The organism is Caballeronia sordidicola (assembly GCF_002220365.1).
GTDB lineage: Bacteria > Pseudomonadota > Gammaproteobacteria > Burkholderiales > Burkholderiaceae > Caballeronia > Caballeronia sordidicola_C.
This window is the reverse complement of the sequence record NZ_MTHB01000046.1, coordinates 57,504-111,550: the sequence shown is the minus strand read 5'-3', so window position 1 is coordinate 111,550 and position 54,047 is coordinate 57,504. Positions and strand designations below refer to the sequence as shown.

Genomic DNA, 54,047 nt, shown 5'->3' with positions numbered 1-54,047 from the left:
CCGGGTCACGCTCCCGAATAGACTCACCGTTCGCGTCCTGCAGGTTCTCACCGGTCGTGGCTATTCGATCGCGTGAAGAAAACAAATGCTTATGGAGTCGATGATCAAGCCTCGAACGGGGAAATTTATAAGGATAGCTATCTGTTTAAGAATTACCCATGCAATGAAAGAGGCAATCCGGTTCTCGTGACAGTGGGCGGCTGATTTCTCTGCAGGCGCACATTTCTAGGTGTATACCCCAAATCTCTTGCGCTAAAGTTATCGATATACCGATAATATTGTCATGGATGTGAAAACTGCAGTGCGCGTCTTTGACGTGATCAACCTATTTGCTGAAGTCCGGCAACCGATGATCTACAGCGAGATTGCGCGTCGAACCGAAATCCCTTTGTCGAGTTGTCATGCGCTTTTGCAGACGATGGTGGCGAAGGGTTATCTCTACGCGCCGGGCGTGAAAGCAGGTTATTACCCGACGCAGCGCTTGTTGCATGTCGCACGCGACATTTGCAGCGAGGATCCGCTGACGCTGCTGTTCCAGCCGTTGCTGACAGCGTTGCGCGACGCGACGGGCGAAACGGCCGCGCTCGCGACGCTCGCGGGCACTCGGGTTGTCTATCTGGACGTCATGGAATCGCGCCAGAAGATTCGCTACAGCGACGAACCCGGCGGTTTCATGTACGTCCACGCCAGCGCGGCAGGCAAGGCGCTGCTCGGCGCGTTGCCGGTGGATGCGCGCCGGCGCCTGCTCGACAGTTGTGAGCCGCTGAGCGCGTCGACGGACGGTTCGGTGATCGATCGCGCGGCGCTTGAGGTGGAAGTGGAGCAGGGCGTGACACTCGGTTGGCATCGTTCGACCGGAGAGAACGTCGAGGACGTTGCAGGCCTGGCGAAGGGATTCTCGATCCACGGCGAAGCGTTCGCGCTCGTTATCGGCGGCCCGAAGGCTCGCCTGCTGAAGAACCAGGAGCCCGCGGTCGCGGCGCTCCTCGATATTTTCGACCGGATACCACAGGCCTTGATCGGCTAGGGACAGTGGGGTTTTTGGCCGCGCCGGCGGCTCAGGACGTCGTGCAAGGAGAAGAACATGCAGGATCAGAGGCGCTGGAAGAATCGGCCTGACGGCTCGAACTGGGGTGATTTTGGTCCCGACGATCAACTCGGACGAACAAACCTGATCACCACGGAACAGGTGCTGAAAGGCGCGCGCGAGATTCGCGCCGGCCTGAGTTTCTGCCTGTCCCTGCCGCTGGATTATCCGGGCGACAGCAAGCTGAATGTGCGCCGCCATCCGCCGGTCTTGCGGCCAACGACCAAGGACGGTTTGCCCTACGTGAACTTTCCGTTCGCGCGCATGGAGGAACAGGCGACCGACGTCGTCAGCGACGATCAGGTCCTGATGAGCCTGCAATATTCCACCCAATGGGACTCGCTCGCGCATGTGGGCGCGCTCTTCGACGCCGACGGCGACGGCGTGGCGGAAAGCGTCTACTACAACGGTTACAAGGCGAACACGGACGTAGTCGGGCCAATGGAATACCGTCGCGAGGACGCGTTTGCACCGCACGAATGCGCAAGCGGACATAGCCACGCAGACGCGCTCGGTATTGAAAATCTCGCGGTGAAGGGCATGCAGGGACGCGGCGTTCTTGTCGATCTCGTGGCGCATTACGGGCGCGAGCATCGCACCGTGGGTTACGACGAACTGATGTTCGCCATTGACGCAGACAAGGTACAGATCGATCGCGGCGACATGCTGTTGCTACGCACCGGGTTCGCTGAACTCGTGCTGGAGATGAATCGTCATCCCGATGAAGCCGTGCTCAATAGTCAGTGCTGCGCACTCGACGGCCGCGACCAGCGGCTGTTGCAATGGCTGACAGACTCGGGCATTGCCGCCCTGGTAGCCGACAATTATGCGGTCGAGCGTTATCCCGCACGTCCGGCGCAAGGTCACTATCCGCTGATGCCGCTGCATCATCATTGTTTGTTCAAGCTCGGCTTACCGCTTGGCGAGCTCTGGTATCTGCGCGATCTGGCGGCATGGTTGCGCGCCAACGCACGCTCGCACTTCATGCTCACGGCGCCGCCGCTGCGTCTGCCGGGCGCAATGGGTTCGCCCGTGACGCCGATCGCAACCGTTTGATTTCATAAAGCACACGATATGACACGAGAACGAGTTTTGATTACCGGCGGCGCGGCCGGGATCGGTGCGGCCTGCGCCGAGCGCTGTGAAGCGGACGGTTTCGAAGCCGTCGTGATTGACCGGGTGGGCAGTGGCTTCATCGCCGATCTTTCGGATACCGAAGCAACCGAGAAAGCACTCAATCAGGCGCTTGCGGGAGGCCCGATCACGCGGCTGGTCAATAACGTCGGCGTGGTGGTGCCGGCCGGCGCAGGTGAACAAAGTCTCGAAGAACTCGAGCTCGCGTGGTCCCTTAACGTGCGTTGCGCGATGCAGTGCATGCAGGCGCTCCTGCCAGGCATGCAGGCCTCGGGTTTCGGCCGTATCGTGAATATGTCTTCGCGTGCAGCGCTAGGCAAGGAACTACGTACAGCGTACTCGGCGACCAAGGCCGCGTTGATCGGCATGACACGCGTATGGGCCCTGGAACTCGGCCGTCATGGCATCACGGCGAACGCGATTGGCCCTGGCCCTATCCGCACTGAACTCTTTAATCGCGCGAACCCGCCGGACAGTCCGCGTACGCGCGCGATTGTAGAGAGCGTGCCGGTGAAACGCGTGGGCACGCCGGAAGATATCGCGCATGCCGTGTCCTATTTCCTTGATGCCCGCAGCGGTTTCGTCACCGGCCAAGTGCTCTATGTCTGTGGCGGCATGACGGTCGGCGTAGCGGGAGTCTGAGATGAGCACGGCTGATATACGGCGTGTGGCGACCGTGGGGGCGGGGAGTATTGGCGTCGCGTTCGCTGTGGTGTTTGCGCGCGCGGGATGGCCCGTGCGTCTCTTCGATCCCGACGCGTCGCGCCGCGATGCTGCACCGGGAGAAATCAAGCAGCGCCTGGATGAACTAGCGGGCTTTGGATTTGAATACGCGTGGCGGCATCAGTTCGCACGCGCAGAAGATGGGGCCTGCATACGAACGGACGGGCGAAGAACGCGGCCAGCACGATCCGTGGACACCCGAGCTGGTTGAGATGGTGACTCAGGCAAGGCGCACGGCGGTGCCGCTTGAACAATGGGAAGAACGCGTGGCATGGCGCGACCGCGCATTGATGGCGCTGGTCCGCCACCGACGGTTGGCGGCTTCAGGCAACGATTCCTGAGAGCCGAACTACCGGTGGCTTTCCAGCACCGACATGAATAAAAAATTCGCTTAACTAAATAATACAGAGACATTTCAATGCAGAAAATAACGGGATTCTTCACCGAACTGATGCGCAAGTATTTGCCCGATCCGTTTGTATTTGCCATCGGGCTGACCCTTCTCACCATGGTCCTTGCCGTAGTGGTGCAGGGTCAGGGCATCGTGGCGCTGACAACGAGCTGGGGCAAGGGATTCTGGACGCTGCTCGCGTTCACCACGCAAATGGCCGTGATCCTCGCGATGGGTTACGTGCTTGCGACCGCACCGCTGACGCAGCGATTCCTCGACCGGATCGTGATGCGAGTGCACGATCCGCGCATGGCGATCATTGTTGCAACGCTGGTGGGTGGCATTGGCAGTTATCTCAACTGGGGCTTTGGCCTGGTGATTGGAGGCATTGTCGCGCGTAAGTTGGCGCTCAATGTGAAGGGTGTGCATTACCCGTTGATCATTGCGTCGGCCTATAGCGGCTTCACGCTTTACGGTCTTGGTTTGTCGGCGAGTATTCCCGTGCTCATCTCAACCAAAGGTCACCCGATGGAAGCGCAGATGGGCGTGATTCCGCTCTCGGAAACCATCTTTTCGCCGACCATGCTCATCACCAGCCTGGTCGTGCTGATCACGCTGCCCTTGCTTAATGCGTGGCTGCATCCGAAGCCGGGTCAGCCGGTGACCGAGATAGACCGTACGCTCGAGGAACGCCCGCGAGCAGCTCAAGCGGCTGTCCCTGCCGACGACGAACACACATTTGCCAGCCGCCTGAACAACAGCCGGTTGCTGAGCGGTTTGATTGGATTGATCGGCGTGGTCTATGTGGTGCTGTATTTCCACGGCGGCGGCACGATGGATCTGAATCTGATCAACTTCATCATCCTGTTTCTTGGCATCATCTTGCTCGGCACGCCGATCCGTTACGTGGAGAAACTCAACGAAGGCATCCGTACGATCAGCGGCATCATCCTGCAATATCCGTTTTACGCGGGCATCATGGCGATCATGGCGTCGTCGGGACTGGTCAATACGTTTTCGGCGTTCTTCGTCAAGATCGCGACGCCGCATACGTTGCCATTCTGGGGTCTCATCAGTTCGTTCTTCATCAATTTCTTCGCACCTTCAGGCGGCGGTCATTGGGTCATCCAGGGCCCGTTCATGATCGAGGCGGCGAAGGCGATTGGTGCGTCCGTGGGGCATACGGCCACTGCGGTCATGCTCGGCAATGCCTGGAACGACTTGATCCAGCCGTTCTGGATCCTGCCGGCGCTCGCGTTGTCGAAGCTCAAGCTGAAGGACATCATGGGTTATACCGTCATCATGATGTTCTGGATCGGCTTGGTTTATACCGTCGCGATTCTTGCTTGGGGCTAGGCAGTCCAATCATCTTCCGGAGGTTCGATCATGTTGTTCCTGGTTCATATGGTGGTACAGATTCCTCTCGACGCCGACACCGAGCTCATCAATAGCCTGAAGGCCGACGAGAAAGCGTTCTCGCAAAAGCTGCAGCAGGAAGGGAAGTGGCGTCACTTGTGGCGCGTGGCGGGGCAGTACGCGAACTACAGCGTCCTCGACGTCGAGTCCAACGACGAACTGCATACGTTGCTCAGCTCGCTGCCGCTCTTTCCTTACATGGCGATCGAGGTCACGCCGCTGGCGCAGCATCCGTCGGCTATCGCGCAGAACTGAGGTCGATAAGAGGAGGGGTCATGGCGTTCATTATCGAAACGTGGGACAAGCCGGGTCACGCCCCGCTGCGCATTCAGGAGCGCGAGGTGCACCTGGCCTATCTCGAAGCGAACAAGGCACTGTTGCTTGCGTGCGGCGCGAAACTTCAGGACGACGGCAGTAACGCGGGAGGCGGCTTGTATGTAGTCGACCTCGACACGCGTGAGGAAGTCGAACGTTTCATCGCAAATGACCCGTTTGCGCTTGCCGGTCTATTCGAGCGCGTCACGATTACACGCTGGCGCAAGGCGTATGTAGACGGCAAGGGTTATTTATAGACCTTACCGCGCCAAGCGGCGTGACGAACAGCAAGCAACGCAATTCTTTCGCTAATATTTCTGTTGACTGACTGTTCTGCGTGGATTCCTCGCACCCCAGCTTATCTCCTTCTTGATAACGAAACCCTCCCGTCCTGGGGACGATCCGCCAGGACGGCGGTAACAATGCGCAAACACGGGGGGTACACGGCAAGAAAACGCGCTTTCCGATACCCTGCAGTATTCGTGGTTAACGACTATCTCACTACGCTGAGTCCGTTCACCCTTGCTTCAAGGAGCGCGAAGCCATGCAGACCAAAACAGTCAGGATTCCCGGGCCCGATCACCCCATCACGATCGAGCCCAACCCGGCACGCATCACTATCTCCATAGGCGGTCGGGTTATTGCAGACACGCGCGAGGCACTGACATTGCGTGAAGCGTCATATCCGGCGGTTCAGTACATTCCGCGTAAGGACATCGACATGTCGCTGTTGCAGCGAACGGACCACGCGACCTATTGCCCGTACAAAGGGGATTGCTCGTACTACAGCATCCCGCTGGGTGGCGAACGCTCCGTGAATGCCGTGTGGACCTATGAAGACACTTATCCTGCAGTCGCACAGATCAAGGATCATCTGGCTTTCTACACGGATCGCGTGGACAAGTTCGACGTGCAGCCGGCGGGCTGATACGGACACGCGGCGTCGCCGTTGAAGTCGTATGCATCGATGACGCCACACGCTTGCCCAAAGACGACCGACCAAGCCGTTCTTGCATCGATAGCCGTTTGTGCACGCTTTCGCCATTCGACGTATTTTATCGATGACACTGCGAGCGCAGCGTTTGCCTCGCCGTCGAGGCATTCTTATCAACGCTGGAACGAAAATCCCATGACCACGCAACGTCGCTTGCGGCTCGGCGCTTTCATGCGCCCGGCCACCATTCATACCGGAGCCTGGCGTTACCCCGGCGCCTTCCCGGACGCCAACTTCAATTTCGCGCATCTCAAGCGTTTTGCGCAGACGCTGGAGCGGGGCCGTTTCGACGCCTTCTTCATGGCCGACCATCTGGCTGTGCTCAACATGCCGACCCAGGCGTTGAGGCGAAGTCACACAGCCACGTCGTTTGAGCCGCTGACGTTGTTGTCGGCGCTTGCGGCGGTGACCGAGCGCATCGGCCTGATCGCGACAGCGTCCACTACGTTCGACGAGCCTTATCACGTCGCGCGCCGCTTTGCCTCGCTCGACCACCTGAGCGGCGGGCGCGCCGGGTGGAACCTGGTCACCACGGCCAACCCGGACGCGGCGCTCAATTTCGGTCTGGAAGAACATGTGGAGCATGGCGAGCGATATCGGCGGGGCCGGGAGTTCTTCGATGTCGTGACCGGTCTCTGGGATAGCTGGGCTGACGACGCTTTCGTTCGCGACGTTGAAAGCGGCACGTTCTTCGAACCAGACAAGATGCATGTGCTGAACCACAAGGGCGAGAACCTGTCGGTGCGCGGACCGCTTAATATCGCGCGACCTGTGCAGGGCTGGCCGGTTATCGTGCAGGCGGGGTCGTCGGAAGCGGGCCGGCAGATCGCGGCCGAGACGGCGGAAGCCGTGTTTACCGCGCAGACCACGCTAGCAGACGGTCAGCGGTTTTACGCCGATATCAAAGGACGCATGGCGAAACTCGGGCGAGATCCCGAACATCTCAAGATTTTGCCGGCGGCGTTCGTCGTGGTCGGTGATTCGCTGGACGAGGCGCTGGAAACGCGGGCGCGCCTTGATAGCCTTGTTCACTACGACAGCGGTATCGCCTCGCTCTCAATCATGCTTGGCCACGATGTCTCAGGCTTTGATCCCGACGGGCCGTTGCCCGCGATACCTGAGACCAACGCAAGCAAAAGCAGCCGCGAGCGCGTGATCGAATGGGCGAGCCGCGACAATCTCACGATCCGCCAGCTTGCGCAGCGGGTCGGCGGTTATTCGGGGCTTGAAATGATCGGCACGCCCACGATGATCGCGGACCAGATGGAGCGATGGCTCGTGGAGGACGGATCCGATGGCTTCAACGTGATGTTCCCCTATCTGCCGGGCGGACTCGACGATTTCGTCGACAAGGTCGTGCCTGAATTGCAGGCACGAGGCATTTTTCGACGTGAATACGAAGGCGTCACGTTGCGGGAAAATCTCGGATTACCGAGGCCCGGCAACCGGTTTTTCGAGGCCTAAAAAACGGATGACGCTGTCTGGCTGAGGCGTCATTGGGAAACCAGGATTGCGTCCGGAAAATTGTTTCGCATGCCTTAATATTGTTCATTTTATTCTGGAAAATGACAGGAACAGGCCAGCGACGATGAACACTGCGCCTACTCAGCTCGCGCCTGTGCCATTCCCGTTCTGCATTAAGATTGATGTCCCGGGGGTGGCTATGGTCATCCCATCACAGGACAAACGAAGGTCATGGGACATTCACAGGCAGAGAAGGCGGCAACGCATCAGCGAATCGTCGATGTGGCGGCACGACGCTTTCGGGAACTAGGGCTGGACGGCATTGGCGTGGCCGACGTCATGAAGGAAGCCGGCATGACAGTCGGCGGTTTCTACAAGCATTTTGAATCGCGTGACGAACTCGTGACCGAGGCGCTCGAGGTTGCATTCAAGAGCCTCGACGTATGGGAAGCACGGGCAAGAAACCTCGCCCAGGCGGTGCGCGATTACCTGAGCGAGGCGCACCGCGATGCCCCTGGCCAAGGCTGTGCGCTGGGCGCGTTGCTCGGTGATGTCGGTCGCAGCAACGACGCTACGCGCGATGTCTTCACTGAACGGGTCAAGCACAATCTTGCGTTTTCCGAAGGTTTGCTCGACATTGCGGACCCGGCCGAGCGCCGTGCCCGCGCAATGCTGCAACTGAGCGCCTGTCTCGGTGCGATCGGGTTGGCGAGAGCGGTCTCGGACCCGGCTTTGTCGAAGGAGATCCTCGATGGCGTCGCCGGGCAACTGATGCCCTTGCTGCCAGGGCCACCGGCTTGAGAGAACACATTGCGCGAGCCGCGCTACAGCCGAGCGTGAACCGCCTTAGTGGAAACAATCCTTGAAGCGGTGCGTGCAATACATTACATTCGACCCGTTGTCTGCCTGTCGGTCATCAGCATGGGTCTGGGTGGCTGGCAACCGAATGCTGAATCGTGCTCTTTGGAGATTGACGATGAAAGTGCTTAACCTGATGTGTGTATCCGCAATCTTGCTCGGCGCGTCCGGCATGGCCGCGGCCCAGGGCAACGGCAACGGAGGCTCGGGCGGCGGCAACGCGCATGGCGCTGCAACGGCCGGTCCGACCACGGGGGGCGATAATGACTCCACGCCGGGAAGTTCGAGAGGTAAGCCCCACCTGTTCAAGCACAAGCACAAGAAGCCGGCAACTCCCGCTCAATAAGGCCGGAAGTAAGCATTCAGGCACCGCTCGTGTTAGCCGGTGGCGAACGTAAAAGGCTGTTGCGATTCGGGAAGCCGAGCGTGACGGCCTTTTTGACGTTTCCGCCATTTGAACGGCGGATCGCCTCGGAAAGCCGCGCGCCCCGATCGACCGCGTGTTCGATGAAACTCAGTTTGCAGGACTTTTCAGCAACCGCGTGGAAATTGCCCGCTATTACGCGCCGCGTCGCACTGCGCGGCGCCGGCCGGCGAGAGTTTGTCCGGTTTTGATCTTGTTCATCTTTACAGTCATGCCCACGCGATATTCCAGCGGGTTAGTATTGGATACGCAGGTACGGGCGTTTTTATCGGGCTTGCGAATAGCCGGTAACCGATTTTTCGCGCGAAGTTTGAACTCCCGGGAGCGGCGTTGCTCGAATGGGGGCAAACGGTGCGCGGCGTCACCATCTGGCATCATGGCGTTATCGAGCGGCAAGAAACGGTAGCATTCGGTCAGCGCACGTCGTTTCTCCAGGACTCAATAGTGAGTCCGACGGCCGCGCACCGTGTAACGCATCAAGATTCTGGTGGATGTCTGCCGGAACAGTCTGAAATACTAACGTCAGGTCGAATGAGAATGGCTACAGAACCCCAGCAGCAAAGTCAGAGCGACGTGCTTAACGCCGCCCGCAAAGAGCGTAAGCGTGTCGCAATTTTCCTCGTGAACGGGGTACGCCTGGTTGGCCACATCGAATCGTTCGACCAGTATCTGGTCATGCTGAGTTCCGCCGCCGGCATCCAGGCGGTGTACAAGCACTCGATTTCGACCATCCAGGAAGACACCGGTAAAGCGTTCAACGCCGGAGCAGCACGCACCGGCGCGGGCGCTCCGCGGGACGCGGACTCAAGGCGTCCCGTGGCCATTTCCCATAAGCGGCGCTTACCGACGAATATGGGCAACGAATGACATGCCCGGTTCTGCCCCGGGATGAAACCGGCGCGTGAACCAATGTGTTGTGTGAAAAGCCGGTTCAGGCTCTCCGGACCGACAGATCGGTGAGGACTTGGGGACGATGCGCAGGACCACGGCGAACGTTGTTGCGCCGGCCCGAGTTCCCCGCCGAGCATGAAAAAAGGCGAAGCCTAGTAGGGCTTCGCCTTTTTTTAGTTTGTCACCGTTTCGTCACAATCGAGCATACGGTACCGACGGCGTTCACCTTGACCGCTCGCGCGTTCTTATCGTCCCGAGGACGTTTTCTTGCGCATCACCAGCACTGCGCGCCGTCCGGCATGGACGATATCTTCGCGCTGCTTCTCTTCAGCACTCGGCCGCGTTGCAAGATCGATCGCGTTAAGAACCGATTCAACCGATTCAACCGATTCAACCGATTCAACCGATTCAACCGATTCAACCGATTCCAGCCGCGTGTCAGCGGCAACTTCCGCGTCGCCTATCTTTGCCTCGGCATCTGCGGCCAGCGCATGCCGCACGTCAACCGTACGGCACCGGACGTCAAAACCGCCCGCGCGGATAAGCGTCTCGCGCGTCTTCCAGAAAACCTCGGCCGAGCGGGTCATTGGGCGCATGGCAACGTATTCAATAACCACCGGATAACCGCGCACCCGCGGGTAAGCCGCGAGTAATTGGCCCGAACGGATGTACTGCGTGTAACGATCGATCTTCTTGGTCAGCAGCGCAAAATGCGTTACTTCGTCGTCCCAGTCGAGGTCGTCGAAAATGCCGACGTACACGCGCTTGAACAAAATGTTCACGCCGACGTAATCGATAGTGTCCACGTCGAGAAGAGACATGGTATTTCCCCAGCGCCCGATGCCGGGCAAAGATTGCAGGAGCCTATTGTAATGGACTGCGCCATCCTAAATAAGTACGCGGAGCATGATTGCAACAGTGTACGGCCTTCAGGCTTTACGACTTCTAACAAGCTACGAAATTGATTGTTTTGGTGCACAGATCAAACCGCAGTGTTGAAATAGGAGGATACCTAAAAATAAGCCGGATTGATTGACAGGCTCCATCTCGAAAAACAAACTGGGTTCACGTTATTTGAACACTTTGTGCGATTAGATCGGACAGCGCACGAGCGGAACCTCATTTGTCCGGCAGGAGTAACACCATGAAATCGAAGTCAAACAAGGCCGTAAGGTCCTTCAAGTCCGCATTGGTCGCGGCCGCATCGTCCATCGTCATGGCGGGCGCGTTCGCCGCGACTATTGACGGCACCACGCAAGTGCGTATTGGCGGGCGCGTGCAGTCAGTGGATACGAGTACGCACCAGGTCACGGTCATCAATGGGCAGGGCGGCACCGAATCGTTCCAGGTCGGCAACAACGTACCGAACCTCGACAAACTGAAAGCTGGTACGAACGTGGTCGGCACGTCTCAGCGCGCGGTCAGGCTGACGGTGCTCGACGCGTCGTCGTTGGCAGCAGTGCCTTCGCCGGACGGCAACCAGGTCGTTGCCAGCGTGGCACGCGTTGACGGCAGCTTGATGACGCTCAAGGACACGCAAGGCGCCGTATTGACGGTGCAGGCAAATTCGCCAGCGGCTGCAGCCACGGTTATTCCGGGTACGCGTGTGCTCGTCAATCTCGCGAACTCGAGTCTGCAGGGTTCGGGAAAAGCGGTTAAGTGAAGCAGTCGGATTTCTCCGATAGCCGGCGATTCGTCGAAACTTCATCATGTGTACCTCGTTGGTGATCCGGATCCCCGCTGGATGACCAACGGCGGATCGTCCGGGTAAAATCGGCTGGTTTCGAGCTTCTACGGAAGCGCGGCAACGCGGCAATCAAGGTACCTCTGCGACCACGCGTTATCGCTAAAAAAATCCATTCGGCGCAAGCCGGGTGGATTTTTTTTTGCGCGTTGCGCGTAGCCAGCCTCTTGTTGAAAACGGATTGCCGGCAGCATGCGAAAATCCGGCTCGTCCTTCGGATTTGCCGTAGGTATCCGGCGTGTCTGTCCGTGCTGCCTACCGGCCCTTATAACGGTGACACTCCATGCGTTTCGATATAGCAGACCTGCGGTTGTTCGTCGCGGTGGTGGAAGCGGGCAGCATCACGCACGGGGCGACGCGCGTCAGCCTCGCACTCGGTTCCGCAAGCGGTCGCATCAAGCAAATGGAAGAGGCCGTTGGGGTGCCTTTGCTCGCGCGCCAGCGGCTTGGCGTCTTGCCGACCGAGGCGGGGCATACGCTGCTGCGCCACGCTCGCAGTACGCTTGCTTCCATGCAGCGCCTGACCGACGATCTCGGCCAGTTCGCCCACGGGCTCAGGGGTACGGTACGGCTGCTCGCGAACACCAACGCGTTGACCGAATTCGTGCCGGGACCGGTAAGCCATTTCCTCGCTGATCATCCAAACGTCAATATAGAAGTGGAGGAGCGGCTGAGTCCCGAGATTGTCGAGGCCTTGATCGACGGCGTCGCGGATATCGGTATCGTGGCGGCTTCCGCGGACGTTGGCGCACTGCAAGCGTATCCGTTTGCGACCGACCGCTTGTGCGCGGTCGTGCCCGCAACCGCCACCGGTTTTGAAGGTTTACGCGACATTGCGTTCGAAGCGCTGCTGGATCATGACTTAGTTGGATATGCGAGCGGGGCATCGATCCAGATCTATCTGGAGGCCCATGCACGCAAGCTGCACAGGCGGATTCGGCATCGTATCCAACTGCGCAGTTTCGATGCCATTTGCCGGCTGGTGGAAAACGGCGTGGGCGTGTCGGTCGTACCTGAGTCGGCAGCGCGGCGATGCAAGCGGACCATGAGCATCCGCGTGCTGCGTTTGAGCGATAGCTGGGCATCGCGTGAGATGCGCGTGTGCGTGAACGAACGCGAAGCGTTGCCGACCTATGCGCGGCAGTTGCTGGAGCACCTGATCGCAAGCGGTGTGAAACCGTCACGCGGAAAGGGCTGAATCGCTCAGACCCTGTCGGAACCCCTCAGGCTTCTATTTTTCCGAAGGCTGGCACCGGTAAAGCCGCATTGTCTGCGGCAGGCATCGTCACGAGAATGAAGGCGTCGAGTAACACTTAAAGGTGCTCAGCGTCATGGTCAATCATTCTGTTGTGTCAGTGCGCAGCTGGCTTTTCACTCCCGCTACCCGTCCCGACCGGCTTCTCAGTGCCGCGGGCAAAGGCGCGGATTTATCGATTGCCGATCTTGAAGACTCCGTGGTTGCCGCCGACAAAGCCGAGGCGCGCAGCAAAGTTCGTACGCTGCTGGATAACGCCGCGAACGGGTTGTTGCCGCGGCTCGCGGTGCGCATCAATTCCACCGCCACGCGCTTGGGTCATGACGACCTTGCCGCATTGCTCGATGCGTCCCGCGCACCCGACTTTATCCTGCTGCCGAAAATAGAATCGCCGGAGGAGGTTGCCCGGATCGCGGTTTTGTTCGATCAGGCCGGCAGGGCGAGTGCGCTCGTGCCGATGATCGAGTCGGCACGAGGCCTGGCTGCGGCGGAGTCGATTGCGAATGCCGGTCCGCGCGTCGCCGCATTGATGTTCGGCGCGGCCGACTACGCGTCGGACGTACGGGCTCAACCTGATTCGCTCGCCCTGCAAGTTGCACGTTGCCGCGTTGCTGCGGCGTGTGCATCGGCGGGCATCAAGGCTATCGACGCACCGTGCTTCGCCATTCACGACGCCGATCTGTTGCGCGCCGATCTGACTTTCGCGGTCGCCAACGGTTTCCACGGCAAGGCCGCTATTCATCCCTCGCATATCCCGGTCATCAACCGCGCTTTCACACCGTCCGCCGAGCGTGTCGCGTGGGCCAGACGTGTGCTCGAAGCAAACGAGCAAGGTGCGGGCATTGTGGACGGACGCATGGTCGACGAGGCCATTGCCCGTGAAGCACGCGGTGTCTTAGCCGCGGGCTGAGCTTCCCGCCTTGCGGTCATTAAACCCTCTTGGAGAACATCATGAGTTCGACTATTTCAGCTTATCGCCAGATCGATGAGAACCGTTTCCGCGAGACGTCAGGACTGTATTTCGAAGACTTCGTGCCGGGCACGATCTATGAACATCGCCCGGGCCGCACGATCACCGACGTCGACAACATCTGGAACACGCTGCTCACCATGAACACGCAACAGGTTCATTTCGATGCCGCCTACGCTGCCAAAACCGAGTGGAAGAAGCTTCTGGTCGACAGCACGTTCACGCTTGCTGTGATCACCGGCATGAGCGTGCGCACTGTGAGCGCAAAAGTGGTGGCGAACCTGGGATGGGACAAGGTCAAGGCTACGCATCCCGTATTCGCGGGAGACACGCTTTATGCGGAGTCCACGGTGCTGGCCAAGCGCGAGTCGACGAGCAGGCCGACACAGGGCATTGTCACAGTTGAGACCAAGGGAATTAATCAGGATGGCAAAGTAGTGATGACATTTGAACGTACGATGCTGATCTACAAGCGTGGCCATTCACCGGAAGAAGCCGCCAACTATTAATGCAGGTATTTGCACAGGGAGTACAAGCATGAACAGCAGAATGCAAGTTGAAGAGATGTACCAAATCAAGCTCACGTCGCCGGAAAACGCGGTGGCTGCATTGCGCAGCGATTCATCAATCGCGTTGGGCATGGCAATGTCGCAACCGCCCGCGCTGCTCCAAGCGCTGGGCGCACGGGCCGAGGCAGGTGATATCGAGGCGTTGAAAGTGTATTACTTCCACGCCGAGGAATTTCTCCGCGAGTCCTTGCTGCGTTACTCGCTGATGGGCCGCATCCTGCCGCACTGCATGTTTCTCGGTGCGCCCGAGCGCGAGCTGATCAAGCTCGGCGTGGAGGAGGGCAATCGCAAGGTCGTGTATTACGTGCCGAATTCGTTCAGCCAGTCGCCGCGCCTGTTCGCGGAACACATCCCGGTTGACGCCATGCTCGTGATGGTTTCGCCCATGGACGCGAACGGGTACTTCACGTTCGGCACGAACAACGACTACACGAGCGGTGTGGCGCGCGCGGCGCGGCGGCTGATCGTGGAAGTCAACCCCAACATGCCGCGCGTGTTCGGCGACTCGCTGCTGCACGTGTCGGAGGTCGATGCGATAGTCGAGTCGAATCAGCCATTGCCCGAGTTGAGGCCCAAGGCGGCGACCGAACATGACCGGACGATCAGTGCGAGCATCGCCGAACTCGTCACCGACGGCGCGTGCTTGCAGATGGGTATCGGCGCGTTGCCGAATGCGGTGTGCAGTGCACTGGCGAGTCATAAGCATCTGGGCATTCACACGGAATTGCTGACACCGGGACTGGTCGATCTGATCCAGCGCGGCGTGGTCGACAACTCGCGCAAGACGCTCAACCGGGGAAAGTCGGTGTTCACCTTTGCGATGGGCGACCGCGCCATGTACACGTTCCTCAACGATAACCCGGCCATCGAAAGTTATCCAGTCAACTACGTGAACGATCCCCATACCATCTCACGCAACGACAACGTTGTGTCGGTCAACTCGACCATCGAAATGGACCTCACCGGTGCATGTAATTCGGAGCATCTGAAGGGGCATCAGTACAGCGCGTCAGGCGGTCAACTGGATTTCGTTCGCGGCGCTTACGCTTCGCGTGGCGGCAAATCCATCATCGCTTTTCACTCGACCACCGGGCGCGGCAATGTGTCGAAGATCGTCGCTCGTCTTGCCGGACCGGTGACCACGCCGCGCACGGACACGCATCTGGTTGTCACGGAATGCGGCGTGGCGAACCTGAAGGGTCTGTCGTCGACACAGCGCGCCGCCGCGCTTATCCGCCTCGCTCACCCCGACGTCCGCGACACGCTGACCGCGCAGGCGCGTGAACTCCATTTACTTTGAGACAGGGACATTCATCATGGGCAGGACCATCGCAGATCATCTGGCCAGGACATTGGAAGCGGCTGGCGTGCAACATATCTGGGGCGTCACGGGCGACAGCCTCAACGGCCTCTCCGATAGCCTCGAGCGCCTGGACAGCATCCGCTGGATGCATACGCGTCACGAAGAGGTTGCCGCGTTCGCCGCCGGCGCCGAAGCCGCGGCGACTGGCAGGCTCGCGGTATGCGCCGGCAGTTGCGGGCCGGGCAACCTGCATCTGATCAACGGGTTGTTCGACTGCCATCGCAATCACGCGCCGGTGCTGGCCATCGCCGCGCATATTTCATCGACGGAAATTGGTCTGGGCTACTTCCAGGAAACGCATCCTACGGAGTTGTTCAAGGAGTGCAGCCACTACGTGGAACTCGTCACGAGCCGCGACCAGTTTCCACGCGTGCTCGAGCGCGCCATGCGCGCCGCGATAGGAGGGCAAGGTGTCGCCGTGATCGTGTTGCCAGGGGATATTGCGCTCGGCAATGGCCCGGCCGAAACACCCGCATGGGTCGAGTCGGAGCCGCCAACGGTCATTCCCGTTGCACGCGACCTGGACCGCCTGGCGGACTTGCTGAATGCATCGGGCGCGGTGACCTTGCTGTGCGGCAGCGGCTGCGCAGACGCACACGACGAAGTGGTGCAGTTCGCGAACACGCTTGGCGCACCCGTCGTTCACGCGTTGCGCGGCAAGCAATTCGTCGAACACGACAACCCGTTCGATGTCGGCATGACGGGTCTTATCGGCTTCAGTTCCGGTTATCACGCAATGATGTCGTGCGACACGCTCGTCATGCTCGGCACCGACTTTCCGTATCGGAATTTCTATCCGTCGCGTGCGAAGATCGTGCAGATCGACTTGCGCGCCGACGCACTCGGCAAGCGTGCGCCGCTGGCACTTGGTCTGGTTGGAGGAGTGCGTGAAACGCTGAGCGCATTGCAGCCGCGGCTCGAACGCCAGGCGGACCGGCGTTTCCTCGATACCGCCCTCAGGCACTATGCATCGGCGCGCAAAGGACTCGACGAAGCGGCCCGTCCGTCGCCGCCGGGCCGGCCGATTCATCCGCAATACCTGACGCGGCTGGTGAATGAAATCGCGGGAAGGGATGCGGTATTTACCGCCGATGTCGGCACCCCCACGCTTTGGGCTGCACGCTATCTGACGTTGAACGGCAAACGCGCACTGCATGGCTCGTTCAATCATGGATCGATGGCAAACGCGATGCCGCAGGCGCTCGGCGCGCAGGCCGCACATCCAGGGCGCCAGGTTATCTCGCTCTCGGGTGACGGCGGTTTGTCGATGTTGCTCGGCGATCTTTTAAGTGCGCGCCAACTTGATCTGCCTATCAAGGTGGTGGTCTATAACAACAGCTCGCTGGGTTTTGTCGCGATGGAAATGAAGGCGGGCGGTTATCTGGACACCGGCACGGACCTGAGCGCGACAAACTTCGCGGAGATTGCGGCAGCAGCCGGCATCTTCAGCATTCGAGTGGAACAGTCAGAGGATTTGCCCGATGCATTGGGACGTGCGTTCGCGCGGCCGGGGCCGGCGTTGATCGACGTGGTGACCGCGAAACATGAGATTGCGTTGCCGCCGAAGATCCAGTGGGCGCAGGCGAAGGGTTTCAGTCTCTATATGCTGCGCGCGGTGTTGAACGGCCGTGCCGATGAAGTCGTCGAGTTGGCGAACACGCACTTCAGGTGAGCACGCCGGGCGCGTTCGACCGGGTCGCGATAAAGTGTCTGGCGAACGCTTGGGCGCCAATACATGGCGCTTATGGCAAGTAATCCCGAGACGAGAGCCTTCGATGAACAATGACGCAACCGTGACCGTGATGCAGGCGCTGATGTCGCGCCGTTCGATTCGCGCGTTCCTGTCCGACCCGGTCGACGAAACCATCCTGCGACAGATCTTTGATCACGCCCGGCGCGCACCGTCGGGCAGTAATACGCAGCCGTGGAAAGCTTACGTGCTGACTGGCGAAGCGCGCGATACGCTCTCACAGAAGATCCTTGCCGTGTACAACGATCCCGAGGCGGACAAGTTGCACGAGGAAGAATTCGCTTACTACCCGCGCACGTGGACCTCGCCGTTTATCGACAGAAGGCGTGAGCTCGGCTGGTCGTTGTACTCGCTGCTCGGTATAACACGCGAAGATAAAACCCGTATGAAGGCCCAGCTCGGCCGCAATTTCGAATTCTTCGGCGCGCCGGTCGGCGTGATTTTCGTCACGGATCGCAGCATGGAACAGGGTTCATGGCTTGACTACGGCATGTTTCTGCAGAGTGTCATGCTGATGGCGCGGGCGTTCGGAATGGATACCTGTCCGCAGGCCGCGTTCAATCGCTATCACCGGATCATCGCGGAACATCTGACACTGCCTGACAACGAGATCGTGGTGTGCGGCATGAGCATCGGTTACGCAGATCTGTCGCAACCTGAGAATGCGCTCGTCAGCAGACGCGAAGAGGTCGACGATTTTGTGCGCTTCTTGAGGTGACTGAGGTGACAATGTGGCCAGCATCGAAAAAAACGCGGTTTTGTGATTTAGTTCTTACGGATGTGCTACACGTTTTTACAAAGAGTTGGTTAAGATATCCACGCGTGTCCGATGGCTCGCGAACAAGGTCGTAAGCGTGGGATTATCTGGCACGTAGCGAAGCATGCAAGTCCAGCACGACAAACGCGGTGGACGCCAATGGCGCTGCCGCACCAAAAAAAACCGCTTTTCGTGGAGAATCTCGTTATGTACCGAATCCGCATGGCTGCAATGGCTCTGGTCGTATCTGTATCGATTGCCGGGCTGACTGCCCCTGTCGCAATGGCGCAAACCGCTTCTAGCGACGACGCCGCTTCCACACCGAAGCAAGTGAAGAAGGCGCAAAACAAGGCCGCTCGCAAGGCTGCTCGCGCCAAGAAAAACGCCGAACTGAAGGATCTGGAAAAGAACGGCTACCAGCCAGGCGGTGACCAGACCAACTACCCGCAAAATATTCAGAATGCGGAGAAGAAGTCGGCGGCTGAAAAAGCCAAGGCAGCTTCCGCTCCCTGAACGAAGACGTTGGACGTAGTGTGATTGCATAAAAATAACCCGCTGAAAGCGGGTTATTTTTTCAGTGCGTCAATTCGTGGCGATTCCGCGGCGATTCAATTCGTCCGCGCAGGATTTTTGGCCATGCGCGGATCCTTTTGCGGTTCCAAGCAGTGGCATGTCACGCTTGCTGCGGTTTTCACGACGTGAGAATCTTGACGAATCCTTTATGGCATGCTCGTTGCGAGTCCGTTGTGAACCTTTTGGCAAGGGCCACGCACCGGCGGATTTTCTGTTGAACCGGTAGAATCGGATGCCGTTTCGGACAGGGCTTGGGGCCGGGCTTGATGACAGGCGCTCAGACGTATCGACGAAGCGGGTCGTTAGTCTCACTCTCGGTTCAGCCTACCGGCTTTATCTTCTACCAGGCGGTCTATGCGACGTTCCGCGTTTTTCATCCGCGTCATCGGTATCGGGATCCTATTTCACGTATATATCGGTGTGCGCCTGATTCCGGCCGCACCCGTTGGCGTACCGCTGCGATGGGTCGCGGTGCTCGCACTCGTGGCTTCCTGCTTGCTGATTCCGCTCGGCATGGCCGCGCGCAATATCAGTCAGCAACCGCTGTCCGATCGTCTGGCGTGGATCGGCCTGCTCACCATGGGGTTCTTCTCCTCGCTGCTGGCGCTGACGTTTCTCCGCGATATCGTGCTGCTTGTCTTGCACCTGATCAGCAGCGTGCAGAAGGATACCGGTGGCTGGCCTGCTTTCATCGCCTGGAGCGCGCTTGGCGTGCCGCTGCTCGCCGTGCTGGTCACGTTGCTCGGCATCTACAGCGCGCGGCGGCGTGCCGGGGTGAAGAACGTCGACGTGCCTATTGAGAACCTGGCTCCGGCGTTGAATGGGTTCACCATCGTGCAGATCAGCGATATCCATGTGGGCCCGACCATCAAGCGTCATTACGTCGAAAAGATCGTGGCGGCGGTCAATGCGTTGTCGCCCGACTTGATTGCCGTGACAGGCGACGTGGTTGACGGTTCGGTGCCGCATCTTGCCGCGCATACGCGGCCACTTTCGGATCTGAAGGCGCGGCATGGCGCGTTCCTGGTCACCGGTAATCACGAGTATTACGCCGGCGCCGACAAGTGGATTGCTGAATTTCGACGGCTTGGGCTGCAGGTGCTGATTAACGAACACGTGATTGTTGATCACGATGGCGCGCGTGCAGTCGTGGCGGGTGTGACCGACTACGGCGCGGGCAGTTTCGACCCGGCCCACAAAAGCGATCCGGCCAAAGCCATGCTCGGCGCGCCAGCCGACATTGCGTTTCGTCTGCTGCTCGCCCATCAGCCTCGCAGCGCACCGGCGGCATCGAAAGCGGGGTTTACGCTGCAATTGTCCGGCCACACGCATGGCGGTCAGTTTCTGCCGTGGAATTTCTTTGTCCGGTTACAGCAGCCTTTTGTGTCCGGACTCGAAAAGCTCAACGACTTGTGGGTATATACCAGTCGCGGCACGGGCTACTGGGGACCGCCGATACGGATCGGCGCCCCGTCCGAAATTACGCGTTTGCGTCTCGTGAACGTGAGTGGCGCACGTCCCGCCTAAGTCCTGGTTGCCAAACAACTTCAAAGGTTCAAGCTATGGCCGGTATCCTGAAAAGGATACCGGTTTTGCGTCGAATTCCTGTTGAATCAAATCGATTATTATAAAAATAGAATAAATCCGATTAATTGAATACTCTATTCGATTACCTGGTAATCAGTAATTAATGCGGTTTTATAGACAGAACTCCGGTGTGCGCTGTATAAATAGTGTTCGCCAATTTAATGCGCTGACGCTCCCAATTCGAATTAGCCATTCGATTCGGTGCGTGATTTAATTTACTTCGCCCGGAGAAACTGCATGAACGCAAAATGGACTGTGGCTTTATCGCTTGCTTTATTAACGGTCACAGCGCACGTCGGCGCGCAAACCGATCAACAACTTTCCAGCGCCGCCATTCAATCCGCGCTCAGCGCCCCGCCTAAGCAGCTTCATGCGCAGATCGTCGGTATCGACACGGGTGCCAGGACCTTGACGCTAAAAGGCGCGAAGGGCCGGGTGCTGCCGGTGGCGGTCGGCAAGGAGGTCACGAACTTCGATGTCTTGAAGATCGGCGACCGTGTAGATGTGCAGGTCAGGGACGCAATGCTGATCAGGGCAACGAAAGCGTCAGCGAAGGGCGATGAATTGCGAAAACGTGTTGATACCGAGGTTTATGCGCCCGCATCCGGTCCTCAGGGTTTCGGTGCAGTCCACGAAACCGAGATTGTCGCTACGGTGCAGAGTATTAATAGCAAGAATAAAACAATCACCCTGCGTGGTCCATGGCATACAGAGACGTTCGATCTGAGTTCTGAAATAGCCGCATATAAATTGAAGCCGGGCGATATCGTTCACGCCGTATTGATTTCAGCCACGGCGGTGGAAGTCACGCCCACGGCGAAATAATGCGTGAGCGTTGTTGAGAACCGGAAAGCTGCCGCTTAAATGCGGATCAAAACCGCGCCGGCCGTGACGAGTGCGCACGCCAGCACTCGCCGCGCGGTCAGCTTTTCGCGCATGAACAGCCAGCCGATCAGGACGGCGAAGATCGAACTAAGCTCGCGCAACGCTGAGACCATTGCAATGGGCAGATAACGAAACGCAATGATCACAATGGTGTACGCGACCATTGCGATCGCTCCGCCACCCAGGCCTTGCAACGAACGTCGCGGGTCGTCGAGGAACAGTCGGCGCGGGCCGCCGTATCGATAAAATGCCATCGCGGCGAGGGGCACGTTGAAGAGGATGTACGCCCACGCGATATAGCCGAAGCCGCTACCGGCGACGCGCACGCCGATGCCATCCACGATCGTATAAGCCGAGATAAACGCGCCTGTTACCAGCGCGGCCGGCACGCTCGCGGTGGCGAAGCGGCGCTTGCGGAATGCCAGAGAAATTATCCCCACCGACACCAGCGTAACGCCCGCCAGTGCAAGCGGCCGGAGGTGCTCGCCCGCGAACACGAACGCGCCCGCGAATACGAGCAGCGGCGAGAGGCCGCGTGCGATGGGATAAATCTGCCCGAAGTCACCAGCTTTATAGGCCTTCGCCAGCGCCACGCAATAACCGAGCTGCAAAGCCGCCGACGCCGCGATGTACGGCCAGCTTTCGCGCGCCGGCGCGGGCACGAACAGCAACACAATTGCCGAGCACACGAGGTAGGGGAAAGACATCATGCCAAACTGCCAGACGCGGTCGCCGCTGGTGTGCAGGAAGGCGTTCCAGGTGGCGTGAAGCAGCGCGGAGAACAGGACGAGCAAGACGATGAAAGGCTGCATCAGGACCGCGGGAAGGGTGACGGCATGGGTGACCGCGTGCATGGCAAGGTAAGGCGTTTGATGGCGAAAAGTGGCAAACGGCGAAGCGCCATTATGGCAGAGAACGGAACGTGTCGCTGGCACAAGCGAGTCGCCGGTCATGACAGGACAGTTTGACCGGGGCTTGCGCGCGTTGCAGCCGACCGTACGGGGCTTTTCACGCTTGCCCTCAGCGAAGCGAAACCCATGCGCATAGGTCTTGCAGCAAGCCGATTACATCACAGCCGCTTGGGCTCGTCGCTCTTCGGCTGGTTACGCCTACCGAACCAGGAATTCGGGAGTTGGACCTTAATCTTTCTGCAACTGACAGAACAGCGCGCGACACCCCGTCCGCGCCAATGAATGCAATGAATGAACGGTAGGTGACTTAACGCTGAGCTTGAAAATTCAGGTGAGGTCCGTTGGGCGCTTCCGCGCTTCATTCAATGGGACCTCGCCAGGAGATCATTCGATCCGGCTTTAACCCACCCGGGTTTTCCTAACCACCGCAACGCATGTCTAGCGTGTTTCGACCTCCAGCTCTGCAGCATGGCTGTTGCCGCGAATGTAGTGTTCCAATTGATGGATCGTGAACTGCTGCTCGACGATCAGGTTCCTGACGAGGTCCCCGATCGATACCATGCCGATCAGCAGGCCGCCGTCGATCACCGGAAGATGGCGTATGCGGTTTTCAGTCATGATCGTCATGCACTCGTCTGTCGTTTGATTAAGCCGAACGTATCGGATGGCTTTCGACATGACGTCGCCCACGGGCGTCTCTTTTGACAACCTGTCGTGCAGCACGATTTTCCGGGCATAGTCGCGCTCTGTCACGATGCCGGTGATGTGCTCTCCGGACGTGACGATGAGCGCGCCGATTTGGTTATGCGCCATCAGCTTGACGGCGTCGAAGACACTCGCCGACGCCTCGATCGTGTGAAATGACTGATCTTTTTTCGAACTCAGCAATTGTGCGACTGTGGCCATCATGTGCCTCGATTAAGAAATAGGTTTGAGCGGTTACCCATGTTGCGCGGCTATCCGCGCGCTTCAGCCGAAGTCGAACAGGTCGCCGAGAAGCGACTTCTTCTTTTTGTAGGGATAACGCCGGTCGCGGTACTCGTCGTCGCCGTGACCGTTGCGGCGGTCATGATCGTTGTAATGACGACCTGCGTCATGCCGGCGCGCGACCGGCATACTTGCCGCTGCCGCCTGCGCTTGGCTGACAGATTCTTCAGCGGCGCGCTCGATCAGTTTGTCGAGCTCACCGCGATCCAGCCACACGCCGCGACATGTCGGGCAATAATCGACCTCGATTCCCTGGCGGTCCGCCATCAGCAGATCCGGGGTCTTGCACATTGGACATTTCATTACCTTCCTCCTTCGTCAAACACCCTAGCGAAGCCCCAATGTAGCGGATGTAGGCATAATGTAAAATTCGTATTTTCGGCGTCGATGCTTCGAAAAAACCGATGTATCCCAACACTGCGAGCGTCGTTATGGAGGGGTGAATGAACTTCAAGCATTTGTACTATTTCTGGGCTGCGGCGCATGCGGGCGGCATTGCGCGTGCCGGTACGCAGTTGCACATCACGCCTCAAACGCTGAGTGGCCAGATCAAGCTGCTTGAGGACGCGCTCAATAAAAAGCTCTTCAAAAAGAGCGGCCGCAACCTTGAACTGACGGATGCGGGCCGGCTTGCACTCGATTACGCCGATGAGATCTTCTCGCTCGGCGCCGAGCTGGAAAGCGCGGTCAGGCAGGAAAAGGAAGCCGCGCGGGCGCAACTGCGCGTGGGCGTGGCGGATTCGGTTCCGAAGACGGTGGCCTATCGGCTGCTCGAGCCGGCATTGAACCTGTCGGACTCACTGCGGCTGATCTGTCACGAAGGCAAACTGCATGCGCTGCTTTCGCAACTGGCCGTGCATAGGCTGGACTTGATCATTGCCGACGCGCCCATTCCGCCCGATGTGAACGTCAAGGCGTTCAACCATTCGCTGGGCCGTTCGACGCTCAGTTGTTTCGCATCGAAAGCCCTGGCGGCACGCGCCGCAAAAGCTTTCCCCGCATCGCTGAGCGACATGCCGGTACTGTTGCCCGGTACTGAATCAGCAATCCGAAGGAAACTCGATCACTGGCTGAAGTCGCGCACGATCTTGCCGCGCGTTGTAGGAGAGTTTGACGACAGCGCGCTGACGCTCGCGTTCGGCCGCGAAGGAAGGGGTGTGCTGTTTGCGCCGACGGTTCTGGCGGCACAACTCAAACGAGAGCACGGTCTGATTGCGGTTGGACACATCGACACGATTGTCGAAGAGTTCTTCGCCATCTCCATCGAACGGCGCATCAGCCATCCCGCCATATCGGTGATCATGAGTGAGGCGCGCAGCGAGCTGTTCAACGCGTAGGTAACGCCCAAATCGTATGGCTTCATCCTCTGGCAACACACATTGTCGATCCATGAATAAAACCACTTACATTACGATTAGATTTCAACTATAACTGTCATACGTGATGCGGACTGCCATGTCCCGCATCAATCGCCATCAAAACCAAGGACGGGCGATAACGGAGACGTCCATTTGGCGTCCCGAATACGGTCCTGAAGGAGTGACCGTCCAATGCCGTGAAGCCGATGTATTCTCCGGCTTCGTTCGTTTCTCATGAAGGGATGGCCGGTGTTCATCCGGCCGTCCTGCTATTTCCTGCCCACCAGATAGCAGACGCCTTCGGGACCGTAACGCTCGCTATGCGTTTCGTTTGCCCTCAAATGGAACACGTCGCCTGGCTGATCGCGCGTGTCTATATTGTCGACGCCCAGTGTCAGCTCACCTTCGAGAATCAGCGCCTTGGCTTCGAACGCATGTGCGTGGTCGTCAAGAGACGCGCCGGCTTCGTGCTCCACCAGCACGGTGGTCTGAAAACCCTCGCGCGCGAGCATTTCGATGAAATCGTCGCGTTCCATGATCGTTCCCCTTCTAACCGGTCTTTAGTCACCCACTAATATAAATTGAAACGCCACGGCATAGGCGACGATGCTTGGCATCTTGCTGCGCGGCGGACCTGGTCTTCCGAAGCCTCGTCATACGAACAATTCAGAATCGCGTAAAATATGAGGATGTCCTCAGATTTTACGCGATACCTCCTGTCACGCGTGCCCACAGTGGGAGCCACTATGCCAAGTCTTGACCTGAATCCTGAATACACCGCGCTTATTTCGATCGATCTGCAAACCAGCAATCTCGCGCGGCAGCTCGCGCCGCATTGCGCCGCCGACGTGCTCGGCAAGACCGTGCAACTTGCCAATGCATTGCGTGCGAAGGGCGGCACGATCGTCTGGGTGCGCGTAGACGTAACGGCGTTGCTGAGCCTTCCCGCCGACGCGCCGCTGACGCGCCCGCCGGGTTCGCCGCCGCCGCCCGCGAATGCATCGGAGTTGTCACGGGATCTGGGTGTTCAAAGCGGTGATGTCGTCGTGACCAAGCGTCAATGGGGCGCGTTTTATGGCACGGATCTCGAACAGCAACTGCGTCGCAAGGGTATTCGAACGATCGTCATGAGCGGTATCGCGACGAATTTCGGCGTGGAGTCGACGGCGCGCGCCGCGTTTGATCGTGGTTATGAGCTGGTGTTCGCAGAGGACGCCATGACGTCTCTGACCGCCGACGCACACACGTTTGTGACGCGGGAAATTTTCACGCGCATGGGGCGCGTGCGGTCGACCGATGAGGTGGTGAAGGGGCTGCAGCAAGGGTAATTGAAATACCGCAAAGGGGCCGATGCACTCGCATCGCCCCCAATCAAACTCAGCTTTCCAGCCGCGAGCCTTGCGCCAACTCCATCGCTTCAAGATCACGCGTCGAGCCCTTTGCGGGCCGTCCAGCCCAGTACCCTGCCAGCAACGATCCCGACAAGTTGTGCCACACCGAAAAGAGCGCACCCGGGAGCGCCGCGATCGGCGTGAAATACAGCTTGCCCAGCGTGGCAGCGAGACCTGAATTCTGCATGCCGACTTCGATTGCCAGCGTGCGGCACACGGCTTCATCGAAACCAAGCAGGCGGCCGCCCCAATATCCGCCAAGCAAGCCGATACCGTTATGCAGGATCACACCCAGCATCACCAGCAAGCCGACCGACGCAATACTTTTCTGCGTCCCCGCCACCACGGCCGAGATGATCAGCAGGATCGCGATCATCGAGATGATAGGCAACGCGGGCTCGATCGCCCGCACGGTCTTGTTGAACAACTGATTGATGATCAGCCCGGCCACGATAGGCAATGCGACGATCTGGAGAATGCTCATGAGCATGCCGTGAACATCGACGGCAATCGACGCGTCCACGTAAAGGCGCGTCAGCAGCGGTGTGGCGAACACGCCCACCAGCGTGGACAGGGCACTGATGGTCACGGACAGCGCCACGTCGCCGCGCGCGAGATAGATCATCACATTCGACGCCGTGCCGCTTGCAACGCTGCCGACCAGCACCATGCCGGCGGTCAGGTCGGGCGGCATGCGCAGCAATTTGGCGATCGCCCAGGCCGCGAGCGGCATCACCAGGTAATGCAGGCCGATACCCGCAATAACCGGCGCCGGCCGGGTGAAAACGCGCCGAAAGTCGGCGAACGAAAGTGTTACGCCCATCGCGAACATGATGATGGTGAGTAGCAGGGTGACGTGCGGCGCAATGCCTGTAAACGTTGCCGGCGAGAAGTACGCGACGACCGAAATCAGAACGGCCCAAAGAGGGAACAAGCGGGTGACGCGCGAAAGCATGAAGAGACGATCCTGGCTGAATGATGAGGGCGCCGCCCAGAGCGACGGGATGCGGAGGTGCACACGGCACTGGGCGCATAGCGATAAAGCGAAGCGAACAGAGGGGTGTTCCAGGCTTGGCCGACCGTGCCATTGATAAATGCGGCCAGTGACGCAAGCCGTCACGGGTCCTTGTGGGACCGGCAGGCGGCGAATGTGCGTCGACGCGAATTGTAGCGTTTCGTCGGCAGAGGCCCGCCGGAGCGGATTTCGCGCTTACCTCAGGCGCGCTACCGTTCCCGCGTCCGGCTCCCCGCCGAAATAGCTATTCAGCGCCAGTTCGAAGGGCATTTTGTCGGAGGCGGCGTGGGCGAAAAGCGTCATCGATGAATGGAATTTCAGGTCGTCGGGGTAACCGAAAATTTGCTCCACCGAGCGCCCGTCGAGCGCGTTCACGATTTGCGTGAGGATCAGCAAGCGCTCACCAAGCACGGGATGAGCGAGGTAGGCCCGCGCTTCGTCCACCGATGAAATCGCGTAGCGGCGCGCCATTTCGCTGTGGCCCAGGCCCTCGATCTGCGGAAACACGAACCACATCCAGTGCGTGCGTTTCTTGCCGGCCTCGAGTTCGGCCGTCACGGTCTGGAACACCGGATCCTGGGCGTCGATAAAACGTTGCAAGTCGAAAGGATCAGGATCGGTCATGCGAACCTCCGGGGTCTTCCTTGAATATTGCCGCGAAAACGGTCACAAACCGCGGTGTGGTGGCAAACCACGGCGCCGCAAACCGCGTTCCCGGCGCTTTTCGTGGTCACGCGGCCGCGGATCCAATCCCGGCCATTTGCGAACGATATTCCGCTTTCTGATATCTTCACGGCCATGCAAAACATCATCGAAATTTCGAATCTGTCGAAGAGCTATGCGTCCGGTTTCAAGGCGCTGAAAAACGTCACGCTGAATATCCGCCGTGGCGAAATCTTCGCACTGCTGGGGCCGAACGGGGCCGGTAAAACCACCCTGATCAGCATTGTGTGCGGCATTGTGAATGCCACGGAAGGCACGATCCGGGTCAACGGTCACGGCATTATCTCCGACTACCGCGCCTCCCGCGCGATGATCGGCCTCGTGCCGCAGGAGCTGACCACCGACGCCTTCGAGTCCGTCTGGGCAACCGTTTCATTCAGCCGCGGCCTGTTCGGCAAGCCGCCAAATCCGGCGCACATAGAAAAGGTGCTGAAGTCGCTGTCGCTCTGGGACAAGAAGGACAACAAGCTGGTCACGCTGTCCGGTGGCATGAAACGCCGCGTGCTGATTGCCAAGGCGCTCTCGCACGAACCGGAAATCCTGTTCCTGGACGAACCGACCGCAGGCGTTGACGTCGAACTGCGCCGCGATATGTGGAATCTCGTGCGAGGCCTGAAGGCGAGCGGCGTGACGATCATCCTGACGACCCACTACATTGATGAAGCCGAGGAAATGGCCGACCGGATTGGTGTAATCAACGGCGGCGAGATCATTCTGGTCGAGGAAAAAGCCGAATTGATGCGCAAACTCGGCCAGAAGAAACTCGCGCTGCAACTGGAAGACGAGATCGAGCACATTCCTGGCGGCCTGAGTGCTTACCGGCTTCACCTGTCCGCCGACGGCAGCGAACTGACCTACACCTATGACGCGCAGGATGAACCGGGCCGCATCATTGCGCTGCTGAAAGACCTCGCCGATAACGGCGTCAAGTTCAAGGACCTGCAAACGACGCAAAGCTCGCTGGAAGATATTTTCGTGAGCCTGGTCGGAGAGAAAAAATGAATATTCATGCAGTCCGCGCAATCTATGTATTCGAAATGGCGCGCACCTGGCGCACCATCATGGGCAGCATCATCTCGCCGGTGATTTCCACGTCGCTTTATTTCGTGGTGTTCGGCGCCGCGATCGGTTCACGCATTCCCGAAGTGAACGGCGTGAGTTATGGCGCGTTCATTGTGCCGGGGCTCGTCATGTTGTCGCTGCTCACACAGAGCGTGTCCAACGCGTCGTTCGGCATCTATTTCCCCAGGTTTACGGGGACAATCTACGAACTGCTGTCGGCGCCGGTCTCGTATATGGAGATAGTGCTGAGCTACGTCGGCGCAGCCGCCACCAAGTCGATCATCCTCGGCCTGATCATTCTTGCGACTGCGCGGTTGTTCGTGCCGTTGCACGTCGATCACCCGTTCTGGATGATCGTGTTCCTGCTGCTGACGGCGGTGACGTTCAGCCTGCTCGGCTTCATCATTGGCATCTGGGCGGACGGGTTCGAGAAGCTGCAGGTGATTCCTCTGCTGATCATCACGCCGCTGACCTTCCTGGGCGGAAGTTTTTATTCCATCGACATCCTGCCGCCGTTCTGGAAGGCCGTTGCGCTGTTCAACCCGGTGGTCTACCTGATCAGCGGGTTTCGCTGGAGTTTCTACGGCACCGCCGATGTCAGTGTCGAGATCAGCCTTGTCATGACGCTGGTGTTCCTCGCGGTGTTTATCGGCGTGGTCGCGTGGATCTTCAAAACGGGTTACAGGCTGAAATCATAGGGAGCGTAGATGATGCGTGACGTGCTGATCGAACGGTTCGGGCTTCAGCCGCACCCTGAAGGCGGCTATTTTCGCGAGACATTTCGCGGCGCGGACAAAGTAGTGCGCGAGCTTACGCGCGATGCTGCGCCCGACGAAACGCGTTCCTCATCGACGGCGATCTACTACATGCTTTGCGATGGCGCACATTCGGCGTGGCATCGAATTCGCTCGGACGAGGTATGGCATTTCTATGCAGGAGAGCCAATCGATGTTCATATCATCGATACCGCCGGGCAGCTGCTCACGCATCGCTTGGGTAACGCACTGACGCATCACGATGCCGTATTCCAGGCGGTCGTTCCGGCAGGGCATTGGTTTGCGGCAGAGTTATGTGACCCGGAGGCGTTCGCGCTGGTGGGTTGCACGGTGGCCCCGGGTTTCGAGTTCAGCGAGTTCGAACTTGCCGATATGGCCGCTTTGACAAAAGCGTATCCGCAGCACGAGGCGGTGATCGGGAGGTTGGGTCCGGCGATGGGAGCGAAGCGCTGAGCGCGTGCCGATGCACCGCCCGCAAGGCATACCACGCGCACAGTGGGAACAACGTAAAAAGCAGAACGAAAAAAAAGCGGCGCGCTCATTTCCGAGGCGCCGCTTTTTCATGCTTCTATTATAGATTGGCCCTGACTGCGTCGCGGACGGCGTCCATCATGCCGCCGTGATTCAGCGGTATGTCGAGTGAATCGCCATAGACGTCCTGATCCGCTTGTACACGCGCTTCTTGCGATTCGCGGCGTACTGGCGATTCGTAAGCTGTGTCACCTGAACGAATAGGGTCTCTGACTTCGACGCGCTGCGCTTGATAACTCTTCACGATGAACTCCTTGCAGTGATGGAGCGGCGGGAGACTGCGATGCTACGGAACTGCCATGACAGATTTACGACGCTTGACGCTTTTCGGTGCACGACTTAACGGCGGCGGACCACTCGCTTTCGGCCGTGTTGCGCACCCTGCAATGAAAGCGCGGCTCTACAGTTTAATGGCGTTGCGAAACAGGATTCGTACTTCTGGCTTATGAAACGATGCTGGCACTATCAGCATACGGCGCGACTTTGGGCTTGAAACTTGCAATTGCCGCAAGCGTTTGCGGGGCGGTTGGAACGCGCCGGAGCGGTCGATAGATGAGTCAAGCAGATGGTGCGAATCAACTCGTTACTGCACTTTTGCGCGTGCGCATTACAGTCGGCGGAAACAGTTAATGCTGTTTCTCAGAGTCGGCGTATTGCGTGCGTATGTTCCACATAGCGGAAAGCACGACCGCATGATGAGGTCGTGCTTTCAGGCCATTTCACCGTTTCGGCGACGCGTTCAGGCGTGCTGATCCTGCAGATCGGCGTCGCTCGTCTCGTCCTGTGGCATGGAAGCCGCAAGAATCATCGCCGATGCGTTCTGTGGTTTCGGGTCGCGCTGTGACGGCCGGTACACCGAGTCGCCTCGATGAATGGCTGCCCCGGTAAGTGCGCAAGCGCCGTCCGACGTCGCCGTGGTTACCCGCCACCCCTGGTAACCATAGTGGCAGGTTGCCGCGTCGGACCAATATACGATCGCCGTCGCGCTGCTCGGCCGCTCGATCACGCGCACCACCGCCTCTGGAAACGGTCGCGGTGATTGCGGCGATGGCGACGCGACGCGCGGATGATCACGCTCCCACGCTCGCGTGAGCCGCTCTAAAAACGGGTGCACGGCCCTTTGCTGCGGGGCAGGTTCTGCCGCGCGGTTGTGGGTCGCTGTCAATGAGCGGACCGTTTGCAGCCACGGGTCCGCGCTTCTCGCTAACGCTGTCATGGTTCGTTCCTGGCATGGTTCATGGTCGAACTTACGCAATCAGCCTGCTCGGATAAATACCATTAAGGTGAATACACTGTCTTGTTAGCGCGAATAATCACAACAACGCTTTGTGCAATAAGGCTTTGCCCGATATTGCGATGCGGCGCAAATGCTGTAATCGCTTCATTGAACGTTTTAATGGCGTCGATAGCGGCGCCATCTAGCGAGGCTCACGCGCGAGCGACGATGGCGGCATGAATGGTTTGTATGGATTACGTAAGGTGTCAAGTTTCGCTACAGCCCGTGGAATGAGACTTGCGTGGGTCCATACTAGATACATACTTACAACGTTGAACGAGGTGTTCGTGAAGAAAAGCAATATTGCTGTTGCAGTGCTATTTACAAGCTTGGGTCTGACGGCCACGGCGTTTGCCCAAAACAGTCCCGGCGGCCCAGGTTATCAAGGTGGACAGCAACAGCGTCCGGGCGGTCCCGCCATGCAGGGCCACAACGGCGGCGGTTTTCAGGATCAACGCCAGGATCAACGCCAGGATCACGGCCCGCAGGGCGGTCCAGGCGCCCAGGATCACAACAATGGCCGTCCGCCCATGCCAATGCATGCGGACAATGGCCCGGGACGCAGCGGTCCCGGTGGTCCGCGTAGCGAAGGTCCGCGTGATTGGCACCGCGGAGACCGCTTGCCGAGCGACTATCGTGATCGCCAGTATGTTGTCGATGATTATCGCGGCTATGGATTGCGTCAGCCTCCGCGCGGGTACCGCTGGGTGGGCGTGAACGGCGACTACGTGCTTGCCGCCATTGCGACCGGCGTGATCGCGCAGATCGTGCTGAGCAACGGGCACTAAGCTTCCACTTGCGGAACGCTTCGTAGAGAATCAAACCGAGAGCTGAGTCGACAAGGCCGGCCCAAGCGTGAGCTTGGACCGGCCTTGTTTTATGTGCGTGGCATAACCCTCCAGCGCCACCGCCGCGCTACACCTTTGCAGTATCGGTAATTGCCTTCACCACGCGTGCCAGCGCCTTCAATGCCACGTCGGGCGAGTCTTCAAACTGTGCGCCCACGATGGCGCCATCGACTGCCATGGCTAATGCCCGCGCATCGGCCTTCGCGGTTCTCGACGACGCCGGCAGCAGCGTCCTGATGACCGCGGCCATGTCCAGCTTGTGACGCCGCGAAATATCGACCGCTTCGGGCAGGGTCCCGCCCACTTCCACCACCGCGTTGATGAATGCACACCCGCGATACGCATCGCTTTCGAACCACTCTGCCAGCGCCGGCACCAGCGCATCCGCGTCGGCGCCATGACGCGTCACGGCATTGTCGAACCACGTCATCCAGTTGCGGTGCCTATACTCCAGGAACGCAACGATCAGATCATTTTTTGCTGGATAGTAGCGATAAAACGTCTTCTTTGCGACGCCCGATTCCGCGATCACACGATCGATTCCGGTCGCACGAATACCATCCCGATAGAACAGCGCGTGGGCCGTGACAAGAATGCGCTCGGCCGGTGAGAGGTCCGCCAAAAGCTCTGTATTTTCTGAATGATTGTCCATAGCGGATCATTGTAGACAGGTCTGTCTCCCTGCGCTAGAGTGAGGCAGTAGACAGATCTGTCTACTTTCTTATCATCCTATCGACTGACAACACAATCGACACTACGTCATCGGTCAATCAAAGCTCCACGATCAAAAGGAAACGCCATGGAAAGCAAACCGCCGTTCCCGCCATTCGATGTTGACACCGCCCGCCAAAAGGTCCGTCTCGCGGAAGACGGCTGGAATTCCCGCGACCCGAAGCGGGTTGCCCTTGCATATAGCGAAGACACACGCTGGCGCAATCGCGCAGAGTTTGTGTCGGGACGTGCTGAGGTGGAGGCGTTCCTGGCGCGCAAATGGGCGCGTGAACTGGACTACCGGCTGATCAAGGAGCTGTGGGCGTTCACCGGATCTCGGATTGCGGTGCGCTTCGCTTACGAATGGCACGATGATTCCAAAAACTGGTTCCGCAGCTACGGCAATGAGAACTGGGAGTTCAACGCAGCTGGCTTGATGACGTATCGGCACGCGTGCATCAACGACTTGCCGATCAAGGAGTCCGAGCGCAAATATCACTGGCCGCTGGGTCGCCGTCCCGACGATCATCCCGGCTTGAGCGACCTGGGCTTCTGATTGCAGCAAGCGTCGGCGGCGTGGCAATTGAAAGGCAATCTGGCCTTCCATTGTCCCTGCCGTGCAACTCGAATCAAGCAACGGTCGCCCGGATTTGCGTTATTGTTGGGCCAATGCCGCGTGACACAGAAAGTACTTATGGTTGTCACGCCCTACGGGTAGACTCGCGCGGTGCAAGAGGGCCGTCGGGCGCAGCCCGACCCTTTTCGCTTCATCGGGGAACACAAATGGAAGATCGCGTCGAGCAGGACGAACCTACGCAAACCACGGCAGACGGACTGACGCGGCTCGCGACGAGCATCGTCGAATTGCTGGGCGAGCAAGCCATCGACAGTCGTCTGGGAGCCAAATTGCTCAAACGGCTGGAAAAAGAAGCGAAGCTGGTAGAAGAATCCGGGCCGCAACCGCTGAACAAGACTCAAAAACGCAGTTTGCGCGACGCGCTGGACGGACTCGAACACGCAGTGCGTCAGGTCGATGCAAATCTGTTGGTATCGGCGAACGCAAAACTACGCTCGACGGACGAATCTTCCAGCAAAAAGGCCAAAACGAAAGGCTGAAACCGGACCGGCCATCGCCCTGCGAAGCCCGCGCGGCGTTAGTTTTAAGCGCGTCTGGCTTTATCGGACAAGAGATTTGGCGGTTTTTTCACCATGCCGACACAAACCGTTCGCAGCAAACGAGCAGGATGGCGCGGAAAATGCTGCGTTTGCTGCACATGCATAAATCTGAGCGGTCATGGTTCCAGTCTCTTCTACCCCAAACTGCGTGTTGTGGACCGATCGGAACGTCGAAGCGGACGCCGAGCGCTGGCGCATTCTGGTTGTCGACGACAACGCGGCCAGCGCCGAAGGCCTTGCCGCGGCGCTGAGCGCGGACGGTTGTGACGCGCGTTATGTGCTGAGCGGCGTCGACGCGCTGCAGGCTATTGACGGCTGGGTGCCGCACGTCGTGGTGCTCGATATCAGCATGCCGGAGCACGATGGTTTTGCTACCGCGCGGGTTCTGCGCAGGATTTCTCCCACCCGAAACGCTGGAATCATTGCTTTTACGGCACTCGGCGAGGATTACGTGCGTTCAAAGGGTCTGCACGCAGGGTTCGACGGTTATTGCCAGAAGGGCAATGCGCCCGGTGTTTTGGTCGACCTGATCAGCCGGCTGGTTCAGGTTCATTGAACGTTCCCTGACATTCAATGGGGTTTCGTTGGACGACCGATTGAAATTTTATCGGTTTCGCCAGGTCCGGCCCCTAAAAATCGTTCTTACCGCAACTTCCGGGTGAGCCTTTTCCAGGCTCGCTCGCGTCTATTTTCCCCGGTCCGTACGTCCTCCCATTATTGGCTTATTGCGAAAAGTGTATTGAAGTTTATGGGGATAAAAAACCGATAGTAGGGGTATACACTGCATTTCATCGACGAAGCAGCCACCGAAAGAAGTTTGACGCTGCGACGCCTTCTGAACCAGTCGAAAGTCCAACGTATATCGGAGCTCACCATGAAAAAGAATCTTCTCGCATCGTTACTCATCGCCGCTACTGCTTCTATCGCTGTTCCGGCATTTGCCAGCGGCTACGGTCCGGCACCTTCGTATCGCCCGTCGGTTGGCGCTCCAGTTTCGCAACAAGGCCTGAACACACAAACCATCGCTGCACAAAACAACGCTGATGCAAATGCCTACGGTGGCGCACGCACCTCGGTGTCGCAATCGGGTTCAAGCCGCGACCGTACGAACAACGCGCAATCTGTCTTCTTCGGTCAGTAATTCCGTAGCTCTCAGGCTCCTACGCGCACGGCCGGCACTACGCGCGCCGTCGTGATCGCGCCAAGCCTGGTGATCGAGTAGTACCGAAACGCACAAACGCCCGCTGAACGAAATTTCAGCGGGCGTTTGTGTTTGTGCGTGAAAAACAATCGCTTCAGGTGCCTGTCATCTTGAGTGCATCGCGCATCACCGCCGCCAGTTCTCCCGCGGCAAACTTGGCCACATAAGCGTTCGCGCCCACTTTGCGCACGTGCTCCTCGTTCGCCGATCCAGACAACGACGAATGGATCACAACGGGAATCGCCTGCATGCCGGCATTCGCCTTGATACGGCGTGTCAGCGTAAATCCGTCCATTTCCGGCATTTCGAGGTCGGTCAGGACGAGTGCGATTTCATCCGCGGCACAGCCGCCATGTTTTTCAGCCTTGCTCTGCAAGTCTTCCAGCACGTTCCACGCTTCCTGGCCGCTCTTGGTCATGATGAACTGCACGCCCATCGCGGTCAGGCTTTGTTCGATCAGGCTGCGCGCGACGCCCGAGTCGTCGGCGGCAAGCACCTTGGTCCCCGGTTTCAGAACCAGCCGGCCGGTGCTCGATTCATTGATCTCCACTTGCGTCGATGGCAGCACGTCACGCAGGATCTGTTCGACATCGAGTACTTGCGCGAGTCGCGAGCCGTCCACGTTGCCGTCGAGGCGCGCGAAGCTGGTCACCGTGCGCCCGCTCGAATGCGATTCCGCAGATAAAACCTGATTCCACTCCAGCCGTACGATGTCATCGACTTCTTCGACGGCAAAACCTTGCGTCGTGCGCGCGAATTCGGTGACAAGCAGGATCTTGAGACCGTTCTTCGGCTGGCAACCGGTGACCTGCGCCAGATCGATCACGGGGATGATCTGGCCGCGGATATCGGCGACGCCAAGAATCTCCGGGTTTGCGCCGGCGACCACGGTGATCGGCGGCATCGCGAGGATTTCGCGCACCTTGAACACGTTGATGCCGTATAGCTCGCGTTGTTCGGAGTCCGGCGCTTCGCCCAGGCGAAACAGGAGCAGTTCGAACATGTTGTTGCCGGCGAGCCGAACCCGCTGTTCGATGTCGTGTTGTGAACTGCTCAAAGTGGTTCTCCTGATCGATTTATGCCGCGCTTCTAAATAGCCGGTTCCTGATTAGCGGCGCGGTGCGGAGAAACTGAAGCACTTTTCGGCGCATTGTGACGGGACTGTTTCATACCGGTCGAAAACGCGCGTGCGGCAGTATCGGGATAGACCCTCGGACGGTTAAAAAGCAGTGTTTTCCAGCGTTCACGCGGCAGGTGTCTGGCCTATACTTTTTGAATGGGCTGGGTAATATGAATGTAAGGCGCGGGATGCCAGGCGAATGGTTCAACGCGGCGGGCTGGGAAGTGTCAGCCAACGTGCCGCGCTCGGGCGCCGGCTACCCATCCCTGTGGAACGGCCCGCCATTCGGCGGGCGTCGCGCGGTCAACGGAGGCGTTCGATGGCAACAGTCGCACAAGTTCTTAATTCGAAACCCGATCACACCATCTTCACGATCGCCGACACGGCATCGGTCTACGAGGCCATCGCGATGATGGCGGAGAAGCACATTGGCGCTTTGATCGTGACTCACGGCGAAGCGATTGTCGGCATCATGACCGAGCGCGATTACGCGCGCAAAGTGGTGCTGATGGATCGCGTCTCACGACAGACGCCGGTGCGCGAGATCATGACCTCGCAAGTGCGTTTCGTGCGTCCGGACCAAACCACGGACGACTGCATGGCCTTGATGACCGAGCGACGCATGCGGCACTTGCCGGTGATCGATGGTGAAAAGCTGGTGGGCATGATTTCAATCGGCGATCTGGTGGCGAATATTATCTCCGAGCAGCAGCTCACCATTCATCAGCTCGAGGGATATATACGAGGCGAGCACATGTAGCTTGCCCGGGAGGGATGCAGCGCGGCGTGAAGACGCCGCGCTGTGTTTTATGGTTGTTGCCGCTGCATGTGTATCGAGTTCATGCGGTTCGTGTCATCTCGCGTCGTCCGCCTTCCTTCCGTCAAAACCCGCTGCGGCGGTTTCGTTCACGCAATCATCTTGTAAGCTAATTGATATAATTGTCAGATGCTGCGCATGGCCCTGATACCCTGGGCCTGACGTTGACGCGTCCGATCCATCGCCAAGTTGCATTTGGCCCTGACCTTAGAGGAGCGCCGTTCATGACGCCCCCCGATCTTTCCCTTTCCCCTTCGTATACAGGTTCCGCTGGTCATGAGCCGCGCGTCATCGCTGCGGACGCACCGTTTATTGTCGTGATGAACGCGGGTTCGGGACGCAAGCAAAGCGACAAAACGCGCGCTGCGCTCGAAGAGACCCTCGGGAGAGCCGGGCGCCAGTTTGACGTTCGCCTGGTCGAGCAACCTTCCCGACTCGCCGATACCGCGCTCGAGGCGGTACACGATGCGAAATCGCGAAACGGCGTGGTGGTCGGCGCAGGCGGCGACGGCACTTTGTGCGCAGTGGCGCAAACGGTGCTCGGCAGCGGGTGCGCGTTTGCGGTGCTGCCGCGCGGCACATTCAACTATTTCAGCCGAAACCACGGCATCCCTGCGGACCCCGCCGAATCCATTCCTCTTCTGCTCAACGCGCGAGCGTTTCCGGTCCAGGTCGGCTTGGTGAACGAGCGCATTTTCCTCGTCAATGCGAGTCTCGGTTTGTACCCGAAGCTGCTGGAAGACCGCGAGATCTACAAGCGGCAGTTTGGCCGCAGCCGCCTGATCGCTCTGTTGTCCGCGGCCGTGACGCTGCTACGTCCGCACCGGCATTTGCGCTTGCACATCGAGCACGATGGCACAATGCATGAGGTTCGGACGTCAACGCTCTTCGTGGGTAACAATCGCTTGCAGCTAGAACAAATCGGCATGGCGGAAGCACCACAACTGGAACGCGGTTTGCTGGCCCGATTGCGCCACGGGCAATCGGGCGCCTTGCGCAACTTGGCCTGACGCTGCGGGGCGCGGCAGGCCGGGTGAGCGATGCGGACAACGTGATCAGTTTCGCCTTCAGGCGCATCACAGTGACGCATCCATCTAAACGTCAACGGCCTGTGAAGGTTGCGACCGATGGCGAGATAAACTGGATCACTCTGCCGCTCGAATTTCGTGTTGCCCCGGAGCCGCTGTTCCTGCTCAAGCCCGAGGCCGACGTGGCCAATGCCAATCGCTCATGACCCTGTTGCTCCAGATTTCAGATCCGCACTTCGGTACCGAACAACCACCAGTCGCGGCAGCGTTGCTGCGTCTCGCTAATACGTTGCGGCCTGATCTCGTTGTCATGTCCGGCGACATCACGCAACGCGCCAGGCGTGCACAATTCAGCGCCGCGCGGGCATTCGTCAAATCATTCGGTGCGACGCCTTTTGTTGTCGTGCCGGGCAATCATGACATTCCGCTGTACAACCTCTTCGCGCGCGTTGCACACCCGTATGCCAATTTCCGGCGCGTGTTCGGGCACGATCTCGAACCCGTGTTCGAATCGGCTGAGCTGCTGGTAATCGGTGTGAATACTACGCGGGCACATCGTCATCAGGATGGCGAAGTATCGGAGCAGCAAGTGGAACGCGTGGTCCGCCGGCTCGAACATGCGGCAGCGCGGCAACTGCGGGTTGTCGTTACGCATCAGCCTCTTGTGGCGGCGCGTGCCAATGATATCCGGAACCTGTTGCACGGCCGCGAACATGCGGTTGAACGTTGGTCGCAAGCAGGCGTGGACCTGATCCTGGGCGGTCATATCCATCTCCCGTATGTGACGCCGCTGCATGTTGCGTACAAGGACTTGCCGCGTCAGATGTGGGCCGTACAGGCGGGAACCTCCTTGTCGTCGCGCGTGCGCGGGAACGTGCCCAATTCGGTGAACGTGATTGACTACGACGCGTCCACTATGGGCGCACGTCGTGCGGTCGTTGCGCGCTGGGATTTCAATCAGGCGAGTGCATCGTTTGAACCCAACATGCAGCACGAACTCGACCTGGATAGCGAGTCACTCAAGACGCCATCAACGATGTTCTTATGAAGCAGATCGAAGGGCGGTATGTCGGCGACGCGCAGGTACCGGCCGTCGTGGCGTCAATCCTGAGGGTGTATCGACAGTTCGGGAAAGCCGGTGCGCGGATCGAGTTCGCGTGAGAAGCGTACACGGTCCAGACAAACCATGAGGATTTCCGCTGTCGTGCGCACAATGCATCCCGCCGATACATGACCGCCGACCACACGGCCTTCGGCATTCGAGACGCTCATGTGAAGATGCGCGCCGTCAGCTGAAAGTGAGCCGGCCAGCGTCAGGATTTCGAGGTCACCGTCAAGCCGGGTCGGCTGGTCGAGGCCTGCATAACGCAGGTTCGCCACGCTCAGGCTGCCGATGCCCTGCATCACGAACGCGGCGCCCATGGCCTGGTCCCGCGCGATTGTCTCAAGCGCGGCGCGCAGGTCGTCGCCGGGAACAAGGCGCACTGGAAGTGTTTGCATGAGGGAATGCCCAAGGCTACGCAATGCATCAATGATGGCATGATGATTCCGGTTTCGCGCATCGACCTCCAATCAAACTGACATTTCCCATGACAACCGAACTTCATATCCTCGCCTGGACGCTTGTCCTTGCCCTTATTCAGGTGCTGCTGCCGTCGGTGGTGCGCAGCCGCGAAACCGGCTTGGGATATAACGGCGGACCGCGTGACCAGGCAGGGCCGCCGGTCGGCAAGCTGACCGGCCGTCTGATGCGCGCCCAGAGCAACCTGTTCGAGACCTTGCCCGTGTTCGCTATCGCCATCCTGATCGCGCACATGGTTGGCCGCGAAGGCACGCTAACGCTTTACGGCGCGTGGTTGTACATTGTCGCCCGCGTGGTCTACGTCCCCTTGTACGCGGCAGGGATCCCGTTCCTGCGTTCGCTCGTATGGATGGTCTCGCTTTTCGGCATCATTCTTGTTCTCGTCCCTATTATTTGAAACCATCCGAAACCGGAGTCCAGTCAATGACCGCTTTGCTCACCACCATCGACGTGGAAACTGCGCCGAATCCCGAGTTCGCCGTGATCCTGATGCACGGCCTGGGCGCCGATGCCAACGACTTCATCCCGCTGGTGCCCGAGCTTCGCCTGGGCGACTTGCCCGCCGTGCGTTTTGTGTTTCCGAACGCCACCGAAATGCCGGTTACCGGCAACAACGGTTATGTGATGCGGGCGTGGTACGACATATTGTCGTTCGAAGGGGTGAACCGCCGGGTCGATGAAGCCGGTTTGAAGGCGTCGTGCGAGCGGATTCGCGAACTGATCGCGCGGGAGAACGAGCGCGGTATTCCGACCTCGAAGATCTTCCTGGCGGGGTTTTCGCAGGGCGGGGCAATGACCTACACCGCGGGGCTCACGCATCCCGAGAAACTGGCTGGACTGATCGTGCTGTCCGGTTATGTGCCGTCGCCTGGTTTGATCGATGCGGCGTTCAGCGAAGCGAACCGCGACACGCCTATTTTCGCCGCGCATGGCACGCAAGACCCCGTGCTGCCGATCGAGCTGGCTGTTCAAGGCCGCGACTTCGCGCTCGCGCACGGTTTCAAGCTGGAGTGGCATACCTACCCGATGCAGCACTCGGTCTGTGCCGAAGAAATCGAGGCCTTGCGCGTGTGGCTAGGCGCAAGGCTGGGTGGTTAAAGCGCCTTGAACAAGGTGTTTTTATACAACTCGAGCATGCCGGCTGCATCAACGCCGATGCAGACCGATTGGGCCGGACGGTCGTCCCAGTCCGGCGCGGGAACGTGCATGGTCGAGGGTTTCTGTATCGTCTGACCGGTCGCGATACCGCTGGTCAGCGCACGTACGGGACCCTTGCGCACCGTATAAAGATGCGGAGCCAGCACGTACGCCACGGCCGATGAATCGTGGACATAGATGCCTTCGAGCCCAGCGCTGTCGTGGTGGAACTGCGCGTAATGCCGCGATACGTCCCACACAAAACGGCCGGCCTCGCCTGCGCCATCGCGAATCGATGCAAGCAATTCGTTCGGCATGATCGTGTTTTGCGTGACGTCGAGGCCGACGAGCGTGACCGGCCATGCTGCGCCGAGCACGAGATCCGCTGCATCGGGGTCGCACAGGATGTTGGCTTCGGCCGCCGGCGATACGTTGCCGAGTACGCCGTCTATACCAAACGCCCCACCCATGATGACAACCTGCTTCACGAGTCCGGCAATACCCGGGTCGGCTTTCAGCGCGAGCGCCAGATTCGTCAATGGACCGACCGCGATCAGTGTCACATCACCCGGAAAAGCGCGAACCGTATCGATCATGAACTGATGCGCGGGGCGCGCGTCGAGCGTTGCATCGGCGGGCTGGCTCAGTTCGATATTGCCGAGTCCATTGTCGCCGTGAATCCAGCCAAGCGGCGCAGGCGGCGCACGATGCAACGGCGCTGCCGCACCGCGTGCCACCGGCACGCCGGGTGCAAAGCGCGAACGCAGATAGAGCGCGTTAGCCGTGGTCGTTTCTATGGTCGCGTTGCCGAACACGCTCGTGATGCCAAGTAGTTCGATCTCGGGATGCAGCGCCTGGAACACCAGCGCCATGGCGTCGTCGACACCCGGATCGGTGTCGTAGATGACCTTATGGCTTGTCATAGGTAAAACGCGTCGGGGAGTTGTTCGCGGGCGGTGGTGTCGCGGATCACGCCATTGAGATTGCCAAGGCGAATGGTCAACTCGGGGCCGCCCAGTTCAATGATCACCTGACGGCACGCGCCGCAGGGTGCAATGGGTCCGTCGGTGTCGCCGATTACGGCGAGCGCTGCGAATTGATCGCGGGCGTAACCTGCTGCAATCGCGCTGAAAAACGCCGTGCGTTCCGCACAATTGCATAATCCGTACGATGCATTCTCGACGTTGCAGCCATCGAACACGTTGCCATCTTTTGTTAGCAAGGCGGCGCCGACCTTGAACCTGGAATAGGGTGCGTAAGCGCGCTCGCGCGCGTTCTTCGCGCGTTCGAGCAACTCGTCCATCGTCATGATTTTCTCCTTAGTTCAGCGTCAGGAACATGCCCGCGATCGTCGCGCTCATCAGGTTCGAGAGCGTGGCGGCGAGCACGACGCGCAGGCCGTAGCGTGCCACTTCCGCGCGCCGCTCCGGCGCAACCGCGCTGAAGCCGCCGGTCAGCACGGCGATCGACGAGAAGTTCGCGAAGCCGCACAGCGCGAAAGACAAGATCGCTATGGTACGCGGATCGAGCACCTGCAAGCCAGCTGCGGCGACGCTGGCGGAGTCCTTCAAGTACGGAGACAGCGACGCGTAGGCGACGAATTCGTTGAGGATAAGTTTCTGACCGAGGAAGTTGCCGGCGAGCGCGGCCTGGTCCCAAGGCACGCCAATCAGATACGCGAGCGGCGCGAACACGGCGCCGAGCACGGATTGCATCGATACATTGGGGTCGCCGAACCATCCTCCTATGCCGCCCACAATCCCGTTCAGCATGGCGATCAAGCCAACGAACGCAATCAGCATGGCGCCGACCATGACCGCGATCTTCAAGCCGACGGTTGCGCCGGAACTGGCCGCTTCGATCACATTCGCCGGGCGTTTTTCGTCGAAGCTGAGGTTTTCGAGCGTGACGCGGCTGGCTTCGCTGGTGGGGTGGATGATCTTGGCGAACAGCAGTCCGCCCGGCACAGCCATGAACGACGCAGCCAGCAGGTATTCGACCTTCACGCCAAGGCCCGCATAACCGGCGAGCACCGAACCGGCGACCGCCGCCATGCCGCTCGACATCACGGCGAACAGTTCCGCGTTGGTCATATCGCGCACGAACGGCTTCACGACCGCCGGCATTTCGCTTTGGCCGAGGAAGATGGTGGTGACGGCCGAGAACGACTCGATCTTCGACACCCCGAGCAGCTTCTGGAAGATCGTGCCGAGCACGATCACGATCCAGCGCATGATGCCGAGGTAATAGAGCACCGAGATCAACGCGGTCACGAAGATGATGGCGGGCAGCACGCGTACGGCGAAGACGAAACCGCCGTTGCCGAAGAGTTCGAACATCTTCGATTGAACGAGACCGCCGAACAGGAATTCGATGCCGGCGTTGCCGTAGCCGAGTACATGATTGACGCCCGCTGCCGCAGCGGAGAGCACGCTTTTGCCGAAGGGCACGAACAGGATGAAGGCGCCGATGCCCACCTGCGCCATCAACGCGGGCACGACGGTGCGCAGGCGAATTCCGCGGCGATTGGTGGAAAAGATGAAAGCGATGAGCAGCAGTACGGCGATGCCAAGCAGATTGCGTGCGATCAGGGCCATGTCTCGCTTTTATGTTTATCAGAGGAATGGGCGGATGCTACGCCATGTGCAGCGTTTAGAGAATAGGGCGGGACAGGACGGAAAACTGTGCCCGCGACGCGTCCGCGGGCCGCCTCAATTCTCCGTTTGAAGCCTCGGGGCGAACAAAAACCCTATGCGAATAACTCGATGACCGGCCAGTTGCGCTCGGCTGCAATCACTCGCAATTTCGCATCGGGGTTTGTTGCAACCGGATGGGTGACACGCTCCATCAACGGCACGTCGTTGACGGAATCGCTATAGAAATAGCTTGCTTCGAAATCCGCCAGCTTCAATCCCTGGGCAGCCAACCATTGCTCGGTGCGAACAATCTTGCCTTCGCGGAAAGTCACCACACCCACCGAGCGGCCGGTGTAGCGCCCGAGCGGATCGTCGCCTTCAGTGCCCAGGTCGATGGCAAGCAAATGCTCAACGCCAAGCGCCTTCGCAATGGGTGCCGTGATGAACGCATTGGTCGCGGTCACGATGCAGCACAAGTGCCCTGCCTCCAGATGATGGCGCAACAGCGCAAGCGCTTCTGGGCGGATGGCCGGTTCGATCACCGTCTTCATGAAGGTTGCATGCCACGCGTCAAGTTGCGCGCGTGGATGACGGGCGAGCGGCGCGAGCGTCAGGCCCAGATACTCGTCCATGTCGAGTGTGCCGGCGACGTATTGCTGATAGTACGCATCGATTTCCACCGCATGGTCCGCACCGCCCTCGAAACCCAGCGTGGCGTAGAAGCGTGCCCACGACTGATCGCTATCGAGCGGCAGCAATGTGTGATCCAGATCGAACAGCGCCAGAGTACGACTCATCCGTATAGCCCTTGATTACCGGTAGAAAGTGCGCCAGACCATACCGGCTGGCGCAGGTCGCCCAACACGATCGGATCCTAGCTCTAAATACCCAAAACTACAACAAAGCAAAATTGTACAACTTATTTGCGTGGCATCATTGCACGAATGGCAGTACAGTCGGAACGAACAACGGACGCGGCCTCATGTTGATTCTCTTGAATATTTTGTCGGGCGTGGCCTTGCTGGTATGGGGCACGCACATTGTCCGGACCGGCATCCTGCGGGTCTTCGGCGCCGAGTTGCGGCGCGTGCTGGGACGCAGTGCGAATAGCCGTTTCCGGGCATTCGGCGCGGGCTTGTGCGTGACAAGCCTGGTCCAGAGCAGCAACGCAACCGCCGTGCTGGCTTCGTCGTTCGCGGCGCAAGGACTGCTGCCGCTCGCGCCGGGACTGGCGATCATGCTCGGCGCGGACGTCGGCACGGCGCTGATGTCGCGCGTGCTCACGCTCGATCTCTCGTGGCTGTCGCCCATCCTGCTGCTGGGCGGAGTGATCGCATTCCTGTCGTTCAAACAAACGCGCACGGGCCAGGTGGGGCGCACGGTCATCGGGCTGGGCCTGATCCTGCTGGCCCTGCACCTGATCGTGGAGGCCGCGCAGCCCGTGATGCAGGGCGAGGGCGTGAAGATCATGTTCGGCGCGCTGACTGGCGACTCCATGCTCGATACGCTGGTAGGTGCGGCCTTCGCCATGATCTCCTACTCCAGTCTTGCAGCGGTCCTGCTGACTGCGACGCTGGCGTCGTCGGGCGTGATTTCGCTGAAGGTGGCTGTGTGCCTCGTGATCGGGGCGAACCTCGGCAGCGGCCTGCTGGCCGTGATCGGCACGCTGGGGCAAAACCCCGCCGGCCGGCGCCTCTCGCTCGGTAATGTGCTGTTCAAGCTGGCCGGCGCGTTGATCGTGCTGCCGTTCGCGCCGTGGATCGCGCAAGGGATTGGCGCGTTGATCCCGTATCCACGCGAGGCGGTGATCACATTCCATCTCGTCTACAACATGGTGCGCTGCGTCGCGTGCATGCCGCTGATCGATCCGGTCTCGCGCCTGTGTTACCGGCTGCTGCCGGACCGGCCCGAAGCGAACCCGGAACTTCGGCCGCTCTATCTTGATCCCGTCGCGCTCTCCACGCCCACGCTCGCACTGGCGAATGCAGCGCGCGAAGCGCTGAGGATCGGCGACATCATCCGGACGATGCTCGACAACCTGCTCGACTTGATGCGGGCCAACGACCCGGCCAAGGCGCGCTCGACCATCCGCATGGACGACGACGTCGATCAGCTCTATGCGGCTGTAAAGACCTATCTGGCGCGCATCTCACGCGAGCAACTTGACGAGTCTGATAGCCGCCGCTGGACCGACATCATTACGTTGACGATCAACCTGGAGCATGCGGGGGACATCATCGAGCGCGTGGTGACCAACATCCAGGAGAAGAAGATCATGCACCGGCTGGCGTTTTCGCCGGAGGGGTTGGGAGAGCTTGAAGACCTGCACTCTCGCGTGATCCTCAATCTTCAACTGGGCCTGAGCGTATTTCTCAATAGCGACTTGCGCAGCGCCGAGCGCTTGTTGGCAGAGAAGGAACGGTTCCGCGATCTCGAACGCAGTTACTCGTATGCACACCTGGACCGGCTTGCCGGGCAGAGCGCGCGCAGCATTGAGACCAGTGCGTTGCATCTCGACATCATCAGCGACCTCAAGCGGCTCAACTCGCTGTTCTGCTCGACGGCCTACCCGGTGCTCGACGCTGCCGGTGCGTTGCGCGACACACGGCTGCGCCGCCGTGTGCTCGACGCCACCTACGGTAACGACAGCGTTTGAAACGCTAGGCGAGAATGACTTGCGGCAGCTTCTTGCGCAATGACAGCAGCGCCGGACCTTCGGCGCCTTTCTTGTTGGTGATCAACGTATCTACGCGATTGATCGGGCAGAACGCAATCCTGCTGCACTGCCCGATCTTGCTGTAGTCGGCCAGGATCACTACCCGGTCAGCATGCGCGACCATGGCGCGGGCCACCTCGGTTTCAGCGTGATCGAAGTTGGTCGCACCATGCCGGTGGTCAATGGCGACGGGCGAGAGCAAGGCCACGTCGGCGCGGTATCTGAGGATCTCGGAGACGGTCGTGCCGCCCACCGTGGCAAATGCACGGTCGCTGATCGAGCCGCCGAGCAGGATGATCTCGTTACTCGAGTCGGTTTTTTCGCCGGTCGCCCGCATCTTCTGGGCGACGTCTATGGAGTTCGTGATGATGGTCAGGTTGGCCAGCTTGGCGAGTTCTTCAGCCAGGATGGCGGTGGTCGTGCCGGCATCGATGAACAAGGTTTGTCCACTGCTGACCAGGGCGGTCGCTGCCCGTGCAATGGCGTTCTTCGACTTGACGTGCGTATGGCTGCGCTCGGCGATCGGCGCTTCGTCAGCCGGGCGCGTCACGCCGCCGTGCACGCGCCGCAATTCACCCAGTGCTTCCAGATCCACCAGATCGCGCCGGACCGTCTCACGCGACACGCCGAGCTCGGCCATGATGCGTTCGGTCGACACGCGTTCAAGCGTGGCGAGCAGCGCACGAATTCTCTGATGACGATCTTCCTGCCACATGCTGTATTCCTGAGCGTTGAAGTCGAACGGGTACTAGTGAAAACGATTAGAGGCTGCATGACCGCTGATCCACTTCGGCAGCTTAAAGTCTTGTGAACGGACTATGTGTCGCCCGTGTGTCGCCAATATTAAATAGCTGCCGAGCGCCGCGTGTTACTCCAGTTACTCGAAAAACCAGCTGAAAGATTAACAAGAACTGGCGTTGCCGATGTTGTATTTTTTTGGATACTTGCGAATTTGGGTATTTGAACTTAGTCTCTTCGTCACACTCGCGGATAGTTCCCTTGGACCGTCGGCAGTGCCTGAAAATAGTCCTGGATTGCTGTCTTTTTCACCGTCGTCATTGTTCTTAAACATTTGGCCGCCAGAGTCGCGTGCGCGCCAGATGTGAGTGCGCATTAAAAACAAGTTTCGGACTATGCAGCATGCACGCAGCACGCAACTTTCCAAAAACGTAAGCACGCAGGCAGAGGATGGAATCACCATGAATCAAGACGGGTTGCGAGTGACCACCACATTTCGCCGCTTGGGCGGCAAGGCATCCATTACGGCAGCTATCGCCGCGCTGACCGCTGTGGCGGGGCAGGCCGTGGCGGCGCCGCCGGCGTCCCTTATCGCTGCGGCGAAGAAGGAAGGCCAGTTGACCACGATCGCATTGCCGCATGACTGGTGCGGTTATGGCGCGCTGATCGAGGGCTTCAAGGCGAAGTACGGCATCACGGTGAACGAGCTGAATCCGGATGCTGGTTCGGGTGACGAAGTCGAAGCCATCAAGGCGAACAAGGGCAACACGGGGCCGCAGGCGCCCGACGTGATCGACGTGGGTTTGTCGTTTGGACCGACGGCACAGGCCGCCGGCTTGCTGCAGCCTTACAAGGTGTCGACCTGGGCGTCAATTCCGGATTCGGCGAAGGAGAAGGACGGCTATTGGTACGGCGATTATTACGGCGTGCTGTCGTTTGAAGTGAACACTGACATGATCGACAAGGTCCCGTCGGACTGGGCCGATCTGCTTAAGCCCGACTATAAGAATGCCATTGCTCTCGCGGGCGACCCGCGCTCGGCTAACCAGGCCATTCAGGCTGTCTACGCCGCGGGGTTGTCGCAGAGCAAGGGCGACGCCTCGAAGGCCGGCGCCGCGGGCCTGAGCTTTTTCGGCACGCTGAACAAGAACGGCAACTTCGTGCCGGTGATCGGCAAGGCGGCGTCGCTGGCGCAGGGCACCACGCCGATCATCGTGCGCTGGGACTACAACGCGCTGTCGGATCGCGATACGCTGAAGGGCAATCCGAAGGTGTCGGTGGTCGTGCCGAAGACCGGTGTAGTGGCCGGCGTCTACGTGCAGGGCATCAGTGCTTACGCTCCGCACCCGAACGCCGCGAAGCTGTGGATGGAATACCTGTATTCGGACGAAGGCCAGATTGGCTGGCTCACCGGTTACTGCCATCCGATCCGCTTCAAGGACCTCGAAGCGAACAAGAAGATCCCGGCAGCGCTGCTCGCCAAACTGCCGCCGCCGTCGGCCTACAAGAACGTGGTGTTCCCGACGCTCGACGAGCAAAACGCTTCGAAGGCGCTCATTACGAAGCAGTGGGATCAGGTGGTCGGCGCCAACGTGAAGTAACTGCTTGATGTGATTACATGACGTAGTCACCTGCAGTAGTCACACGAAGTATCGTAGTGCACGGGTAGCCGGACTTGAGGTCCGGCTACCCTTCCGGCTCGCGCTTTGTGCCTGGTCCCGAGCGCGGCCTGTCAGTCAAGAGCGACATCATGAGCACTTCATCGAAGATCGCCTCGCCCATGTCCGGACATGAGGAGCGCGAGGAAAAGTCGAACCCGTCGCTCGGTCCCGGCATGAAGGCGGCGCGACGCGTGTCGCCCGCGTGGAATTATCTCGGCGTCTTACCGTTTTTCGCGTTTGCGGTCTTGTTCCTGCTGCTGCCGACCGCATGGTTGATGGTCGGTGCGTTCCAGGACCCGCAGGGCCATTTCACGCTTGAGAATTTTCGCCAATTGCTTCAGCCGAGCGTGCTCGACGCGTACTGGATCAGCTTCAAGGTCAGCGCTGCATCGGCACTGGGCGGTGGCGTGCTCGGGCTCCTGCTGGCCTGGGCCGCCGTGCAGGGCAAGCTGCCTGTGTGGATTCGCCCGACCCTGATGACATTCTCCGGCGTGGCGTCGAACTTCGCGGGCGTGCCGCTCGCGTTCGCGTTCATCTGCACGCTCGGGCGGGTCGGCCTCGTCACGGTGCTGCTGAAGAAGTATGTCGGCATCAACCTGTATTCTACGGGCTTCAGCGTGCTGAGCTTCACGGGGTTGACGCTGACCTACCTGTACTTCCAGATTCCGCTGATGGTTCTCATCATCACGCCCGCGCTCGACGGCCTGAAGCGCGAGTGGCGCGAAGCCTGCGATTGTCTGGGCGGCAGTGCTTACCACTACTGGATGTTTGTCGCGTTGCCGGTGCTCTGGCCGAGCGTGCTCGGCGCCACGCTGCTGCTGTTCGCCAATGCGTTCGGTGCGGTGGCAACGGCTTATGCGCTCACGGGCAGTTCGCTCAATATCGTGCCGATCGTGCTGTACGCGCAGATTCGCGGCGACGTGCTGCACAACGAAAATCTCGGTTATGCGCTCGCCCTCGGCATGGTCCTTGTGACCGGCTTGTCGAACGGCGGTTATATCTGGTTGCGCTCACGCGCTGAAAGGGGCCGTCGATGAGCACCGTCACCACAGTCACTCCCTCCCCGACGCCCACGCCGGACAACAAGGTCCGGGCCCAGACGCGGGCGGGCGCGTGGATCGCCATGGTCATCGGCGCGCTGTACTTCCTGCTGCCGCTGGCCGCAACCGTGGATTTCAGCCTGAAGATGCGTCGCGGTGAATACAGCTTCGATGCCTACCGTGTCGTGCTCACCGATCCGCATTTCCAGGCGTCGTTCGGCTACTCCATCATGATGGGCGTGTTCGCCATCGTGCTTGGGGTGTTGCTCGTTGTCCCGACCGCCTACTGGGTGCAGTTGCGCCTGCCGAAGCTGCGCCCGCTGATCGAGTTCATCACGCTGCTGCCGCTGGTGATACCGGCCATCGTGATCGTGTTCGGCTATCTGCATATCTACAACAGCAGTTCGTTCTTGCCGCTCACCGGCAACGAGCGCGCGACCGATTTCCTGCTGATCTGCGGGTATGTCACGTTGTGTTTGCCCTACATGTACCGCTCGGTGGATGCGGGCTTGCGCGCCGTCGATGTCCGCTCGCTGACCGAAGCTGCCGAATGCCTGGGCGCGAACTGGCCGACCATCCTCTTCAAGATCATCTTCCCGAACGTGCGTTCCGGGATCCTGTCGGGCGCATTCCTGACGTTCGCGGTGGTGATCGGCGAATTCACGTTGGCGAGCTTGCTCAACCGTCCGGCGTTCGGACCGTATTTGCAGTTGATCGGCGCGAACCGGGCGTATGAACCTTCGGCGCTCGCGATCATCGCGTTTGCTATTACGTGGGCCTCGATGGGGCTTATTCAGGTCTTCGGCTCGGCGCGCGCTCTCGCCGGACAAAAAATTTAAAGGGCAGGCTTGTCATGGCACTTCTCGAGATCGAAAACCTTTCCAAGACGTTCGGCACGAACACCGTGCTGCATCAGTTCGATATGCAAATCGAGCGCGGCGAATTCATCACCTTCCTTGGGCCGTCGGGTTGCGGCAAGACGACGGTGCTGCGCATGATCGCCGGCTTCGAAACGCCCACACGCGGCACGATCAAGCTTGCCGGGCGTGACGTCACCCACGTGCGCACGCGCCAACGCAAGGTGGGCATGGTGTTCCAGTCGTACGCGCTGTTTCCGAACATGACGGTGGCGGACAACATCGGCTTTGGGCTGAAGGTGTTGGGACGGCCGCAGACCGAGATCAAGGCGCGGGTGAAGGAAATGCTGGAGCTGATCAAGCTGCCTCACCTGGCTGAGCGGTATCCGTGGCAGATGTCCGGTGGCCAGCAGCAACGGGTGGCGCTTGCGCGCGCTCTTTCCAACAAACCGCAGGTACTGCTGCTTGACGAACCGCTGTCCGCCCTCGATGCCAAGATTCGTGTCTCATTGCGCGAGGATATTCGCAACTTGCAGCGCGAACTCGGCATTACGTCGATTTTCGTGACGCACGATCAGGAAGAGGCGCTGTCGATTTCCGACCGTATCGTGGTAATGAACGAGGGGCGCGTGGAGCAGATCGGCACGCCATCGGAAATTTATAACTTTCCGCGTACGCGGTTCGTGGCGTCGTTTGTCGGAACGTTGAACCTGTTGTCGGGGCAGGTGGTGGATCCGGCAAGCGGGAAGATCGTGGTCGGGGGCCAGGAATTGCGGACCTCGCACGCGCTCAATTCCTCCGATGCCGGCAAGCAGCGGATGCTCGCTGTGCGTCCGGAAGCAATTGTGCTGGAAGCGCCGGCGAACGGGCGCAATACGCTCGCGGCAACCGTGGAGGAAGTCAATTTCCTCGGCGCAGTAGTGCGGATCAGGACACGCGTGGATCAGTCCGTGATTTCGCTCGATGTATTCAACGACCCGAACCGGCGCTTGCCGGAACGCGGACAACCCGTGGCGCTCGGGTTCTCGCATGAGAATTTGCTGGTGCTGGAGGAGGGGGCTTGAGCGTTGGCTAGTTGGAGCGACTTCCGACAACGGGCGTCAGTTCGAAAGGCCGCTTTGCCTCGCGCAAGGCGGCCTTTTCGTTAAGCGAATCGGGGCCGTTCCGTTTCTCAGTTCTCTATCTCCGCGCCGCATCTAGGTGCGACACGACCTTTGTTTTTCGTGGACGCGTCGCCGTTGAGTATCTTTCCCAAACGCCACACAATCTCCGTCGGCATCTCAAAATGTTAAGGTAGTGCTCGGTTTATTTTGAGACGGACAGCAAAAGCGTGATTTTCACCACCCATCTGAAGGTTCTAGGCGTTTGCCTCGCCGCATCGATTCTTGTTTTTGGCGCCTGTGCGCCCTTGCCTCCGGACGGTAGCGCCAGCAGCGCGCTGCCTGCGTCCGCCCCCGTGCAGGCGGCGGCCAAACCGCAACCCCGCCCGAGACGGTCCGCCCAGGTCGATTCTTCCGGCGCGCCCGTCGCGCAAAGCATTGAAGTAGGTGGTCCCACCGGCTACCGAACCGATGTCGCCATTACGCCACCCAAGCAGGTATGTGATCTCGACGCCTTCGCCGACGGTGTCCAATACGGTTATGCCTACACGTGGAATCGCCTCGTGATGGAGCAGGCCCGCGAAGGCGGCAAGACTGCCGGCGCGCCCCAGCCCCAGTTCGATCCCTCAGCCATCCGTTTGCAGGACGAGCAGTACAAAATCGTGTGGAACGGCGACCAGCGGGTGAATGCGTGCGCGTCGGATGGTTATCTGATTGGGCGCATCGTGGGTACGCACCGGGCTTACACCGATCTGAAGGCCGGCGCGAGCTGATCCTTCGGTGCGACGTTTAGTCGCATTTGTGGGCGTCGGCCACGTAGGCTGACGCGCTTACGATATCGCCGTATATCGTATATCCCGTGCCGTTCGCCGACGGTTCCGCATCGATCAGCAACATGGTCTGCCCATTCGCGCCGTGTACGGCTATCACGTCGCCGTCCGCGTTCGGCGAGTATTCGCTGATCTTCAGCGGCCGTGTGGCCCATTTCGCCTTCACGCATGCAACGAACGGCAGCGCGGTGAGGTGCGACGTTCCCGAGCCGACCGGCACCGTCTTGATCAACGAATCGTATTGGGTCGCGCAGGCGCTCAAGGCGAGGACGGCGAAGGAGAAGGCGAAGGTCACAGCGGCGGCGAGGCGTTGCGTTTTCATACGGTAGAACCTTTTATCGATGATAAATGCGGCGCCCGAAGGCGGGCACCGGAGCCAAGATCCTAACCGCTCGCCCGATCAGGTGTGAAGAAAACGACCTGAACGGGCACAAAACCACTGCTGGACTCGTCCGAACGGCATAGACTCCCACACTTTTCTTAAGTCCCGTCAACCTAGGCCGTTATACAGCCGTTGCTAACCGTAACGTTCTATTCAGGGTTTTGAAATCTGAATGGGCGCCGGATAGACGCGCAACGGTCCGGCATTTGGCCGCCAGAACCAAGAACCAACAAAACGCCAACAAGCCGCAAGGCCAGAAGGCGTTGAAGCAAGTCCGGTAATCCGCATGTCTCGCAGAATTAGTGTCAGTTCAGTCCGTTTGCTGGAATCGCTGCTTCGTTTGCCGAAAGCGTGGCGATTGCAGCGTTTCACCGCGCCAGTTCTCGCGCTGGTTGTGTGCGCGTTGCTGCTGGTGGTTTTCCAGCATCTGTCGCACGCTGTCGACTATAAAACGGTCGTTCACCAATTACGCGCGCTTCGCTTCGAGGCGTGGGCCGGGGCACTTGCCGCTACCGTGCTGAGTTACGTGGCGTTGGCCGGCCGGGATGCCGTGGGCCTGCGCTACCTCGACGTCAAAGTGCCCCGTTCCGTGCTGTGGGTCGGGGCGACGGTCGCCTCCGCGCTCGGTAACGCTACCGGTTTCGGCGCGCTGACCGGCGGCGCCGTGCGCTGCCGCGTGTACGGCGTCGCGGGCGTCACGCCCGCGCAGGTCGGCCGCCTGACGGTGTTCACGAGCGTGACGCTGGCGCTCGCCCTGGTGCTGATGACGGCGATCGGCATGGTGTGCGCCGCCGATACCCTGGCCGCCATGCTGCACGCATCGCCGGATATCCTGCGAGTCAGCGGCGGCGCGGTCCTGGCCGGATTTGCGGCGATGATCGTGCTGTGCCGCACCACCTCCCGAACCCTGGAAACGCGCTGGAGCTGGCTCGCCTTCACCATTCCGGCGCGCCGCGACCTGGTTGCGCAACTCCTGCTCGCCGCGCTTGACGTATGCGCCGCCGCGCTCGCGCTGTGGGCCGTATTGCCGCACGCCCAGGTCGGCTTCGGCGAATTCCTCACGGTGTTCTCCGCTGCCATGCTGCTCGGCATGATCGGCCACACGCCCGGTGGCGTCGGCGTGTTCGAGGCAGCGATGGTGTTCGCGCTCGGCGATAGCGTGAAAACGCCCGAGATGCTGGCGGCGCTGCTGGCGTATCGCGCGATCTATTTCGGCCTGCCGCTGATCGCGGCCACGTTTGTGCTGGCAGCGTTCGAAGGCCGGGCGTTGAAAGGACGCTTCGCGTT

Annotated in this window: 63 protein-coding genes and 1 pseudogene (1 of these 64 only partly in view); 45 read left to right on the top strand and 19 right to left on the bottom strand. The window is 59.6% G+C overall.

Annotation, left to right across the window (positions count from 1 at the left end):
• Nucleotides 1–283: 283 nt before the first annotated feature.
• From BSU04_RS07875 to BSU04_RS07825, 12 genes are all read left to right on the top strand, one after another.
• Complete coding sequence (locus BSU04_RS07875; protein ID WP_089160074.1) at nt 284–1,027, top strand: IclR family transcriptional regulator; 744 nt, start codon at nt 284–286, stop codon at nt 1,025–1,027.
• A 57-nt stretch (nt 1,028–1,084) separates the two neighbouring features.
• Nucleotides 1,085–2,143, top strand: a complete 1,059-nt coding sequence (locus tag BSU04_RS07870; protein ID WP_089160073.1) for a cyclase family protein — start codon at nt 1,085–1,087, stop codon at nt 2,141–2,143.
• A gap of 18 nt (nt 2,144–2,161) precedes the next feature.
• The gene (locus BSU04_RS07865) at nt 2,162–2,863 is read left to right on the top strand and encodes an SDR family oxidoreductase (protein WP_089160072.1); all 702 of its coding nucleotides are present in this window, start codon (nt 2,162–2,164) and stop codon (nt 2,861–2,863) included.
• A gap of 1 nt (nt 2,864) precedes the next feature.
• The gene (locus BSU04_RS48745; protein ID WP_089160071.1) at nt 2,865–3,155 is read left to right on the top strand and encodes a 3-hydroxyacyl-CoA dehydrogenase NAD-binding domain-containing protein; all 291 of its coding nucleotides are present in this window, start codon (nt 2,865–2,867) and stop codon (nt 3,153–3,155) included.
• Nucleotides 3,046–3,285, top strand: a complete 240-nt coding sequence (locus tag BSU04_RS46300) for a hypothetical protein (RefSeq protein ID WP_179258236.1) — start codon at nt 3,046–3,048, stop codon at nt 3,283–3,285. Before BSU04_RS48745 ends, BSU04_RS46300 begins: the two co-directional genes overlap by 110 nt.
• 77 nt (nt 3,286–3,362) lie before the next feature.
• Complete coding sequence (locus tag BSU04_RS07855; RefSeq protein WP_089160070.1) at nt 3,363–4,691, top strand: short-chain fatty acid transporter; 1,329 nt, start codon at nt 3,363–3,365, stop codon at nt 4,689–4,691.
• A 30-nt stretch (nt 4,692–4,721) separates the two neighbouring features.
• Complete coding sequence (gene catC / locus BSU04_RS07850) at nt 4,722–5,006, top strand: muconolactone Delta-isomerase (RefSeq protein WP_089160069.1); 285 nt, start codon at nt 4,722–4,724, stop codon at nt 5,004–5,006.
• Between the two features lie 20 nt (nt 5,007–5,026).
• Nucleotides 5,027–5,323, top strand: coding sequence for a YciI family protein (locus tag BSU04_RS07845; RefSeq protein WP_089160068.1), 297 nt, complete (start codon nt 5,027–5,029; stop codon nt 5,321–5,323).
• A gap of 287 nt (nt 5,324–5,610) precedes the next feature.
• Nucleotides 5,611–5,994 carry a DUF427 domain-containing protein gene (locus BSU04_RS07840; RefSeq protein WP_089160067.1) on the top strand — a complete coding sequence of 128 codons (384 nt, stop codon included), beginning with the start codon at nt 5,611–5,613 and terminating at the stop codon, nt 5,992–5,994.
• A gap of 201 nt (nt 5,995–6,195) precedes the next feature.
• A complete protein-coding gene (locus BSU04_RS07835; protein ID WP_089160066.1) occupies nt 6,196–7,524 on the top strand; it encodes an LLM class flavin-dependent oxidoreductase in 1,329 nt (442 codons plus the stop codon).
• Nucleotides 7,525–7,755: 231 nt separating this feature from the next.
• Nucleotides 7,756–8,325: a TetR/AcrR family transcriptional regulator gene (locus tag BSU04_RS07830; RefSeq protein WP_089160065.1), complete on the top strand. Its 570-nt coding sequence runs from the start codon at nt 7,756–7,758 to the stop codon at nt 8,323–8,325.
• A 175-nt stretch (nt 8,326–8,500) separates the two neighbouring features.
• Nucleotides 8,501–8,728 carry a hypothetical protein gene (locus BSU04_RS07825; protein WP_089160064.1) on the top strand — a complete coding sequence of 76 codons (228 nt, stop codon included), beginning with the start codon at nt 8,501–8,503 and terminating at the stop codon, nt 8,726–8,728.
• A 213-nt stretch (nt 8,729–8,941) separates the two neighbouring features.
• Here the strand turns inward: BSU04_RS07825 and BSU04_RS45260 are convergent, their stop codons facing one another.
• Complete coding sequence (locus tag BSU04_RS45260) at nt 8,942–9,202, bottom strand: hypothetical protein (protein WP_144021158.1); 261 nt, start codon at nt 9,200–9,202, stop codon at nt 8,942–8,944.
• 141 nt (nt 9,203–9,343) lie between these two features.
• On the opposite strand from BSU04_RS45260, the gene hfq reads away from it, so the two are divergent.
• Nucleotides 9,344–9,673, top strand: a complete 330-nt coding sequence (gene hfq, locus BSU04_RS48740; RefSeq protein WP_089160062.1) for an RNA chaperone Hfq — start codon at nt 9,344–9,346, stop codon at nt 9,671–9,673.
• A 269-nt stretch (nt 9,674–9,942) separates the two neighbouring features.
• Here hfq and BSU04_RS46295 read toward each other — a convergent pair whose 3' ends face one another.
• Nucleotides 9,943–10,518 carry a DUF6572 domain-containing protein gene (locus BSU04_RS46295; RefSeq protein ID WP_089160061.1) on the bottom strand — a complete coding sequence of 192 codons (576 nt, stop codon included), beginning with the start codon at nt 10,516–10,518 and terminating at the stop codon, nt 9,943–9,945.
• 323 nt (nt 10,519–10,841) lie between these two features.
• Here BSU04_RS46295 and BSU04_RS07805 point away from each other — a divergent pair, with 323 nt between their 5' ends.
• The 10 genes from BSU04_RS07805 to BSU04_RS07760 all read left to right on the top strand — a co-directional run bounded on the left by BSU04_RS07805 (nt 10,842) and on the right by BSU04_RS07760 (nt 21,090).
• On the top strand, nt 10,842–11,360 hold the full coding sequence (locus tag BSU04_RS07805; RefSeq protein WP_089160060.1) for a hypothetical protein: 519 nt from the start codon (nt 10,842–10,844) through the stop codon (nt 11,358–11,360).
• A gap of 364 nt (nt 11,361–11,724) precedes the next feature.
• Nucleotides 11,725–12,639 carry a LysR family transcriptional regulator gene (locus BSU04_RS07800; protein WP_089160059.1) on the top strand — a complete coding sequence of 305 codons (915 nt, stop codon included), beginning with the start codon at nt 11,725–11,727 and terminating at the stop codon, nt 12,637–12,639.
• Nucleotides 12,640–12,772: 133 nt separating this feature from the next.
• Nucleotides 12,773–13,606, top strand: coding sequence for an aldolase/citrate lyase family protein (locus BSU04_RS07795; RefSeq protein WP_089160058.1), 834 nt, complete (start codon nt 12,773–12,775; stop codon nt 13,604–13,606).
• A gap of 41 nt (nt 13,607–13,647) precedes the next feature.
• On the top strand, nt 13,648–14,175 hold the full coding sequence (gene ripB / locus BSU04_RS07790; protein WP_089160057.1) for a (R)-specific enoyl-CoA hydratase RipB/Ich: 528 nt from the start codon (nt 13,648–13,650) through the stop codon (nt 14,173–14,175).
• 28 nt (nt 14,176–14,203) lie between these two features.
• Nucleotides 14,204–15,535: an acetyl-CoA hydrolase/transferase family protein gene (locus BSU04_RS07785; RefSeq protein WP_089160056.1), complete on the top strand. Its 1,332-nt coding sequence runs from the start codon at nt 14,204–14,206 to the stop codon at nt 15,533–15,535.
• A gap of 16 nt (nt 15,536–15,551) precedes the next feature.
• The gene (gene poxB, locus BSU04_RS07780) at nt 15,552–17,270 is read left to right on the top strand and encodes a ubiquinone-dependent pyruvate dehydrogenase (RefSeq protein ID WP_089160055.1); all 1,719 of its coding nucleotides are present in this window, start codon (nt 15,552–15,554) and stop codon (nt 17,268–17,270) included.
• Nucleotides 17,271–17,373: 103 nt separating this feature from the next.
• Complete coding sequence (locus tag BSU04_RS07775; RefSeq protein ID WP_218827248.1) at nt 17,374–18,066, top strand: nitroreductase; 693 nt, start codon at nt 17,374–17,376, stop codon at nt 18,064–18,066.
• Nucleotides 18,067–18,264: 198 nt separating this feature from the next.
• A complete protein-coding gene (locus tag BSU04_RS07770) occupies nt 18,265–18,618 on the top strand; it encodes a hypothetical protein (RefSeq protein ID WP_373452806.1) in 354 nt (117 codons plus the stop codon).
• A 414-nt stretch (nt 18,619–19,032) separates the two neighbouring features.
• Nucleotides 19,033–20,205 carry a metallophosphoesterase gene (locus BSU04_RS07765; RefSeq protein WP_089160053.1) on the top strand — a complete coding sequence of 391 codons (1,173 nt, stop codon included), beginning with the start codon at nt 19,033–19,035 and terminating at the stop codon, nt 20,203–20,205.
• Between the two features lie 297 nt (nt 20,206–20,502).
• Nucleotides 20,503–21,090: a hypothetical protein gene (locus tag BSU04_RS07760; RefSeq protein WP_089160052.1), complete on the top strand. Its 588-nt coding sequence runs from the start codon at nt 20,503–20,505 to the stop codon at nt 21,088–21,090.
• Between the two features lie 35 nt (nt 21,091–21,125).
• On the opposite strand, the gene BSU04_RS07755 is transcribed toward BSU04_RS07760, so the two are convergent.
• The 3 genes from BSU04_RS07755 to BSU04_RS07745 all read right to left on the bottom strand — a co-directional run bounded on the left by BSU04_RS07755 (nt 21,126) and on the right by BSU04_RS07745 (nt 23,351).
• On the bottom strand, nt 21,126–21,962 hold the full coding sequence (locus BSU04_RS07755) for a DMT family transporter (protein WP_089160163.1): 837 nt from the start codon (nt 21,960–21,962) through the stop codon (nt 21,126–21,128).
• Nucleotides 21,963–22,499: 537 nt separating this feature from the next.
• Nucleotides 22,500–22,967 carry a CBS domain-containing protein gene (locus BSU04_RS07750; RefSeq protein WP_089160051.1) on the bottom strand — a complete coding sequence of 156 codons (468 nt, stop codon included), beginning with the start codon at nt 22,965–22,967 and terminating at the stop codon, nt 22,500–22,502.
• Between the two features lie 63 nt (nt 22,968–23,030).
• On the bottom strand, nt 23,031–23,351 hold the full coding sequence (locus tag BSU04_RS07745; protein WP_089160050.1) for a TFIIB-type zinc ribbon-containing protein: 321 nt from the start codon (nt 23,349–23,351) through the stop codon (nt 23,031–23,033).
• A gap of 140 nt (nt 23,352–23,491) precedes the next feature.
• Between BSU04_RS07745 and nhaR the strand changes: the two genes are divergently transcribed.
• Nucleotides 23,492–24,385, top strand: coding sequence for a transcriptional activator NhaR (gene nhaR / locus BSU04_RS07740; protein WP_089160049.1), 894 nt, complete (start codon nt 23,492–23,494; stop codon nt 24,383–24,385).
• A gap of 290 nt (nt 24,386–24,675) precedes the next feature.
• Here nhaR and BSU04_RS07735 read toward each other — a convergent pair whose 3' ends face one another.
• The gene (locus BSU04_RS07735; RefSeq protein WP_089160048.1) at nt 24,676–24,942 is read right to left on the bottom strand and encodes a cupin domain-containing protein; all 267 of its coding nucleotides are present in this window, start codon (nt 24,940–24,942) and stop codon (nt 24,676–24,678) included.
• A gap of 210 nt (nt 24,943–25,152) precedes the next feature.
• Between BSU04_RS07735 and BSU04_RS07730 the strand changes: the two genes are divergently transcribed.
• Nucleotides 25,153–25,734, top strand: coding sequence for an isochorismatase family protein (locus tag BSU04_RS07730; protein ID WP_089160047.1), 582 nt, complete (start codon nt 25,153–25,155; stop codon nt 25,732–25,734).
• A gap of 49 nt (nt 25,735–25,783) precedes the next feature.
• Here BSU04_RS07730 and panS read toward each other — a convergent pair whose 3' ends face one another.
• Together panS and BSU04_RS07720 are read right to left on the bottom strand one after the other, a co-directional pair.
• The gene (gene panS / locus BSU04_RS07725; RefSeq protein ID WP_089160046.1) at nt 25,784–26,752 is read right to left on the bottom strand and encodes a ketopantoate/pantoate/pantothenate transporter PanS; all 969 of its coding nucleotides are present in this window, start codon (nt 26,750–26,752) and stop codon (nt 25,784–25,786) included.
• A gap of 255 nt (nt 26,753–27,007) precedes the next feature.
• A complete protein-coding gene (locus BSU04_RS07720) occupies nt 27,008–27,436 on the bottom strand; it encodes a DUF1810 domain-containing protein (protein ID WP_089160045.1) in 429 nt (142 codons plus the stop codon).
• Nucleotides 27,437–27,610: 174 nt separating this feature from the next.
• On the opposite strand from BSU04_RS07720, the gene BSU04_RS07715 reads away from it, so the two are divergent.
• Genes BSU04_RS07715 through BSU04_RS07705 form a run of 3 tightly spaced genes read left to right on the top strand, consistent with a single transcriptional unit; the run spans nt 27,611 to nt 29,826 of the window.
• Nucleotides 27,611–28,537 carry an ABC transporter ATP-binding protein gene (locus BSU04_RS07715; protein ID WP_089160162.1) on the top strand — a complete coding sequence of 309 codons (927 nt, stop codon included), beginning with the start codon at nt 27,611–27,613 and terminating at the stop codon, nt 28,535–28,537.
• Complete coding sequence (locus tag BSU04_RS07710; RefSeq protein ID WP_089160044.1) at nt 28,534–29,295, top strand: ABC transporter permease; 762 nt, start codon at nt 28,534–28,536, stop codon at nt 29,293–29,295. The genes BSU04_RS07715 and BSU04_RS07710 overlap by 4 nt, the downstream gene beginning before the upstream one ends.
• A 9-nt stretch (nt 29,296–29,304) precedes the next feature.
• Nucleotides 29,305–29,826, top strand: coding sequence for a cupin domain-containing protein (locus tag BSU04_RS07705; protein ID WP_089160043.1), 522 nt, complete (start codon nt 29,305–29,307; stop codon nt 29,824–29,826).
• A gap of 118 nt (nt 29,827–29,944) precedes the next feature.
• On the opposite strand, the gene BSU04_RS07700 is transcribed toward BSU04_RS07705, so the two are convergent.
• Together BSU04_RS07700 and BSU04_RS07695 are read right to left on the bottom strand one after the other, a co-directional pair.
• Nucleotides 29,945–30,148: a hypothetical protein gene (locus tag BSU04_RS07700; protein WP_089160042.1), complete on the bottom strand. Its 204-nt coding sequence runs from the start codon at nt 30,146–30,148 to the stop codon at nt 29,945–29,947.
• A gap of 495 nt (nt 30,149–30,643) precedes the next feature.
• Nucleotides 30,644–31,120 carry a DUF3331 domain-containing protein gene (locus BSU04_RS07695; RefSeq protein WP_089160041.1) on the bottom strand — a complete coding sequence of 159 codons (477 nt, stop codon included), beginning with the start codon at nt 31,118–31,120 and terminating at the stop codon, nt 30,644–30,646.
• Between the two features lie 347 nt (nt 31,121–31,467).
• Here BSU04_RS07695 and BSU04_RS07690 point away from each other — a divergent pair, with 347 nt between their 5' ends.
• Nucleotides 31,468–31,968, top strand: coding sequence for an RcnB family protein (locus BSU04_RS07690; RefSeq protein ID WP_256982286.1), 501 nt, complete (start codon nt 31,468–31,470; stop codon nt 31,966–31,968).
• A 127-nt stretch (nt 31,969–32,095) separates the two neighbouring features.
• On the opposite strand, the gene BSU04_RS07685 is transcribed toward BSU04_RS07690, so the two are convergent.
• Complete coding sequence (locus BSU04_RS07685) at nt 32,096–32,680, bottom strand: TetR/AcrR family transcriptional regulator (RefSeq protein ID WP_089160039.1); 585 nt, start codon at nt 32,678–32,680, stop codon at nt 32,096–32,098.
• Nucleotides 32,681–32,827: 147 nt separating this feature from the next.
• On the opposite strand from BSU04_RS07685, the gene BSU04_RS07680 reads away from it, so the two are divergent.
• From BSU04_RS07680 to BSU04_RS07665, 4 genes are all read left to right on the top strand, one after another.
• Entirely contained in the window at nt 32,828–33,295 is a 468-nt protein-coding gene (locus tag BSU04_RS07680; protein WP_089160038.1) for a nuclear transport factor 2 family protein, read from the top strand.
• Nucleotides 33,296–33,522: 227 nt separating this feature from the next.
• The gene (locus tag BSU04_RS07675; protein ID WP_089160037.1) at nt 33,523–33,855 is read left to right on the top strand and encodes a hypothetical protein; all 333 of its coding nucleotides are present in this window, start codon (nt 33,523–33,525) and stop codon (nt 33,853–33,855) included.
• A 178-nt stretch (nt 33,856–34,033) separates the two neighbouring features.
• Entirely contained in the window at nt 34,034–34,471 is a 438-nt protein-coding gene (locus BSU04_RS07670) for a response regulator (protein WP_089160036.1), read from the top strand.
• Nucleotides 34,472–34,789: 318 nt separating this feature from the next.
• Nucleotides 34,790–35,056: a hypothetical protein gene (locus BSU04_RS07665; RefSeq protein ID WP_089160161.1), complete on the top strand. Its 267-nt coding sequence runs from the start codon at nt 34,790–34,792 to the stop codon at nt 35,054–35,056.
• 154 nt (nt 35,057–35,210) lie between these two features.
• On the opposite strand, the gene BSU04_RS07660 is transcribed toward BSU04_RS07665, so the two are convergent.
• Nucleotides 35,211–36,173, bottom strand: a complete 963-nt coding sequence (locus BSU04_RS07660) for a chemotaxis protein (protein ID WP_089160035.1) — start codon at nt 36,171–36,173, stop codon at nt 35,211–35,213.
• 382 nt (nt 36,174–36,555) lie between these two features.
• Between BSU04_RS07660 and BSU04_RS07655 the strand changes: the two genes are divergently transcribed.
• The 3 genes and pseudogenes from BSU04_RS07655 (at nt 36,556) to BSU04_RS07645 (ending at nt 39,129) form a co-directional block, all read left to right on the top strand.
• Nucleotides 36,556–36,996: a CBS domain-containing protein gene (locus BSU04_RS07655; protein ID WP_089160034.1), complete on the top strand. Its 441-nt coding sequence runs from the start codon at nt 36,556–36,558 to the stop codon at nt 36,994–36,996.
• 281 nt (nt 36,997–37,277) lie between these two features.
• Nucleotides 37,278–38,287: pseudogene (locus BSU04_RS07650) on the top strand (diacylglycerol/lipid kinase family protein).
• A complete protein-coding gene (locus tag BSU04_RS07645; RefSeq protein ID WP_089160033.1) occupies nt 38,284–39,129 on the top strand; it encodes a metallophosphoesterase family protein in 846 nt (281 codons plus the stop codon). Before BSU04_RS07650 ends, BSU04_RS07645 begins: the two are co-directional and overlap by 4 nt.
• 53 nt (nt 39,130–39,182) lie before the next feature.
• Here the strand turns inward: BSU04_RS07645 and BSU04_RS07640 are convergent, their stop codons facing one another.
• Nucleotides 39,183–39,581, bottom strand: coding sequence for a PPC domain-containing DNA-binding protein (locus tag BSU04_RS07640; RefSeq protein WP_089160160.1), 399 nt, complete (start codon nt 39,579–39,581; stop codon nt 39,183–39,185).
• Between the two features lie 89 nt (nt 39,582–39,670).
• Here BSU04_RS07640 and BSU04_RS07635 point away from each other — a divergent pair, with 89 nt between their 5' ends.
• Nucleotides 39,671–40,060: an MAPEG family protein gene (locus BSU04_RS07635; RefSeq protein WP_089160032.1), complete on the top strand. Its 390-nt coding sequence runs from the start codon at nt 39,671–39,673 to the stop codon at nt 40,058–40,060.
• A gap of 26 nt (nt 40,061–40,086) precedes the next feature.
• The gene (locus tag BSU04_RS07630; protein ID WP_089160031.1) at nt 40,087–40,761 is read left to right on the top strand and encodes an alpha/beta hydrolase; all 675 of its coding nucleotides are present in this window, start codon (nt 40,087–40,089) and stop codon (nt 40,759–40,761) included.
• Here the strand turns inward: BSU04_RS07630 and BSU04_RS07625 are convergent.
• The 4 genes from BSU04_RS07625 to BSU04_RS07610 form a co-directional block, all read right to left on the bottom strand.
• Entirely contained in the window at nt 40,758–41,723 is a 966-nt protein-coding gene (locus BSU04_RS07625) for a nucleoside hydrolase (RefSeq protein ID WP_089160030.1), read from the bottom strand. The two genes, BSU04_RS07630 and BSU04_RS07625, sit on opposite strands and share 4 nt — an antisense overlap.
• Nucleotides 41,720–42,109 (bottom strand): cytidine deaminase, encoded by a 390-nt coding sequence (locus BSU04_RS07620; RefSeq protein WP_089160029.1) that lies wholly within the window; start codon nt 42,107–42,109, stop codon nt 41,720–41,722. Before BSU04_RS07620 ends, BSU04_RS07625 begins: the two co-directional genes overlap by 4 nt.
• Nucleotides 42,110–42,119: 10 nt before the next feature.
• Nucleotides 42,120–43,397, bottom strand: a complete 1,278-nt coding sequence (locus BSU04_RS07615; protein WP_089160028.1) for a NupC/NupG family nucleoside CNT transporter — start codon at nt 43,395–43,397, stop codon at nt 42,120–42,122.
• Between the two features lie 152 nt (nt 43,398–43,549).
• Nucleotides 43,550–44,233, bottom strand: coding sequence for an HAD family hydrolase (locus tag BSU04_RS07610; RefSeq protein ID WP_089160027.1), 684 nt, complete (start codon nt 44,231–44,233; stop codon nt 43,550–43,552).
• A gap of 185 nt (nt 44,234–44,418) precedes the next feature.
• Here BSU04_RS07610 and BSU04_RS07605 point away from each other — a divergent pair, with 185 nt between their 5' ends.
• The gene (locus BSU04_RS07605) at nt 44,419–46,092 is read left to right on the top strand and encodes a Na/Pi cotransporter family protein (RefSeq protein WP_089160026.1); all 1,674 of its coding nucleotides are present in this window, start codon (nt 44,419–44,421) and stop codon (nt 46,090–46,092) included.
• A 4-nt stretch (nt 46,093–46,096) separates the two neighbouring features.
• Here BSU04_RS07605 and BSU04_RS07600 read toward each other — a convergent pair whose 3' ends face one another.
• Entirely contained in the window at nt 46,097–46,867 is a 771-nt protein-coding gene (locus tag BSU04_RS07600) for a DeoR/GlpR family DNA-binding transcription regulator (RefSeq protein WP_089160025.1), read from the bottom strand.
• Between the two features lie 484 nt (nt 46,868–47,351).
• Here BSU04_RS07600 and BSU04_RS07595 point away from each other — a divergent pair, with 484 nt between their 5' ends.
• From BSU04_RS07595 to BSU04_RS07575, 5 genes are all read left to right on the top strand, one after another.
• Nucleotides 47,352–48,491, top strand: coding sequence for an ABC transporter substrate-binding protein (locus tag BSU04_RS07595; RefSeq protein WP_089160024.1), 1,140 nt, complete (start codon nt 47,352–47,354; stop codon nt 48,489–48,491).
• 233 nt (nt 48,492–48,724) lie between these two features.
• Nucleotides 48,725–49,588 carry an ABC transporter permease gene (locus tag BSU04_RS07590; protein ID WP_254074210.1) on the top strand — a complete coding sequence of 288 codons (864 nt, stop codon included), beginning with the start codon at nt 48,725–48,727 and terminating at the stop codon, nt 49,586–49,588.
• Nucleotides 49,589–49,674: 86 nt separating this feature from the next.
• Nucleotides 49,675–50,430: an ABC transporter permease gene (locus BSU04_RS07585; RefSeq protein ID WP_373452810.1), complete on the top strand. Its 756-nt coding sequence runs from the start codon at nt 49,675–49,677 to the stop codon at nt 50,428–50,430.
• A gap of 14 nt (nt 50,431–50,444) precedes the next feature.
• The gene (locus tag BSU04_RS07580; RefSeq protein WP_089160022.1) at nt 50,445–51,512 is read left to right on the top strand and encodes an ABC transporter ATP-binding protein; all 1,068 of its coding nucleotides are present in this window, start codon (nt 50,445–50,447) and stop codon (nt 51,510–51,512) included.
• A gap of 266 nt (nt 51,513–51,778) precedes the next feature.
• Nucleotides 51,779–52,321 (top strand): hypothetical protein, encoded by a 543-nt coding sequence (locus BSU04_RS07575; protein WP_089160021.1) that lies wholly within the window; start codon nt 51,779–51,781, stop codon nt 52,319–52,321.
• Between the two features lie 16 nt (nt 52,322–52,337).
• Here BSU04_RS07575 and BSU04_RS07570 read toward each other — a convergent pair whose 3' ends face one another.
• Entirely contained in the window at nt 52,338–52,700 is a 363-nt protein-coding gene (locus BSU04_RS07570; protein ID WP_089160020.1) for a hypothetical protein, read from the bottom strand.
• A 346-nt stretch (nt 52,701–53,046) separates the two neighbouring features.
• On the opposite strand from BSU04_RS07570, the gene mprF reads away from it, so the two are divergent.
• A protein-coding gene (mprF, locus tag BSU04_RS07565; RefSeq protein ID WP_089160019.1) for a bifunctional lysylphosphatidylglycerol flippase/synthetase MprF crosses the window boundary here: on the top strand, nt 53,047–54,047 show its beginning. It continues 1,594 nt past the right edge of the window; only the first 1,001 of its 2,595 coding nucleotides appear in the window; the start codon lies at nt 53,047–53,049; its stop codon lies off the right edge, out of view.

Excerpts from the sequence above, each read along its gene's own strand:
- BSU04_RS07875 (WP_089160074.1), top strand. The coding sequence starts at position 284 with ATGGATGTGAAAACTGCAGTGCGCGTCTTTGACGTGATCAACCTATTT.
- BSU04_RS07870 (WP_089160073.1), top strand. The coding sequence starts at position 1,085 with ATGCAGGATCAGAGGCGCTGGAAGAATCGGCCTGACGGCTCGAACTGG.
- BSU04_RS07865 (WP_089160072.1), top strand. The coding sequence starts at position 2,162 with ATGACACGAGAACGAGTTTTGATTACCGGCGGCGCGGCCGGGATCGGT.
- BSU04_RS48745 (WP_089160071.1), top strand. The coding sequence starts at position 2,865 with ATGAGCACGGCTGATATACGGCGTGTGGCGACCGTGGGGGCGGGGAGT.
- BSU04_RS07855 (WP_089160070.1), top strand. The coding sequence starts at position 3,363 with ATGCAGAAAATAACGGGATTCTTCACCGAACTGATGCGCAAGTATTTG.
- catC (WP_089160069.1), top strand. The coding sequence starts at position 4,722 with ATGTTGTTCCTGGTTCATATGGTGGTACAGATTCCTCTCGACGCCGAC.
- BSU04_RS07845 (WP_089160068.1), top strand. The coding sequence starts at position 5,027 with ATGGCGTTCATTATCGAAACGTGGGACAAGCCGGGTCACGCCCCGCTG.
- BSU04_RS07840 (WP_089160067.1), top strand. The coding sequence starts at position 5,611 with ATGCAGACCAAAACAGTCAGGATTCCCGGGCCCGATCACCCCATCACG.
- BSU04_RS07835 (WP_089160066.1), top strand. The coding sequence starts at position 6,196 with ATGACCACGCAACGTCGCTTGCGGCTCGGCGCTTTCATGCGCCCGGCC.
- BSU04_RS07830 (WP_089160065.1), top strand. The coding sequence starts at position 7,756 with ATGGGACATTCACAGGCAGAGAAGGCGGCAACGCATCAGCGAATCGTC.
- BSU04_RS07825 (WP_089160064.1), top strand. The coding sequence starts at position 8,501 with ATGAAAGTGCTTAACCTGATGTGTGTATCCGCAATCTTGCTCGGCGCG.
- hfq (WP_089160062.1), top strand. The coding sequence starts at position 9,344 with ATGGCTACAGAACCCCAGCAGCAAAGTCAGAGCGACGTGCTTAACGCC.
- BSU04_RS46295 (WP_089160061.1), bottom strand. The coding sequence starts at position 10,518 with ATGTCTCTTCTCGACGTGGACACTATCGATTACGTCGGCGTGAACATT.
- BSU04_RS07805 (WP_089160060.1), top strand. The coding sequence starts at position 10,842 with ATGAAATCGAAGTCAAACAAGGCCGTAAGGTCCTTCAAGTCCGCATTG.
- BSU04_RS07800 (WP_089160059.1), top strand. The coding sequence starts at position 11,725 with ATGCGTTTCGATATAGCAGACCTGCGGTTGTTCGTCGCGGTGGTGGAA.
- BSU04_RS07795 (WP_089160058.1), top strand. The coding sequence starts at position 12,773 with ATGGTCAATCATTCTGTTGTGTCAGTGCGCAGCTGGCTTTTCACTCCC.
- ripB (WP_089160057.1), top strand. The coding sequence starts at position 13,648 with ATGAGTTCGACTATTTCAGCTTATCGCCAGATCGATGAGAACCGTTTC.
- BSU04_RS07785 (WP_089160056.1), top strand. The coding sequence starts at position 14,204 with ATGAACAGCAGAATGCAAGTTGAAGAGATGTACCAAATCAAGCTCACG.
- poxB (WP_089160055.1), top strand. The coding sequence starts at position 15,552 with ATGGGCAGGACCATCGCAGATCATCTGGCCAGGACATTGGAAGCGGCT.
- BSU04_RS07775 (WP_218827248.1), top strand. The coding sequence starts at position 17,374 with ATGAACAATGACGCAACCGTGACCGTGATGCAGGCGCTGATGTCGCGC.
- BSU04_RS07770 (WP_373452806.1), top strand. The coding sequence starts at position 18,265 with ATGGCGCTGCCGCACCAAAAAAAACCGCTTTTCGTGGAGAATCTCGTT.
- BSU04_RS07765 (WP_089160053.1), top strand. The coding sequence starts at position 19,033 with ATGCGACGTTCCGCGTTTTTCATCCGCGTCATCGGTATCGGGATCCTA.
- BSU04_RS07760 (WP_089160052.1), top strand. The coding sequence starts at position 20,503 with ATGAACGCAAAATGGACTGTGGCTTTATCGCTTGCTTTATTAACGGTC.
- BSU04_RS07755 (WP_089160163.1), bottom strand. The coding sequence starts at position 21,962 with ATGCAGCCTTTCATCGTCTTGCTCGTCCTGTTCTCCGCGCTGCTTCAC.
- BSU04_RS07750 (WP_089160051.1), bottom strand. The coding sequence starts at position 22,967 with ATGGCCACAGTCGCACAATTGCTGAGTTCGAAAAAAGATCAGTCATTT.
- BSU04_RS07745 (WP_089160050.1), bottom strand. The coding sequence starts at position 23,351 with ATGAAATGTCCAATGTGCAAGACCCCGGATCTGCTGATGGCGGACCGC.
- nhaR (WP_089160049.1), top strand. The coding sequence starts at position 23,492 with ATGAACTTCAAGCATTTGTACTATTTCTGGGCTGCGGCGCATGCGGGC.
- BSU04_RS07735 (WP_089160048.1), bottom strand. The coding sequence starts at position 24,942 with ATGGAACGCGACGATTTCATCGAAATGCTCGCGCGCGAGGGTTTTCAG.
- BSU04_RS07730 (WP_089160047.1), top strand. The coding sequence starts at position 25,153 with ATGCCAAGTCTTGACCTGAATCCTGAATACACCGCGCTTATTTCGATC.
- panS (WP_089160046.1), bottom strand. The coding sequence starts at position 26,752 with ATGCTTTCGCGCGTCACCCGCTTGTTCCCTCTTTGGGCCGTTCTGATT.
- BSU04_RS07720 (WP_089160045.1), bottom strand. The coding sequence starts at position 27,436 with ATGACCGATCCTGATCCTTTCGACTTGCAACGTTTTATCGACGCCCAG.
- BSU04_RS07715 (WP_089160162.1), top strand. The coding sequence starts at position 27,611 with ATGCAAAACATCATCGAAATTTCGAATCTGTCGAAGAGCTATGCGTCC.
- BSU04_RS07710 (WP_089160044.1), top strand. The coding sequence starts at position 28,534 with ATGAATATTCATGCAGTCCGCGCAATCTATGTATTCGAAATGGCGCGC.
- BSU04_RS07705 (WP_089160043.1), top strand. The coding sequence starts at position 29,305 with ATGATGCGTGACGTGCTGATCGAACGGTTCGGGCTTCAGCCGCACCCT.
- BSU04_RS07695 (WP_089160041.1), bottom strand. The coding sequence starts at position 31,120 with ATGACAGCGTTAGCGAGAAGCGCGGACCCGTGGCTGCAAACGGTCCGC.
- BSU04_RS07685 (WP_089160039.1), bottom strand. The coding sequence starts at position 32,680 with ATGGACAATCATTCAGAAAATACAGAGCTTTTGGCGGACCTCTCACCG.
- BSU04_RS07680 (WP_089160038.1), top strand. The coding sequence starts at position 32,828 with ATGGAAAGCAAACCGCCGTTCCCGCCATTCGATGTTGACACCGCCCGC.
- BSU04_RS07675 (WP_089160037.1), top strand. The coding sequence starts at position 33,523 with ATGGAAGATCGCGTCGAGCAGGACGAACCTACGCAAACCACGGCAGAC.
- BSU04_RS07670 (WP_089160036.1), top strand. The coding sequence starts at position 34,034 with ATGGTTCCAGTCTCTTCTACCCCAAACTGCGTGTTGTGGACCGATCGG.
- BSU04_RS07665 (WP_089160161.1), top strand. The coding sequence starts at position 34,790 with ATGAAAAAGAATCTTCTCGCATCGTTACTCATCGCCGCTACTGCTTCT.
- BSU04_RS07655 (WP_089160034.1), top strand. The coding sequence starts at position 36,556 with ATGGCAACAGTCGCACAAGTTCTTAATTCGAAACCCGATCACACCATC.
- BSU04_RS07645 (WP_089160033.1), top strand. The coding sequence starts at position 38,284 with ATGACCCTGTTGCTCCAGATTTCAGATCCGCACTTCGGTACCGAACAA.
- BSU04_RS07640 (WP_089160160.1), bottom strand. The coding sequence starts at position 39,581 with ATGCAAACACTTCCAGTGCGCCTTGTTCCCGGCGACGACCTGCGCGCC.
- BSU04_RS07635 (WP_089160032.1), top strand. The coding sequence starts at position 39,671 with ATGACAACCGAACTTCATATCCTCGCCTGGACGCTTGTCCTTGCCCTT.
- BSU04_RS07630 (WP_089160031.1), top strand. The coding sequence starts at position 40,087 with ATGACCGCTTTGCTCACCACCATCGACGTGGAAACTGCGCCGAATCCC.
- BSU04_RS07625 (WP_089160030.1), bottom strand. The coding sequence starts at position 41,723 with ATGACAAGCCATAAGGTCATCTACGACACCGATCCGGGTGTCGACGAC.
- BSU04_RS07620 (WP_089160029.1), bottom strand. The coding sequence starts at position 42,109 with ATGACGATGGACGAGTTGCTCGAACGCGCGAAGAACGCGCGCGAGCGC.
- BSU04_RS07615 (WP_089160028.1), bottom strand. The coding sequence starts at position 43,397 with ATGGCCCTGATCGCACGCAATCTGCTTGGCATCGCCGTACTGCTGCTC.
- BSU04_RS07610 (WP_089160027.1), bottom strand. The coding sequence starts at position 44,233 with ATGAGTCGTACTCTGGCGCTGTTCGATCTGGATCACACATTGCTGCCG.
- BSU04_RS07605 (WP_089160026.1), top strand. The coding sequence starts at position 44,419 with ATGTTGATTCTCTTGAATATTTTGTCGGGCGTGGCCTTGCTGGTATGG.
- BSU04_RS07600 (WP_089160025.1), bottom strand. The coding sequence starts at position 46,867 with ATGTGGCAGGAAGATCGTCATCAGAGAATTCGTGCGCTGCTCGCCACG.
- BSU04_RS07595 (WP_089160024.1), top strand. The coding sequence starts at position 47,352 with ATGAATCAAGACGGGTTGCGAGTGACCACCACATTTCGCCGCTTGGGC.
- BSU04_RS07590 (WP_254074210.1), top strand. The coding sequence starts at position 48,725 with ATGAAGGCGGCGCGACGCGTGTCGCCCGCGTGGAATTATCTCGGCGTC.
- BSU04_RS07585 (WP_373452810.1), top strand. The coding sequence starts at position 49,675 with ATGGTCATCGGCGCGCTGTACTTCCTGCTGCCGCTGGCCGCAACCGTG.
- BSU04_RS07580 (WP_089160022.1), top strand. The coding sequence starts at position 50,445 with ATGGCACTTCTCGAGATCGAAAACCTTTCCAAGACGTTCGGCACGAAC.
- BSU04_RS07570 (WP_089160020.1), bottom strand. The coding sequence starts at position 52,700 with ATGAAAACGCAACGCCTCGCCGCCGCTGTGACCTTCGCCTTCTCCTTC.